Genomic DNA, 57,103 nt, shown 5'->3' with positions numbered 1-57,103 from the left:
CCTGGCCGCGTTCGAGCAGCGCCGCGCCGAGTACGAGGCAAAGGCCGACAAGCAGTTGTCGGATGCCCAGTCGCGCATGGCCAAGCTGGCCGACGTGTCGGTGACCATCGAAGCGCACGCCAGTGCCGAGGGCAAGCTGTACGGCTCGGTCGGTCCGCGCGATATCGCCGAGGCGCTGCAGGCCGTCGGTCATGACGTCAACAAGGGTGAAGTGATCCAGGGCGAAGGCCCGATCCGTCACACTGGCGAGTTCGACGTGGTGATCAGCCTCCACGCCGACGTCGAGACCAAGGTCAAGGTGATCGTGGTCGGCGAGAAGTAAGCCGCCGCGATACCGTACCCGGGACGGGCGCCTCAGGGCGCCCGTCTGCTTTTGGGCGCGGCCGGGGTTTTATCCCCAGCAACACACAGCTTATCCACAGAGTTGTTGTCTCGCCCCGTGCGACGTCGCCGCGTATGCTCACAGGCAGCACCGGCCAGCGCGTCCGCGGGGCGTGTGCACGCCCTTCGCGAGGTAGATCCATGTCCTTTGTTCCCGAGCGCCATTCCGAGCGGGCCCCGTCGTTCGAGTCGCTGCGCGTGCCGCCGCACTCGATCGATGCCGAGCAGGCCGTGCTCGGTGGCCTGATGCTGGCGCCCGATGCGCTGGACAAGGTGGCCGATCGCCTCGGCGAGGGCGATTTCTACCGCAAGGACCATCGCCTGATCTGGCGGGCCATCACCGAGCTGGCGAACAAGGGCATGCCGTGCGATGCGGTGACCCTGGGCGACTGGTTCGATGCCAACGGCCTGGCCGAGATGGTCGGTGGCGCCAGTTATCTGGTCGAGCTGGCCAATGCCACGCCCAGTGCGGCGAACATTGCCGCCTATGCCGAGATCGTGCGCGAGAAGTCGGTGCTGCGGCAGCTGATCGACGCCGGCACCTCGATCACCGAGGACGGTTATCGCCCGGAAGGCAAGAGCGTGCAGGAGGTGATGGAAAGCGCCGAGCAGCGCGTGTTCCACATCGCCGAATCCGGCGCACGCGGCAAGAAGGATTCGGTCTCGATGCGCGAGGCGGTGAAGGATGCCTTCCGCCTGCTGCACGAGCGTTACCAGAACCGGGGCCAGCTCACCGGCGTCTCCAGCGGCTTCACCGACCTGGACGAACTGACCTCGGGCCTGCAGCCGTCCGACCTGATCATCGTCGCGGCGCGTCCGTCGATGGGCAAGACCGCGTTCTCGGTGAACATCGCCGAAGCGGTGGCCTTGCGTGCAAAAAAGGCAGTGGCGGTGTTCTCGATGGAAATGTCCGCCTCGCAGCTGGCTTTCCGCCTGATCTCGTCGGTCGGGCGCATCCACCAGCAGCACCTGCGCAATGGCGACCTGGCCGAGGAAGACTGGCCGCGCGTCACCAACGCCATCGCACTGTTGTCCGAGGCGAAGATCTACATCGACGATACCCCCGGTCTGTCGCCGGTGGAGTTGCGTTCGCGCGCGCGCCGCCTGCATCGCGAACACGGCGGGCTGGGCCTGATCGTGATCGACTACCTGCAGCTGATGCAGGTGCCCGGAAGCAAGGAGAATCGCGCCACCGAAATTTCAGAAATTTCGCGTTCACTGAAGGGGCTCGCCAAGGAACTGAACGTGCCCGTGATCGCCCTTTCGCAGTTGAACCGCTCGCTGGAACAGCGCGCCGACAAGCGTCCGATGATGTCCGACCTGCGCGAATCCGGCGCCATCGAGCAGGACGCCGACGTGATCATGTTCATCTACCGCGACGACTACTACAACAAGGAATCGCCGGACAAGGGACTGGCCGAGATCATCATCGGCAAGCAGCGTAACGGCCCCACCGACACGGTGAAGCTCACCTTCCTCGGCCACTACACCAAGTTCGAGAACTACGCGCCGGATTCCTTCGTGGGGGCGTTTGATTGAGCGCCGCGATGCGGAGCGCGTCGTTTGCAGCGTCGTCGAGCCGGTGTTTCGGCAATGGCCGATCACGTATCCGGCGTTTTCCATGCGCGCTTGGCCAGGCCGTGCTTCAAGCCTTGCAGCGGCGTCATCCCAGCGAACGCTGGGATCCAGTGACTTTAGTTCCAGGAATGCGCAAGGCGCTGGATTCCAGCGTTCGCTGGAATGACGAGCTTTCGGAGCCTGTAAAAAATTCATCCGTTCGCCGCAATGGCCGTTCAAGCCCGTTGGTAGGAGCCCGCTCGCGGGCGATGCTGTTATCCGGGATTCGAGAGAGCATCGCCCGCAAGCGAGCTCCTGCTGCGCGGCCACTTCGAATCTGTCGTCATCCATGAGCCGCACCACGGTCGCCACCATCCATCTCGGCGCCTTGCGCCATAACCTGGCGCGAATCAAGGCGCTGGCCGCGCCGGCGAAAGTGATGGCGGTGGTCAAGGCTGATGCCTACGGCCACGGACTGGAACGGGTGGCGCGCGCGCTGAATGGCGATGCCGAAGCCTTTGCCGTGGCCGCATTGGGCGATGGTCTGCGCTTGCGTGCGGCCGGGCATCGGCAGCGCATCGTGGTGCTGTCCGGCCCTGATCAGTCCGGTGATATTGCCGAGATGCAGCGGCTGGGTCTGGATGCGGCGATCCACCATCCGGCGCAACTGGCGTGGCTGGCCGAAGCCAGCGCGTCGCGCGGGCGCCTGCGGGTGTGGCTGAAGATCGACAGCGGCATGCATCGGCTCGGCTTCGCTCCCGAGGAGGTGGCCGACGTGCACGCGCGGCTGGCGGCGATGCCGGGGATCGATCCGGATATCGGCCTGCTCACCCATTTCTCCGATTCGGAAGTGTTCGATGGCGCGCAGACGCCGGCACAGATCGCCCGTTTCAATGCCGCGACGGCCTCGTTCAGCGGGCCGCGTTCGCTGTCCAATTCTGCCGCCGTGCTCGGCTGGCCCGACGCACGCGGCGACTGGGTACGTACCGGTGGCTTGCTGTACGGGTTGTCGGTGGTCGAGGGCAAGAGCGGTGCCGATTTCGGTTTTCGTCCCGCGATGACACTGAGCACCCGGCTGATCGCGGTCAATCGCGTCGGCAAGGGCGAGCGCATCGGTTACAACGGCACCTGGACCTGCCCGGAGGACATGCCGATCGGCGTGGCCGCGGTTGGTTACGGCGATGGCTACCCGCGCAGTGCCAAGGCCGGTACGCCGGTGCTGGTGGGTGATCGATGCGTGCCGTTGGTCGGGCGCGTGTCGATGGATTTGATCACGCTTGATCTGCGCGAAGCGCCACAGGCGAAGGTCGGTGATCGCGTGACCTTGTGGGGCCCTGAGTTGCCAGCGGAAACCGTCGCCGCGCAGTCCGCCACGATCTCCTACGACCTCACCTGTGGCATGACGCGGCGGGTATTGTTCATCGAGGACGAGGGCTGACACGCGCTGTGGGTCTAAGCGTCTCGTCGCATGCGATCGGTGCGGGCTAAGCTTTCTCCATTCCTTTTCTGACCGGATCCACGCATGGCCAAGGCCAAGACCGCCTACGTTTGCACCGACTGTGGTGCCGAACACCCGAAGTGGCAGGGCTCGTGCGCCGAGTGCGGCGCCTGGAACACGCTCAGCGAATTCGTGGTGCAGCCGGCGAAGGTCGCCGCTGCAGGCGGGGCTCGCAACAGTGGCTACGCCGGCAAGGCGGCCGGTGCGGCGAAGGTGACCGCGTTGACCGAGGTGGCGACGGCCACCGAATCGCGCACACTGACCGGCATTGGCGAGCTGGACCGCGTGCTCGGTGGTGGCCTGGTCGACGGCTCGGTGGTGCTGATCGGCGGCGATCCGGGCATCGGCAAGTCCACACTGCTGCTGCAGATGCTGGGGCGGATTGGCGCGCACCTGCCGGGCGTGTACGTCACCGGCGAGGAATCGCTGGCCCAGGTGGCTTCGCGCGCACAGCGCCTGGATCTGCCGCTGGAGCCGTTGCAGGCGCTGGCGGAAACCTGCATTGAACGCATTCTCGAACAGGCCATGGCGACGCGGCCACGCGTGCTCATCATCGATTCGATCCAGACAATCTGGACCGAGTTGCTCACGGCTGCGCCCGGTTCGGTATCGCAGGTGCGCGAGTCGGCAGCCAAGCTGACGCGCTTCGCCAAGGAGAGCGGCACCAGCGTGCTGCTGGTCGGTCATGTCACCAAGGAAGGCGGTATCGCGGGGCCGCGCGTGCTTGAGCACATGGTCGATGCGGTGCTGTATTTCGAGGGCGAATCCGGTTCGCGTTTCCGCGTGCTGCGCGCGTTCAAGAATCGCTTTGGCGCGGTCAACGAGCTGGGCGTGTTCGCGATGTCCGACAAGGGCTTGCGCGAAGTGCCCAATCCGTCGGCGATCTTCCTTTCCGCGCATAGCGAGCCGACCGCCGGCAGCGCGGTGATGGTGACGCGCGAAGGCACGCGGCCGTTGCTGGTGGAGGTGCAGGCGCTGGTCGACCAGAGCTCGCTGGGCAATCCCCGCCGCGTGGCGCTGGGCCTGGAGCAGAATCGCCTGGCGATGCTGCTGGCGGTATTGCACCGCCATGGCGGCGTGGCGGCCTACGACCAGGATGTGTTCGTCAACGTGGTCGGTGGCATCCGCGTGCAGGAAACCGCGGCGGACTTGCCGGTGCTGCTGGCGATCCGTTCATCGCTGCGCGATCGTCCGCTGCCGGACAAGACCGTGGCTTTCGGTGAAGTCGGTTTGTCCGGTGAAATCCGCCCGGTGCCCAACGGCGAGGAGCGCCTGAAGGAGGCGTCCACGCACGGTTTCAAGCGCGCCATCGTGCCCAAGGCGAATGCGCCGAAGAAAGGCCGCGTGGGCGAGATGGAAGTGATCGGCGTCGAACGCCTGGTGCAGGCCCTCGACGCGGCTGGCTGAGTGCGTTGGCGTGGAGGCTGGAAAACGGTGAGTGGGATCAAGTGCGGATGCACTTTCTCACTACTCACTCCTCTCCACTCACTCCTGCTCTCAAGGCGAGCGCTGCAGGATCACTTCCAGCACGAACTTCGAACCGAAGAAGGCCAGCGCCAGCACGGCCATGCCGATCAGGGTGAGATTGACCGCGCGGGTGCCGCGCCAGCCGTGACGCCAGCGGCCCCACAGCAGTGCGCCGAAGATCAGCCAGGCCACCACGCTGAGCACGATGGTATGCGCCAGGTGCTGGCTGCGAATGTTCTGCACGAACAGCGCGCCGGTGAGCAGGGTCAGGGTGAGTCCGCCGAAGCCGGCACCGATCAGGCGGAACAGCAGCGCTTCGGTCTGGGTCAGCGGCGGCAGGGCGCGGATCAGCCGGCCGGGGCGGTGCGAGCGCAGCGCGCGTTCCTGGATGGCGAGCAGGATCGCCAGCACCGCGGCAATCGACAGCAGGCTGTAGGCGAGCAGGGCGATGGTGACGTGCAGGGTGATCTGCCAGTCCATCGGCAGCGGTCGCGTCGGCGGCGCCACGAAAATATCCAGCGCCAGCAACAGCGCAGCCAACGGAAACACGATCACGCCCAGCCCGGCCACCGGTCGCGACAGGTTCACCAGCAGAGTCAGCGCCGCCACCACGCAGGCGACCAGCGACAACGCGGCGAAAAAGTGCAGGTCCAGACGCCCACCATGGGCACCCAGCAGGACGCCGGCATGCAGCAGCACGGCCAGCGTGGCGGCACCGAGTCCCAGGCGCTGCGGCGTGCGCGGACAGCCGGTCAGCGGCGCCGCCAGTAGCGTGGCGCCGCCCGCATACAACACGATGGCGAGAATGGATGGCAGTACGAGTGACATGACGTGGAAGTGTGGCACAGGCCCTCGGTGGACGTGAATGCTTCTCATCGCATGATCGGCACTTGCAATATTTAGATATTTGTCTAAATATCTAGCTATACCTGATTGACGATGCGGATCATGAAGCAGCAGGAAGTGTTCAAGGCCATGGCCGACCCGACCCGGCGCGCGATCCTCAAGCGCCTGCAGGGTGGCTCGTTGACGGCCGGCGAGATCGGCGCGGCGTTCGACATCACACCCGCCTCGCTGTCGCATCACTTCGCCGTGCTCAAGCGCGCCGACCTGGTGCGCACCGAGCGGCGCGGCCAATACATCGTCTATTCGCTCAACAGCACCGTATTCGAGGATCTCGCCCGCATGGTGCTGGATCTGTTTCCGTCAAAAGGGAGTCAGGGAGGCAAACGATGAGACTGCATCGCAATCTGCTGGTGTCCACGGTTTTCTTCGTGGTGGCGGTGGTCGCGGGGGTGTGGCTGTATCCGCAGCTGCCGGCCGAGGTGCCCACGCACTGGGACCTGCACAACCATGTCAACGGCGTCACGTCGCGTTTCTGGGCGGCCGCATTTCCGGCGTTGGGCGTACTCGCCGTGGCCGTGCTCGCCGTGGTGCTGCCGGCGGTTTCACCCCGCCAGTTCGCAATCAGGCGGTTCGAGGGCGCATGGGGCGTGCTGATGCTGGTCATGCAGGGCTTCCTGCTGGTCGCCGGTCTGGGCATCTTGCTGCCCGGGGCCGGCTACGCCGTGTCGATGCCGACCATCGTCATGCTGGCGACCGGCGTGCTGTACCTGCTGCTCGGCAATTACATGGGCAAGCTGCGCCGCAATTTTTTCATCGGCATCCGCACGCCGTGGACGCTGGCCAGCGATGCAGTGTGGGAACGCACGCACCGCTTCGGCGGCCGGCTGTTCATGCTGGGCGGACTGGCGACGGTGCTTATCGCCTTGGTCGATCCCGCGCCTTGGCTGTTGCTGGCCGTGCTGGTGGCGGTGTGGCTGATCGCGGCGGCTTATTCGTACTTCATCCACTTGCGGCTGGAAGGCAGTCGTTGACCAGCGAGGAGATACACACATGTTCAAGCGAGCGATGGGTTTGACGGTGGCCATGCTGGGCATGGCGTTGACGGCACCGGCCGTGGCGCAGTCTGCGGCGGTTTGCCGGACGCACGGACAGGCCGCGCTGGAGGCGTGGACGCAAGGACGGTACGACCAGGTCGGCAAGCATTTCGCCCCCGGGATCGCTGCCAAGCTCACGCCGGAGATGCTGCGCCAGGTCTGGGGGCAGGTGCAGACGCAAGCCGGCAGCTTCAAGTCGCTGGGAGCGTTGGCGCCGCAATCGTTGGGCGGGCAGGAGGTGCTGGTCGCGCGCATGGAATTTTCCCGCGCGGCGCTGGCAGCGGTCATTCACTGTGATGCGCAGGATCGCATCGACGGCTTCCGGGTCGTACCGGCAACATTGGTGGAAAAGGCCACCGCCGCGCCTGAGCCGGCGATACCCGGTGCGGTGTCGAAGGCGTTGCCGGTGCCCACGCCGCTGGGAGCGCTGCCCGGTACGTTGACCTTGCCCGAGGGTAGTGGGCCGTTTCCTGCCGTGCTGCTGGTGGCTGGCTCCGGGCCGCACGACGAGGACGAGACGGTTGGCCCGAACAAGCCGTTTCGCGACCTCGCCGCGGGCCTCGCCAAGGCGGGCATTGCCACCTTGCGCTACGACAAGCGCACCTATGTCTACGGCGCGCAGATGGCCGGCAAGTCCATCACCGTAGACGACGAGGTGACCGATGACGCACTGGCTGCCGCGCGCCTGCTGGCGCGGCAGCCAGGTATCGATCCGCACCGCGTGTTCGTGCTGGGCCACAGCCTGGGTGCGCTGATGGCGCCACGCATCGGCCAGCGTGACCCGCACCTCGCGGGCCTGATCCTGCTGGGGGCGCCGGCGAGCTTCGGCCTGGACACGTTGGTACGCCAGATGCGGTACATCGGGCATCTGAAAGACACTCCCACAGCCGAGCTGGACAAGGAATTGGCGCCAGTCATCGATGCCCGCAACGCGATCGCACACGCAAATCCTGCAAAGCCACCTGAAGGTTCGTTCCTGCATGCGCCGGCCAGCTATTGGCTAAGCCTGCGGGACTACAACGCGGTCACGGTCGCGAAATCCCTGCACATGCCGATGCTGGTGCTGCAAGGCGGCAGCGATTATCAGGTGACGCCCAAGGGCGATTTCGTCCATTGGCAGACGGCTTTTGCGCACAGCAAGCGGGTGCAGTTGAAGGAATACCCGGGCCTGAGTCACCTGTTCATGCCCGCCGGCCAACCGCCATCGCCGGCGGATCTCTACAAGCCCGGGCACGTGGATGCCCGGGTGATCGGTGATGTGGCTCGCTGGATCAAGGCGCAGCCGGCCCATTCCTGAAGCGGTAGTCCTGGGATAACGGACGAGTCTGGTATATTCGTGGGCTGATCCTGCCACGTGCCGTCATCATGTTCGAATCGCTCAGCCAGCGTCTTTCCACCACCGTCAACCGCCTGCGTGGCCGCGGACGGTTGACCGAGGAAAACATCCGCGAGTCGTTGCGCGAGGTGCGCATCGCCTTGCTCGAGGCCGACGTGGCGTTGCCGGTAGTGCAGGCGCTGATCGAGCGCGTGAAGGTGCGTGCGGTCGGCCAGGAAGTCATCAAGAGCCTGTCGCCGGGCCAGGCGCTGGTGAAGGTGGTCAGCGACGAGCTGACCAAGGTGATGGGCACGGTCAACACCGAGTTGAACCTGGCCCAGCAGCCGCCGGCGGTGGTGCTGATGGCCGGCCTGCAGGGCGCCGGCAAGACCACCACCGTGGCCAAGCTGGCCCGCTTCCTGACCGAGCGCAAGAAGAAAAAGGTGATGGTGGTGAGCTGCGACGTCTATCGTCCGGCCGCCATCGAGCAGTTGCGCACGCTGGCCGAGCAGGTCGGCGTGAAGTTCTTTCCGTCCGAGGCGGGCCAGAACCCGGTGGACATCGCCAAGGGCGCCATCGCAGCGGGCCGGCGCGAGGTGGTCGACGTGCTGCTGGTGGATACCGCCGGCCGCCTGCACGTGGACGAGGCGATGATGGCCGAGATCAAGGCGCTGCATGCCGCGATCACCCCGGTCGAGACCCTGTTCGTGGTCGATTCGATGACCGGCCAGGACGCCGCCACTACCGCCAAGGCGTTCAGCGAGGCGCTGCCGCTCACCGGCGTGGTGCTGACCAAGACCGACGGTGATGCGCGCGGCGGCGCGGCCCTGTCGGTGCGCTATGTCACCGGTCGACCGATCAAGTTCCTCGGTGCCGGCGAGAAGACCGACGCGCTGGAGCCGTTCCATCCCGATCGCGTGGCGCAGCGCATCCTCGGCATGGGCGACGTGCTCTCGCTGGTCGAGGAGGTCGAGCGCAAGGTCGACCAGGAAAAGGCGCAGAAGCTCGCCACCAAGGTGATGAAGGGCAAGCGCTTCGATCTCAACGACATGCGCGACCAGCTCGAACAGATGAACAACATGGGCGGCCTGGCGGGCCTGATGGACAAGCTGCCCGGCGTGTCCGGTTTGCCCGACAGCGTGAAATCCAAGGTCAACGACGGCGAGATCAAGCGCATGGTCGCGATCATCCAGTCGATGACCAAGAAGGAACGGCGCCATCCCGATCTGCTGAACGGTTCGCGCCGCGCCCGTGTCGCCAAGGGCTCGGGGAACCAGCCGGCCGACGTGAACCGCCTGCTGAAGCAGTACATGCAGATGGAAAAGATGATGTCCAAGCTCTCCCGCGGCGGCAGCAAGGGCTTGCTGCGCCAGATGCGTGGCGCGATGAAGGGCATGGGCGGCATGGGCGGGATGGGCGGGTTGCCGCCGCGCTGACATGGCGCCACGCGGGCCAGGGATGGCCCGCTCGTCACCCATCGCGCAGCGGTGGGTGACGGAGCCAAGGCCGGCAAGCCGGCCTTGGCGAGTCCGGGAAGGGCAGGATGCCCTTCCCGGGCATCAGGCAAGGCTCTGGCTTTTCTAGCTGACCGGCTGCCGCCGCTACGCTACAACCCGCATAACCTCTTCCTTTTTCAATCACATCCCTCTAAAATGCCGCGTTTACCGCGTACGGCCTCGTGCGTGCGGCCGGCGATTCCGGCAACTCTGGAGCTTTTACTATGGTCAAGATTCGTCTTTCGCGCGGTGGCGCCAAGGGCCGCCCGTTCTACCACGTCGTGGTCACCGATCAGCGCAACAAGCGCGACGGTCGCAACATCGAGAACGTCGGTTATTACAACCCGGTTGCCTCCGGCAAGGACAAGCGCCTCGAGCTGAACGTCGAGCGCGTCAAGGAATGGGTGGGCAAGGGCGCCCAGCTGACCGACAAGGTCGCCGCCCTGGTCAAGGAAGCCGGCAAGTTGCAGCAGGCTGCCTGAGTCCGTTTCGGTGACTGAGGCGACAGCCGGTCGGCGCGTCCTGGTCGGGCGCATCGTCGGGCTGTATGGCGTGCAGGGCTGGCTCAAGATCGAATCCTGGACCGAGCCACGCACGCGCATCTTCGACTACCAGCCCTGGCTGCTTGCTACTGCGCCGGGTACGGAAACGGAGATGGCCGGCGTCAAGGGACGCCCGCAGGGCAAGGGGCTGATTTGCCAATTGCCCGGCGTGGATGACCGTGACACGGCAGCTGCGCTGGTGGGACTGGATATCCATGTCGCCCGCGAGTTGCTGCCGCCGCCCGGCAAGGACGAGTATTACTGGGTCGATCTCGAAGGACTCGAGGTCGTCACCACGGAAGGCGTGGCGCTGGGACGGGTGACTCATCTGTTCGCCACCGGTGCCAACGATGTCGTGGTGGTGAGGGACGGCGAGCGCGAGCGGCTGATTCCCTTCGTCCAGGGTGTTTATGTGCGTTCGGTGGATTTGTCTGGCGGACGCATGGTGGTGGACTGGGACCCTGAATTCTGAACGTGCGGAGTTGAGGGTTCATGCGCATTGATGTCGTTACGCTGTTTCCCGACTTCGTGCGTCAGTGCGCTGCGGTAGGAGTGGTGGGACGCGCGCAGCAACGTCAGTTGTTGCAGGTGGAAACCTGGAATCCGCGCGACCATGCCACCGATCATTACCGTACCGTGGACGGCCGCACCTGTGGCGGCGGACCCGGGATGGTGATGCTGATCGAGCCTTTGCGGGCGGCCCTGCAGGCCATGCGCGAGGCGGCGCCGGAACCGGTGCATGTGATTTACCTCAGTCCGCAGGGAGCGCGGCTGACGCAGGGCAGGGTGGAAGCGCTGGCCAGACGGCCGCGAATCGCCCTGGTCTGCGGACGTTACGAAGGTGTGGATGAGCGCCTGCTGGCGCACGAGGTCGACGAGGAGCTTTCCATCGGCGATTATGTGCTGTCCGGTGGCGAGCTGGGCGCCGCGGTGGTGATTGACGCCGTGGGGCGCTTGCAGGATGGCGCGTTGAACGACGCGCAATCGGCCGAGCAGGACTCGTTCTCGAACGGCTTGCTGGACTGCCCGCACTACACGAAGCCGGTGCATGACGCACTGGGCGACGTGCCGGAGGTGTTGCTCTCCGGCGACCACACGGCGATTCGCCGCTGGCGCCTGAAGCAATCGCTGGGGCGAACCTGGCTGCGCCGTCCGGATCTGTTGGCGCAAGCTGTGCTGGATGATGAATCCCGCAGCTTGCTGGACGAATTCCGCCGCGAATACATGCGGCATGACCAAAGCGGCCCGAATGGCCGTGGTACCGAAATCTAATCAGGTGTTGCCATGAACAAGATCATCGAACAGTTCGAATCCGAGCAGATCACCCGCCAGCTGCCGGAATTCGGCCCCGGCGATACCGTGGTGGTCAACGTCAAGGTGAAGGAAGGCAATCGCGAGCGCGTGCAGGCTTTCGAAGGCGTGGTCATCGCCAAGCGCAGCCGCGGCCTGCATTCGGCCTTCACCGTGCGCAAGATCTCGCACGGCACCGGCGTGGAGCGCGTGTTCCAGGCGCACAGCCCGGCCATCGACTCGGTGTCGGTCAAGCGCAAGGGCAAGGTGCGTGGCGCCAAGCTGTATTACCTGCGTGGCCTGGAAGGCAAGGCTGCCCGCATCAAGGAAGACATCGCCGCCGTTTCTGCCGCCAAGGCTGCCGCGAAGGCTGCTGCTGCTGCCGCTGCGAAGTAATTCCTGTAACCGCCGGGCCAGTCATGGCCTGGCGGCAACAAAAAACCCGCGGATCACTCCGCGGGTTTTTTGTTGCCTGAAAGGAACGGCGCAGGCCCTGATTTTTCTTCCTCTCCCCTTCGGGGAGAGGATCGAGGTGAGGGGCGGGGCAGGCAGAGGCGTTGGGAAGGGCGAAACATCGCTCCGGTGGAATGCCGTCGCGAGGTTGTCCCCTCACCCCAATCCTCTCCCCAAAGGGGAGAGGGAGTCATTGGCCGTCAGGGCTTGATCGTCAGCAGCTGCGGTTCCTGCAGGAAGTTGCCCTGCACGAAGTCCACGCCGCAGGCGAACAGAAGCGAGGTGCTCGCGGCATCCTCCACCCATTCGGCGATCACCTGCTTCTTCAGTTCGTGCGCCTGCTGGCAGATCTCCGCGATCTTCTGCTGGTTCTCCGCCTGTTGCGGCAGGCCGGACATGTAGCTGCGGTCGATTTTCAGGTAGTCGGCCTCGACATGGCTGAGCAACTGGAATGAATTCAGGCCCGAACCGAATTGCTCCAGGGCAAAACGGCCGCCCAGTTTTTTCCAGCCCGCCACGAATTCCTGGGCGGGTCGAAGCAGGGTGACCACCTTGCTTTCGGTCATTTCCAGCACGATGCGGCCACGTTTCAATGCTGCCTGCTGCAGGCGCTTGGCCAGCCATGGCAGCAGCTCGGGGCGCTGCAGCGAGTCGGTGGTGAGCTTGACGAAGAAGGTGGTGGCGACGCCCTGGGTGTCGCGCGCCTGCAGAGCGGAGATCGCCTTGTCCAGCACCCAGCGGTCGATCTCGGCGGAGAGGCCGTGCTTCTCGGCAATCGGCATGAAGAAGCCCGGCTGCACTTCGCCTTGCGGGCCGTTCATGCGCAGCAGGATCTCCGAATAGTCGCCGTCGGCATCCTGCAGGCTGATGACGTGCTGGTGATGCAGCACGAACTCGTCCTGTACCAGAGCCTGGCGCAGTTGGGTCAGCCAGTTGCGCTCGCGTTCCTCGTCGGCCTTCTCGCGCGCGGTGGGATCGTGCAGGTCGCTGCGGTTGCCGCCCTGGCCCTGGGCGTTGCGCAAGGCCGTGCTGGCCTGGTTGAGCAACAGCTCGGCGTTGGCGTTCTTCTCCGCGAGCAGGCTGCCGCCGATGCTGACGGTAAGCGTGATCGAGCGTTGCCCGGCATCGAAGATCCGTTCGGCGATCTGCTGCTGCAAGCTAGTGATCCAGGCCTTGATGGCATCGTCGCTGCTGGAATGCAGCAAGACGCCGAAGGTGTGCTCGGCGAGCAGGCCGGCCACGTCGTCGGGCCCGAGCAGGGCGTTGATCCGGGCCGCCACCCCGGCCAGCAACTCGTCGGCCTTGCCCAGGCCGATGCCGGCCACGGTGGCGTTCCAGTTGTCCGGCTCGATCAGCAGCAGGGTCTGTCCCTTGCGGCCGCTTGCCGCCGCTGCCACGGCCTCGTCGATGAATTCCAGGGTGCGGGCGCGCAGGTAGAGCCCGGTGACCGGGTCGCGCTGCAACTGCTCCACCATCGCCGGGTCGATCAACTGGCGGCGGAACACGACCTGCAGGCAAGTCTCGCCCTCGAACGTGGCATGCGCGAACTCGATGGTGGCCGGGAAGGTGCTGCCATCCGCGCGCCGCGCGATCAGGTCCGTGTTCGGTGGTGCCTTCTCGTCGCGCGAATGGTTCTTCAGCAGGGTTTTCAGCGCGTCGGCGTATTCGTGGTTGATCAGGTCGAGGATGGGCAGGCCAAGCAGCTCGTCGAAATCCTCGTAACCGAAGGTGTCGAGGTAGGAGCGGTTGGCGCGCACGTGCATGCCTTCGTGCACGTAGGCGATGGCGTCGTTGGACGAGTCCAGCAGCGCGTCGCAGCGACGCTCGGATTCGCGCAGCGCGCTTTCCAGCTTGCGTACCTGGCGGCGCGTGTTCAGCGAATCGAATTCGCGCTGCACCACGGTGATGAACTGGCGCGGCTGGCCGTGCGAGGCCACGCCGTGCACGCCGGCGGCGAACAGGTCGGAGACCGACTGCGCATCCATCTGCGCCACATTGGCGATCAAGGCCATGTCGCGGCCGCTGGCGTCGATCGCCTGGGCCACTTCACGCAATGGCAACGAGCCCACGCCGGGGTTGAACAGGACCAGGTCCGGGCCGAGCTCGTCCAGCGACTTTTTCAGCTGCTCGCTGTCCGTGGCCCGGGCGGGGCGCACGGCAATGCCGGCATTGCGGATGAGGCTGATGATCTGTTCCGCATCCTCGACCGAGTTTTCGATGAAGAGGATCTTGATGACGGCGTTGTTCTTCATGGGTGCATTGCGCTTCCGTGGAATGGGCTGAAACGGCGCATGTCAGGGTCACCATTCATTGCAGTATGCATGCGTTGTAACGGATTCCATGCGAGGAGGCCAGCGTGGAACCCTGCAACGGTGACGAATCTCATGGATGGGATGCCGTATCGCCTCACAGCGGACGTTTGGACGGATCGCCGCCCACTTCGCGCACCAGTTTCGGCACCAGGTAGCCGGGCAGGCGGCCGCGCAATTGCTCCATCAGCGCCAGGGCGCTGGCGTCGTCCACCTCGAAGTGGGCCGCACCCTGCACCCGGTCCAGCTGGTGCAGGTAATAGGGCAGTACGCCGGCGGCGAACATGCGTTCGGACAAGGCGGCCAGTGCGCCGGCTTCGTCGTTGACGCCACGCAGCAGCACCGACTGGTTGAGCAGCGTGGCACCGGCTTCGCGCAGGCGGGCGCAGGCGGCGTCGACCGAGACATCGAATTCGTTGGTGTGGTTGGCGTGCAGCACCACCACCTTCTGCAATGGCAGGGCGGCGAGCCAGTCGGTGAAAGCCGCATCGATGCGCTCAGGCAGCACCACCGGCAGGCGGCTGTGGATGCGCAAACGGGTGACGTGCGGGATATCGGCCAGGCCCCGGCCCAGTTCCTCCAGCTTGCCGGTGGATAGCGCCAGCGGGTCGCCGCCGGAAAGGATCAGCTCGTTGATGCTGGGGTCCTGGCGCACATGCGCCAGCGCCTGGCGCCACTGGCCGGCCGCGGCCATCTCGTCGCCGTAGGGAAAGTGGCGGCGAAAGCAGTAGCGGCAGTTGATCGCGCAACTGCCGCTGGCGATCAGCAAGGCGCGGCCCTGGTACTTGTGCAGCACGCCCCGGGCTTCGCGCGAGGCCATGTCGCCCACCGCGTCGGCGACGAAGCCGGGAACCTCGTCCAATTCGGCCAGTTGCGGCAACACCTGCAGCAGCAGCGGGTCACGCGGGTCGCCGTGGCGCATGCGCGCCACGAAGCCGCGCGGCACGCGCAGGGCGAAGCCGGCGTCGGCAGGTGGCAGGCGGTCGGCCAGGCCGCCCAGCTCGAGCATTTCCAGCAGCTCGGTGGCGTTGGTGATGGCATGGCGCCAGAGCTCGCGCCAGTCCGTGGACGGCGACGATAGGCGAGTGACGGGGCTTGCGGTTATCATGATGGACCTTGGGCAGGCCAGCGGGCCTGTTGCAACCCCTTAATTCTAGCCGCCTCGTGCGGCAGTTTTGACTCTGGAGCACACACGCATGGCCACCGCCGGACTCAACGACGTCAAGAAGGGCATGAAAATCCTTCACAACAACGACCCGTGGGTCATCACCGAAGCCGAGTTCATCAAGCCTGGCAAGGGCCAGGCGTTCACCCGCATCTTCATCCGCAACCTGAAGACCGGCCGCACCTCCGAGCAGACGATGAAGTCCAGCGACTCGTACGAAGTCGCCGACGTCACCGATACCGACATGCAGTACCTGTACTCGGATGGCGAGTACTGGCACTTCATGCAGCCGGATACCTTCGAGCAGCACCAGGCCGGCAAGGCCGGCATGGGCGAAACCTCGAAGTGGCTGAAGGGCGAGGAAGAGTGCGTGGTGACCCTGTTCAACGGCGAGATCATCGCGGTGCAGGCGCCGAACTTCGTCGAGCTGAAGATCACCGAGACCGACCCCGGCGTGCGCGGCGACACCTCCGGCGGCGGCGGCAAGCCGGCCACGCTGGAAACCGGTGCCGTCGTGCGCGTCCCGCTGTTCGTGAACCAGGAAGAACTCATCAAGGTCGACACCCGTACTGGCGAATACGTCGGTCGCGTCGGCAAGTGACGCAACGGCCCGCGCGCTTGCGCGCGGCTTGCCGCTGCGTCACCCCGGCGCAGGCCGGGGTCCAGTGAGGTACTCGTGCGAAGCACGCATTTCCAATTCGTGTGCTTTGCACGAGTATCAGACTGGATTCCAGCTTCTGCTGGAATGACAGCCAAAGGGGCGGCGCCGCAAGGTCAGCCGCCCTTTGCGTATTCGAACCACGGAGCTTCAAAGCCATGACTGAAACCCAGCCCAAGTCCGTCGACCTGTTGATCGAAGCCCGCTGGGTGGTACCGGTGGAACCCCATGGCGTGGTCCTGGAAAATCACGCGGTGGCGGTTGATGGCGACCATATCGTCGCGCTGTTGCCCATCGACGAAGCCCGTCGCGCCTATGTGCCGCGCGAAACGATCAGCCTGGGCGAGCACGCCCTGATCCCTGGCCTGGTCAACAGTCATACGCACAACCCGATGACCTTGTTGCGCGGTCTGGCCGACGATCTGCCGCTGATGGTGTGGCTGCAGCAACACATCTGGCCGGCCGAGGCCAAGGTGATGGGGCCGGAGTTCGTGCGCGACGGCGTGGAGCTGGCGGTGGCCGAAATGTTGCGCGGCGGTACCACCTGCGCCAACGAGAACTACTTCTTCCCGGATGCCATCGGTGCCACCTATCGCAAGCTCGGTTTCCGTGCCGTGGTCGGTCTGCCGGTGATCGAATTTCCCACCGCCTGGGCCAAGACGCAGGACGAATACTTCGAGCGCGCCTGCGAAGTGCACGACAGCTTCCGCGGCGACGCGCTGCTCGGCACGGCGTTTGTCCCGCATGCGCCGTACACGGTGTCCGACGAAAGCTTCGAGCGCATCCGCGTGCTGGCCGACCAGCTCGACATCCCCGTGCACCTGCACACGCACGAGACCGCGCAGGAAGTCGAGGACGAAAAGAAAAAGAGCGGCCTGCGCCCGTTCCAGCGCCTGCAGAAGCTGGGCGTGGTCAACGATCGCCTGATTGCCGTGCACATGACCCAGCTGACCGACGGCGAGATCGCCGCCTGCGTCGAGGCGGGCGTGTCGGTGGTGCATTGCCCGGAATCCAATCTCAAGCTGGCTTCCGGCTTCTGCCAGGCGGAGAAATTGCGCAAGGCCGGCGTCAACCTGGCACTGGGTACCGATGGCTGCGCGTCCAACAATGACCTGGACATGTTCGGCGAAATGCGCACCGCCGCGCTGCTGGCCAAGGCTGTAGCGGGCGATGCCGCTGCTTTCGATGCCCCCTTCGCCTTGCGCGCAGCGACGCTCAACGGTGCGAAGGCGATGGGCCTGGATGCGAAGATCGGCTCGATCGAGCCGGGCAAGCAGGCCGATCTCGCCGCCGTGCGGCTGGACGATCTGGAGACGCAACCGCTGTTCAACGTACCCTCGCAGCTGGTTTATGCCACCGGCCGCCACCAGGTCACCGACGTGTGGATTGCCGGCCGCCGCAAGCTCGCCGGTCGCGTGCTGGTCGACATGGACGTCGATGGCATGCTGGCCCGTACCCGCGCCTGGCGCGAGCGTATCGCCGCGCATTGAACGTTCACCCAGCCATTAGCGCGAAAATCAGGAAGCGGCCATCCGTGGCCGCACTTTTCAAATGAGCCCTTCGATGAATCGTTATCTGGTAATCCTCATCCGCCGGCCGCAGTGCGATCCCGCCGTGGTTCCGCTGCACCAGCAGTTCCTGGCCGAGCTGCGCGAGCAGGGGCGCAACGAGATGTCCGGCCCGTTCGGCGACAAGACCGGCGGCGCCTATCTGCTGCGCGCCGAATCGCTGGACGATGCCCTGGCCATTGCCCATCGCGATCCCGCCCATGTCAGTGGCGGCTGGGACATCACGGTACGCGAATGGTTGGCGGTTTAGCTTTTGCATGCCTCGCATGAATGCGAGGATCGAAAAGCGGCCATGCATGGCCGTGCCTCTCGAACAGTCACATGTACTCATCGTGGACTCGAACATGATCACCGACAACGTCAGCCATGACGAGATCGCCCGCTTCGGCAAACTGGCCTCGCGCTGGTGGGATCCGGATGGCGAGTCGCGTCCGTTGCACGACCTCAATCCCGTGCGTGCCGGCTACGTGGCCGGTCGCGTCGACCTGCGTGGCGCGAAGGTGGCCGATGTCGGCTGCGGCGGCGGACTGCTCAGCGAATCGCTGGCGCGTGCCGGTGCGCAGGTGACCGGCATCGACCTTGGCGACAAGGTGATCGCCACCGCGAAACTGCATCTGCACGAGTCGGAACTGGTCGTGGATTACCGCGTGCAGTCTTCGGCGCAGCTTGCCGCCGCCGAGCCGGCGGCCTTCGACGCGGTCTGCTGCATGGAAATGATCGAGCACGTGCCCGATCCGGCCGCGCTGGTGAATGATCTCGCTGCGATGCTCAAGCCCGGCGGCCGGCTGTTCATGTCCACGCTCAACCGCACGCCGGCGGCCTTCGGTGCCGCCATCCTCGGTGCCGAATACATCACCCGCATGCTGCCGCGCGGCACGCACCACTACGCGCAATTCCTCAAACCGTCCGAACTGGGTCGCCTGCTGCGCCATGCGGGGCTGGAGCTGGAAGACGTCTCCGGCCTCGGCTACAACCCGCTTACCCGCAAGGCGTGGCTAAGCCGCATCACTGCGGTGAATTACCTGTTGTGTGCAAGGAAGCCTGCATGAAGTCGTTGCCCGCCGATGTGCAGGCCGTGCTGTTCGATCTCGACGGCACCTTGCTCGACAGTGCCGCCGATCTCTATGCCGCACTGCAGATTTATTGCGACGAGGTGGGGGCGGCTGCGCCACCCTACGACGTCGTGCGCGAAGTGGTATCGCGCGGCGGTCGCGCGATCCTGCGCTGCGCGTTTGCCGAAGACGACGAGGCCTTGCTGGTGCGCATGCCGCGCTACCTGGATATCTATGCGGGCATCATGGCGCAGCACACGCGCCCGTTCGACGGCATCGAGCCGCTGCTGGCGGCGATCGAGGCGCGCGATCTGCGCTGGGGCATCGTCACCAACAAGCCCGGCTTCCTCACCGAGGAACTGATCAAGCGGATGGATTGGGACCTGCGCGCCAGCGCCGTGGTCTGCGGCGACACGCTGCCGGTGAAGAAGCCCGATCCGGCCCCGGTGCTGCTGGCGTGCGAGCGTGCCGGCGTCGAGCCCGCGCGCTGCCTGTTCGTCGGCGACGATCGTCGTGACGTGCAGGCCGGCCGCGACGCCGGGTTGTACACCGTGGCGGTCCGTTGGGGCTACCTGGACGGCGGCAATCCGGACGAGTGGGGCGCCGATGCCGTGTTCGACCACCCGCGCCAGCTTGCCGAGCTGCTCGGCCTCGAGGTCACGGCGTGAGCGATCTGCCGGCATCCCAGGGGGCGTTGCGCAGTTACGTCGACAAGTGGCTGGCAGTGCAGCCGCAGCAGCGCATCGCGCTGGCGTTCGTCGATCCGGTGAAATATCCGGGACATATCGCCTTGGCCGCGCTGGAGCAGGAACTGCTGGCCGCCGCCTACGGCATTCGCGAACCGCAAGTGGCGATGGGCAAACTCAATTGGTGGGCCGAGGAGTTGTCCGGTGCCGTGGCCAGCGGTGGCCGCCATCCGCTGACTCAGGCCTTGTTCGCGGACGAGCGTGCGGCTGCGCTGCCGGGCGAACTCTGGCTGGCGCCCGTGCTTGCCGCGATGGCGCAGTTGGAAGAGGGCACGGCGGCGGATTTTTCCGCGCAACTGGCCGCCGCCGAATCCCTGCATGGCGCGTTGGCGTCGCTGGAGACGGCCTGGTGGTTCGGCATCGAGGCGGCGCCGGCTCGCGCTTCGCGGGTGGCCGTGCTGGCCCATCTGCTGCACGCCTTGCGCCGCCTGCAGGACGATGCCGGGCGCGATCGCCTGCCGTTGCCGATGGCGTGTCTGGCACGTTTCGGCCTCAGTCGCAGCCAGTTGGGCCAGCGCAGCAAGGCGCGCGATCAGGCGATTCAGTCGCAGCTGGCCGATTTGCGCGCGGCGTGGCGCGAGGCGTCGCGCCTGCCGGGGCCGCTCAGTGTCTTCCGCGGGCTGGAGTCGGCCGGCGGGGAAAAGCTGGCGCGGCGTGCGGCGCGTGCGGACGATCCGCTGGCCGTATTGCAGCAAGGCGCCTCGACCAAGGGCTTTGGCGTGGCGCTGGCTTCCTGGCGCCTGGCGCGCCAATGGCATCGTCTTGCCGGTTGAATGGCGTTTCCCGTCGCCGATAACGCAGCGTTTCCGTTTTGCTTCTATTGAGCGCGGCCGATCTGCCCCAAAATGAAAGGTCTCGCAGCGGCTTGTCCGCCGATTACAGGAAAGATCATGCACAGCCACGAAAACACCACCCGCCTGATGCCCGATGTCGCCGCCCAGGCGCAGCCGCATCTGACCGGTGCGCTGGATTGGGTGGGCATGGACAACATCGAGGTGCCGGTGCATTTCGATGCGGGCGATGGCGAGGTGCAGCGCACGAATGCCCAGGTCGGTGCCTTCGTCAACCTGGTGCAGGCAGACAAGCGCGGCATCCACATGTCGCGGCTGTACCTGCTGGTCGATCGTCACCTCGGCACGCAGCCGCTGAGCGTGGCCGCGCTGCGGGACTTGCTGGATGCGTTCCTCGAATCGCACAAGGGTCTTTCCGACCGCGCCCGTCTCAGCATCCGTTTCGACGTGCTGGTGCGGCGCGCGGCCCTGCGCAGCGCCAACAGCGGCTGGCGCAGCTACCCGGTGTCGATCGAAGCCAGCCTCGGTCCGGACGGCTTCCGGCTGGAGCTGGGTACCGAAGCGGTTTACTCCTCCACCTGCCCGGCCTCGGCGGCGTTGGCGCGGCAGTTGATCCAGGAACAGTTCGCCAGGGATTTCCAGGCCGGCCAGGCGCTCGACCACGCCGCGGTGCAGGCGTGGCTGGGCACGGAGCAGGGCATCGTCGCCACCCCGCATGCGCAGCGCAGCGTGGCCCGGTTGCTGGTGCGCCTGGTCGATGGCGCCTCCTTCAACCTGCTCGATACGCTCGATCGCGTCGAACAGGCGCTGGGCACCGCGGTGCAGACGGCAGTGAAACGCGAGGACGAACAGGCCTTCGCGCTGGCCAACGGCTGCAATCTGATGTTCTGCGAGGATGCTGCACGGCGCATCCAGAAAGCGCTCGACGTCGACGAGCGCCTTGCCGACTTCCATGTCCGCGTCGAGCATCAGGAAAGCCTGCACCCGCACGACGCCGTGGCCTATGCCAGCAAGGGCGTGCCGGGCGGTTTCGGTTCCTGATGGCGGTGGCGTCAATCAGTGGACGTGGTCCGAGTCTTCCGGATGGCGGCAGCGGACGAAGTGGAAATGTTCGGGTACCGGGTCGTTGCCGCCGTCGCACAACGGCTGGCAGCGCAGCAGGCGCCAACCGGCCAGCAAGCCTCCACGCCATGGACCGAAGCGCACGACCGCGATCCGTGCATAATCGGAGCAGCTGGGGTGGAATCGGCAGCGCGGCCCCAGCAGCGGACTCAGCCAGCGCTTGTAGAAAGCCAGCAGGAGCAGTATCAATCGAGTCATGGCATTCACGCTGCCGGCACCGCTTGTGGCATGTAGTGTTGCAAGTATTCCAGACGCGTGGTTGCCGGTGGGGGATACATAGGCTATAACACCGGGCCGCCACGGCCAAAATTGGTGAAGGGATATGGCGAAAACGACACGTAGTTCGACCGCCGCCAAACCGCAGAAAGCGAAGGCTGCGGGCAAGGCGAAAGACGTACGAAAGAGCAAGCCCAAGGCTGCCGTCAAGCCTGCACGAGCCAGCGCCGCGCCGAAGAAGGCTGCAGCGAGTCGCAAGGCCGTGCCGAAGACGGCCGTCGCCAAGAAGTCCGTTGCCGGCAAGCCGGCGACAAAAAAAGCCGCGGCACCCGCCAAGGGCAAGCCGGCGGCCAAGACGGCCAGGAAGCCGGCGCCCGTGAAGAAGCCGGTGGCAAAAAAGGCGGCACCGAAGAAGGTGGCGCCGAAGAAAGCCCCGGTCAGCAAGACCTCCGCGACGAAGGTCGCCAAGAAGGCCACGGCCGCGGCCCACAAGCCTGCTGCCAAGCCAGCGAAATCTGCCGTCAAGGCTTCCCGGCCGACCAAGCCGGTGGCCAAGGCGGCGCCGGTTCACAAGGCTGCCCATCCGGCAGCGGCGAAGCCGGCACCATCGAAGCCCGCTGCAGCCCCTGCCAAGGGGCATGCGACGGGTCACGCCGTGGCGTCCCCGCGCGTGGCATCCGCCACCGCACGCTACGACACTTCCACGACAAAGAAGCCAACGCAGTCATCGATGAATAAAAGCGCAACCGTTCTAGACAATGGCGTGACCAAGGAAGACGGGCGTTACGCCCTGCCGTCCACGATCACGATCGATTTGCCCAAAGGGTATCGCCCGACTCCCGACGAGGAGTACATGGGTCCCCGCCAGCTCGCCTATTTCCGCAACAAGTTGCGCGACTGGCGCGACCAGCTGGTGGAAGAGTCCCGCCAGACCATGGAAAACCTGCGCGACGAAGTGCGGGACGTGGGCGATGAAGCCGAGCGCGCCACCCGCGAGACCGAAAACTCGCTGGAACTGCGCACGCGCGACCGTTACCGCAAGCTGATCTCCAAGATCGACAAGGCCTTGCGCCGGATCGAGGAAGGGCGTTACGGCTATTGCGAGGAGACCGACGAGGAAATCGGCGTCGATCGCCTGGATGCCCGCCCGATCGCCACGCTGTCGCTCGATGCGCAGGAGCGTCGCGAGCACCTGCAGAAGCAGATGGGCGACTGAGTACGTCGTTCTTCGCGTCGCCCAGCAAAAAGCCCCGCTCGAAGCGGGGCTTTTTGTTGGAGAAGTGAGTGAAGAGGAGTGAGAAGTGAGAGAAGGCCTAGGCAGCGTGGACTGCACTCTCTCACTCCTCACTTCTCTCCACTCACTCCTGATTCGCCACGGCCGCGGCATATTCCTTCAGTTTCGCCAGCGTCGAGGCGAGCCCGTTCGAGCGGGTGGGCGAAAGATGCCTGGCCAGGCCGATGGACTGGATGAACTCCGGTTCGGTGGCGAGGATCTCGGCCGCCGACCGATCGGAGTAGACGCGCAGCACCAGCATTAGCAGGCCGGAAACGATGGCCGAATCGCTGACGGCGTCGAAGTGCATGCAATCGGCATTGCCGCTGGGTACCAGCCAGACCATCGACTGGCAACCGAGCACGCGATGCTCTTCGGATTTGTATTCGTCGGGAAACGGCGGCAATTGCCGGCCGAGGTCGATCAGGTACTGGTAGCGTTCGCTCCAGTCGCCGAAGAAGGCGAATTCGTCGGCGATATCCTGTTGTACCTGCGCGGCGCTGGTGGTGATGGTGTCGTTCATGTGCGCATTATCGCGCATGGCGCGAGCCGGGTCAGGCGAAGTGTCGTCGCGGGTCTTGCTCCACGCCGTGACGTGCGGCTCCTTCCCCTGCAAGCAGGGGAGGGTGTCTGGTGCGGGCGCTCAGCTTTTCTGCACGCTCCAGCGGGTGCCTTGCGCGCCATCCTCGATGACGACGCCCATGTCCGCCAGTTCGCCGCGGATCGCATCGGCCCGGGCAAAGTCACGTGCGGCGCGGGCGGCCTGGCGTTGCTCGATCAGGGCTTCCACGCGTGCAGGATCGATGTCGCTGCCGCCGGCTTGCCGGAACCACGCTTCGGCATCCTGCTGCAGCAGGCCAAGCAAGGCGCCGCCGCCGAGCAGGGCGGCCTTGGCTTCAGGCGTGCGTTGCTGGCGCGCGGCATCGGCCAGTACGGCCAGTTCGGCCAGCGCCTGTGGCGTGTTCATGTCGTCGCACAGGGCGGCTTCCATGCGTTCGGGCACGGGCAGGCGGGTGGCGTCGATGACGACATCGGCCAGGTCGCGCAATACCCGGTACCAGCCGTCCAGCGTGCTTGCGGCCTGGGCGAGGGCGTTGTCGGACCAGTCCAGCGGCTGCCGGTAGTGGCCGCGCAGCAGCAGCAGGCGCAGTGCTTCTGGGCGATGCTGCTTCAGCAGCTGGTGCAGGACCAACACGTTGCCCAGCGACTTGGACATCTTGCGACCGTCGAAGGTCAGCATGCCGTTGTGCATCCACCAGCGGGCGAAGGTCTTGCCGCCGTGGGCGCAGGTGGACTGGGCGATCTCGTTTTCGTGGTGCGGGAACAGCAGGTCCACGCCACCGGCATGGATGTCGATGGTCTCGCCGAGCTGCGCCGCGCACATCGCCGAGCACTCGATGTGCCAGCCGGGGCGGCCGCGGCCCCACGGGCTGTCCCAGCCGGGTTGCTCGGGCGTGGACGGTTTCCACAGCACGAAGTCGCCCGGTGACTTCTTGTACGGTGCCACCTCGACGCGGGCGCCGGCGATCAGTTCGTCGGTATCGCGGCCGGACAGCGCGCCATAGGCGGCATACGAACCCACGTCGAACAGCACGTGGCCTTCGGCGGCATAAGCGTGGCCGCTGGCGATCAGCGACTCGTTCATCGCGATGATCTCGCCGATATGCGCGGTGGCGTGGGGTTCGAGATCCGGTGGCGCAATGCCGAGCCGAGCCATGTCCTCGCGATAGGCGCCGGCATAGCGATCGGTGATGGTGCTGATCGGCACGCCTTCAGCCTGGGCCGCGGCGTTGATCTTGTCTTCCACGTCGGTGATGTTGCGGGCGTAGACCACGTTCGGGTAGTGCCGCCGCAGCAAGCGCACCAGCACGTCGAACACCACCGGGCCGCGCGCGTTGCCGATATGCACGTAGTTGTAGACCGTCGGGCCGCACAGGTACACGGTCACCCGATCGGGATCGAGCGGAGCGAAGGGTGCGGTGTGGCGGGTCAGGCTGTTGTAGAGCGAAATGGGCATCGGCGGAATTCGTGGCGGTGATCGGCGGGCGGCGTCGGTGGACGGAGCTGGTTCGGGCCAGCCCCGCATCTTAACAAGCTGTAAGCGCAACTGCCGCGGGCGTCCGGTTCTAAGCCGCGATTCAGCGAAGGTTTGTTGCAATCGGGTCAGAAGCGCGAAGAAGCGTCCAGATATCCCCGATTGGAGGTCGAAATGACCCGCATATGGCTTTCCGCACTGGTCCTGGCTCTTGTGGCCACCACTGCATTTGCGCAGGACGCGCGCTACCCGAACCAGGACGCCGGCGACAATTCCCATTACGGCTGGGCCAACGTGCTGCGCGTCGATCCGGTCTACGGCATCACTCGCACCAATGTCCCCAGCCAGCAGTGCTACAACCAGCCGGTGGTGCGGGAGGATCGTGGCAACAGCACGGCCGGTACGCTGCTCGGTGCGGTGGTGGGTGGCGTGCTCGGCCACACCATCGGCAAGGGCGATGGCCGCACTGCCGCCACCGTGGTTGGAGCAGTGGCGGGTGGTGCGGTGGGCAATCGCGCGTCCGACCATGGTGGTACCTACGAAGGCAGCGAGACGCGTTGCCAGCAGGTCAATACGGTGAGCGAGCAGCGCCGTATCGTGGGCTACAACGTGGAATATCGCTATCGCGGCGAGGTCTACATGTCGCAACTGAGCTACGACCCGGGCGATCGCCTGCGCGTGCGGGTCAGCGTGACGCCGGCCGACTGATGCCGATGGCGCCGCCTCCGAGCGGCGTCCAGCCCTTGGCTGGCGGGCCTTGCCGATTATTGTTGCAAGGCAGCGAAATTCCCGTCATGATGCAGCCTCGCCTGTCCGGAACCACCATGTCTTCAGCCGTCTATACCGCTACCGTACTCACCAGCGCCCGCATGGCCGCTGGCATGACGTCGCGTGCGCGCCGACCGCTGGACCGACAACGGGCCGGGTAGGCTGTCGCACGCGTTACATGTGCATTGACGACAAAAACCCGGCCCCTGCGCCGGGTTTTTTTGTGGATTTTTTCGTGCGGATCCGTCCGCTAGTCTCCCGATTCCCATGCCGGAAACAGTGAAGAAGGCCAACGACACCATGACCCTCCGCCATTTCATCACCACCCAGGATTACAGCCGCGCCGAGATCGATGCGTTGCTGGAGCAGGCTGCGGCGTTCAAGCGTTCGCCCGCTGGCGCGCAGCTGGCCGGCAAGTCCGTCGCGTTGCTGTTCTTCAATCCGTCGATGCGCACCCGCACCAGCTTCGAACTGGGCGCGTTCCAGCTTGGCGGTCATGCCGTGGTGCTGTCGCCCGGCAAGGATGCATGGCCGATCGAGTTCGAGGTGGGCACGGTGATGGATGGCGACACCGAGGAGCACGTCGCGGAGGTGGCGCGGGTGTTGTCGCGTTATGTCGACCTGATCGCGGTGCGCGCATTTCCGAAATTCCAGGACTGGGCGGTGGATCGGCAGGACACGGTCATCAAGGCGTTCGCGAAATATGCCACGGTGCCGGTGATCAACATGGAGACGATCACCCATCCCTGCCAGGAGCTGGCCCACGCGCTGGCGATGAAGGAACACCTTGGCAGCCTGCAGAACAAGAAATACGTGCTGACCTGGACCTACCATCCCAAGCCGCTGAACACGGCGGTGGCCAACTCGGCCCTGCTGATCGCCACCAAGATGGGCATGGACGTGACCCTGCTGTGCCCCACGCCGGATTACGTGCTGGATGAGCGCTACATGGCGTTTGGCCGTCTGAATGCCGAGCAGAACGGCGGCTCGCTGAAGGTCAGTCACGACATCGAGGAAGCCTACTCGGGTGCCCATGTGGTGTACGCCAAGAGCTGGGGCGCGTTGCCGTACTTCGGCAAATGGGAGCAGGAAAAGCCGATCCGCGATGCGCACAAGCACTTCATCGTGGACGAGGCGAAGATGGCGCTGACCGACCACGGCCTGTTCAGCCACTGCCTGCCGTTGCGCCGGAACATCAAGGCGACCGATGCGGTGATGGACTCGCCCGCCTGCATCGCCATCGACGAAGCCGAGAACCGCCTGCACGTGCAGAAGGCCGTGATGGCGTTGCTGGCCGGACAGGGCTGAGCGCCACGCCATGTACATGCCCAGGCACTACCAGGAGACGCGGAGCGAGGCCTTGCACGGGCTGGTTGACGCCTATCCGTTTGCCACCGTGGTAACGCATGCCGACGGAGAACTGACGGCCAACCACCTGCCGTTCGAGCGGGTGGGCGAGGTGCTGCATGGCCACGTGGCCCGCGGCAACGAGATGGCGGTGCTGGATGGCGCGCCGGTGCTGGTGATCTTTCGCGGGCCGCACGGCTATGTCAGTCCGAACTGGTACCCGACCAAGCACGAGACCGGACGTGAAGTGCCCACCTGGAACTATGCGGTGGTGCACGTGCATGGCCGGCTCAAGGTGATCGAGGATGCGACGTGGCTGCGTGCCTTGCTGGAGCGGCTCACCGATCGTCATGAAGCCAGCGAGCCCGCGCCATGGCATGTCAGTGATGCGCCGGAAGACCACATCGAGAAGTCGCTGCGTGCCATCGTCGGCATCGAGATTGCCATCGAGCGCATCGAGGGCAAGTTCAAGCTGAGCCAGAACCATCCCGAACGCAATCGTCTCGGCGTGATCGCCGGGTTGCGCCGCCGCGATGGCGACGGTGATGCGGAACTGGCGGACTGGATGGCCACGCAGGAGACATCGAAGCCATGAACCATTCGCACCACTATCGCGTCGACGTGGAGTGGACCGGCAACCAGGGTAGCGGCACGTCCGGTTACCGTGCCTACCGCCGCGACCACGACATCCGCATTGCCGGCAAACCGGCGCTGGCCGGCTCGTCCGACCCCAGCTTCCATGGCGATGCCTCGCGGCACAATCCCGAGGACATGCTGCTGGCCGCGTTGTCGAGCTGCCACATGCTGTCCTATCTGCACATGGCCACCGTGGCGGGTGTGGTGGTTACGGCCTACGTCGACGCCGCCGAAGGCACGATGCAGACCGAGGGCGATGCCGGTCGGTTCACCGAAGTCGTGTTGCGCCCGGTGGTCACCATCAGCGCCGCCAGCGACCCGGCCAAGGCCGAGGCTGCCCACGAAACCGCGCACCACGCCTGCTTCATCGCCAACTCCGTGAACTTCCCGGTGCGCTGCGAACCGCGCATCGTCATTGAATTTCCCTGATCACCGCCACTTTTCCAGGACTTAAGCAAGCCATGAGCAAAGATATCGTTCTCGCCTTCTCCGGCGGCCTCGACACCAGTTTCTGCGTGCCCTACCTGAAGGAGCGCGGTTGGGCCGTGCATACCGTGTTCGCCGACACCGGCGGCGTGGACGCGGAGGAGCGCGCTTTCATCGAAAACCGCGCGAAGGAATTGGGCGTGGCCAGTCACGTCACCGTGGACGGCGGCCCGGCGATCTGGAGCGGCTTCGTCAAGCCGTTCGTGTGGGCGGGCGAGGGTTACCAGGGCCAGTATCCGCTGCTGGTGTCCGACCGCTACCTGATCGTCGAAGCCGCGCTCAAGCGCGCTGCCGAACTGGGCACCAAGGCGATCGCACACGGTTGCACCGGCATGGGCAACGACCAGGTGCGCTTCGACCTGACGGTGAAATCGCTGGGCGATTACCAGATCGTGGCGCCGATCCGCGAGATCCAGAAGGAACACACGCAGACGCGCGCCTACGAGCAGGCCTTCCTGGAAGAACGCGGCTTCGGCGTGCGTGCCAAGCAGCAGGCCTACACCATCAACGAGAACCTGCTTGGCCTGACCATGTCCGGCGGCGAGATCGACAAGTGGCAGGCGCCGGGCGAAGGCGCGGTGGGCTGGTGCAAACCGCGTGCCGAATGGCCGTCCAAACCGTTGCGGGTGAAGATCGGTTTCGTCAACGGCGAGGCGGTCACGCTGGATGGCGAGAAGCTCGCGGGCCACACCATGCTGGCTCGGTTGAACGGCCTGTTCGCGCCGTACGGCGTGGGTCGTGGCGTCTACACCGGCGATACCACCATCGGCCTGAAGGGTCGCATCATCTATGAAGCCCCGGGACTGATCAGCCTGCTCACCGCACACCGTGCGCTGGAAGAGGCCGTGCTCAGCAAGCAGCAGAACCGCTTCAAGCCCGAGGTGGCGCGCAAGTGGGTGGAAATCGTCTACGAAGGCTTCTTCCACGACCCGCTGAAGACCGACCTGGAAGCGTTCCTCGCGTCCAGCCAGTCCACCGTCAACGGCGAAGTCACGCTGGAGACGCAGGGTGGCGTGGTCAACGCCGTGGCAATCGAGTCCAAGCACATCCTCAACGCCAAGGGCGCCACCTACGCGCAATCGGCCGACTGGGGCGTGGAAGAAGCCGAGGGCTTCATCAAGCTGTTCGGCATGAGCAGCACGTTGTGGGCCGAGGTCAATCGCTGATGAGCGCGTTGCTCGACGCCACGCTGGATCACTTGCGAGCGCTGGTCGGTTTCGACACGCGCAATCCACCGCGCGCGATCGATACCGGCGGCATCTTCGACTATCTGCGTGCGCAACTGTCCGGCTTCACGGTGACGGTGACCGACTTCGGCGCCGGCGCCGTGTCGCTGCACGCGGTGCGCGGCACGCCGCGTTACCTGTTCAATGTGCATCTGGACACGGTGCCGGATTCGCCGGCGTGGACGGCCGATCCACACACGTTGCGGGTGACGGACAAGCATGCGATCGGCCTGGGCGCGTGCGACATCAAGGGCGCGGCTGCGGCCTTGCTGGCGGTGGCGAATGCCAGCGACGGCGACATGGCGCTGCTGTTTTCCAGCGACGAGGAAGCCAACGATCCGCGCTGCATCGCCGGGTTTTTGCGTGCTTTTCCCCTTCTCCCTTCGGGAGAGGGTCGGGGTGAGGGTACGGGCGAAGCGGGGCGGAGCGGCGAACCCGAACCCTCACCCCCAACCCCTCTCCCGAAGGGAGAGGGGTGCTATCAAGCGGTGATCGTGGCCGAGCCGACCAAGGGCGAAGTGGTGCTGGCGCATCGCGGCATCCAGTCGGTGCTGATGCGCTTCGCCGGCCACGCCGGGCATGCCTCGGGCGAGCAGAAAGCCGGGGACAGCGCGTTGCACCAGGTGGTGCGCTGGGGCGATGCCGCGCTGGATTTCGTGGTGGCGCAATCGCATGAGCGCTTCGGTGGGCTGACCGGGCTGCGCTTCAACATTGGCCGCATCGAAGGTGGCATCAAGGCGAACATGATCGCGCCCACCGCCGAGGTACGCTTCGGCATGCGGCCGTTGCCGACGATGCATCCGGATACCTTGCTGAAGCAGCTGCGCGCTCTGGCCGAACCGGAGCCGGCGCACTTCGAGGAAACCTTCCGCGGCCCGTCGTTGCCCGCCGGGGACACGGCGCGCGCCGAAGAGCGCCGCCTGGCCGCGCGCGACATCGCTGATGAACTGGAACTCCCGGTGGGCAACGCCGTGGATTTCTGGACCGAGGCCGCGCTGTTCTCGGCGGCGGGTCATCTCGCTTTCGTCTACGGTCCGGGCGATATCGCGCAGGCGCATTCCGCCGACGAATGGGTCGAACTCGACCAGTTGCAGCGCTATGCCGAGTCCATCCAGCGGATCGTCGACCGTGGCCTCGCCTGAGTTTTCTCCACCCGGCACGCGGGCGCATCGTGATGCGATGGCGCCGTGGCGTGCCGCTTTCAACCTTGCCCACTTTGCCCTCAACCGGCTTGCGGCGCAGATCGCCTGAATCATGACGAACGAAACCAACACCCGTAAAACCATCGTGCGCCTGCTGTCGAGCATGGGCAGTGCGAAGGAGATCCAGCAGTACCTCAAGCGGTTCTCACAACTCGACGCCAAACGCTTTGCGGTGGTGAAGGTGGGCGGTGCGGTCCTGCGCGACGAATTGGCCGATCTCACTTCGTCGCTGACCTTCCTGCAACAGGTGGGGCTGACTCCCATCGTGCTGCACGGCGCCGGTCCGCAGCTGGACGAGGAACTGGCTGCCGCGGGCATCGAGAAAGAGACCGTGAACGGCCTGCGCGTCACCTCGCCGAAGGCGCTGGGTATCGTGCGGCGCGTGTTCCAGCAGCAGAACCTGAAGCTGGTCGAGGCGCTGCAGGCGATGGATACACGCGCCACCGCGGTGCCCTCGGGCGTGTTCATGGCCAGCTATCTGGATCGCGACACGTTCGGCATGGTCGGCAAGGTGGAGAGCATCAACCTGGCCGCCATCGACGCCAGCCTGCGCGCCAATTCGATCCCGGTGATCGCCAGCCTCGGCGAGACGGACGAGGGTCAGATCCTCAACATCAACGCCGACTTCGCCGCCAACGAGCTCGTGCGCATGTTGCAGCCGTACAAGATCGTGTTCCTGACCGGTACCGGTGGCTTGCTCGACGACAAGGGCGAGGTGATCGATTCGATCAACCTCAGTACCGAGTTCGAGCATTTGATGGCGCAGCCGTGGATCAATGGCGGCATGCGCCTGAAGATCGAGCAGATCGCGGATTTGCTGAGCGGTCTGCCGCTGACCTCGTCGGTATCGATCACGCGGCCGTCCGAGCTGGCCAAGGAGCTGTTCACCCACAAGGGCTCGGGCACGCTGGTGCGACGGGGTGAGAAGGTATTGCGCTTCGAGTCGTGGGCGGGCGTGGACAAGGCGCGCATGCGCGAGCTGATCGAGTCCAGCTTCGGCCGGCGGCTGGTGGACGATTATTTCGCACGCACGCAGGCCTTCCGCATCTATGTCAGCGAAAACTACCGTGCCGCGATGATCCTGACGATGGAAGGCAAGCTGCCGTACCTGGACAAGTTCGCAGTGCTCGACGACGCACAGGGCGAAGGCCTGGGTCGCGCGGTGTGGCAGGTGATGCGGGAGGAGAACCCGTCGCTGTTCTGGCGCTCGCGCAACGGCAACCCGGTCAATCATTTCTATTACGCCGAGTCCGACGGCTGCATGAAGCAGCCGCGCTGGAAGGTGTTCTGGTACGGGTTGGACGATATGGAAACCATCGCCCGTTGCGTGGACCATTGCGCACAACGGCAAGCAACCCTGGTGGATTGACGATGAGCCAATTCCTTTCCCCGATCGTGCTCGAAGGTCGCCATGTGCGGCTGGAATCGCTGGCGCACGAACATATCGAACCGCTGCAACGTGCGACGGCCGACGGCGAACTGTGGAAGCTCTGGTACACCGCCGTGCCGACGCCGGATGGCGTGGCCGCCTATGTGGAAGAGGCGCTGGCGATGCAGGCCGAAGGCAGTGCACTGCCGTTCGCCGTGCGTTCGCTGGCATCGGGCGATATCGTGGGTTGCACCCGCCTGTGTCACGCCGATGCGGTGAACCGCCACGTGGAAATCGGTTACACCTGGTATGCCGCCAGCGTGCAGCGCTCGGCCGTGAACACCGAATGCAAATGGCTGCTGTTGCGCCATGCCTTCGAAACGTTGCACTGCATCCGCGTGGAATTGCGCGCGCATTGGCACAACCAGACCAGTCGCGCCGCGATTGCACGACTGGGTGCGAAGCAGGATGGCGTGCTGCGCAACGATCGCATCCTGTCTGACGGCAGTTACCGCGATACCGTGGTGTTTTCCATCATCGAATCGGAATGGCCGGCCGTGAAGCGGCATCTGGCCTTCAAGCTGGAACGGGGCAACAACGCATGAGCAACAAGAAAACCATCGGTATCGTCGGGGCGCGTGGCCATACCGGCACCGAGCTGATCCGCATGATTGCGGCGCATCCAGCGCTGGAATTGGCCTTCGTCTCCTCGCGCGAGCTGGATGGCCAGCGCGTGGCCGAACACAACGACGTTTACGCGGGCGAGCTGTGCTTCGAGGCGCTTGATCCCGCTGCAGTGGCGGCCAAGCGTGCCGACGTGGTGATCCTGGCGTTGCCCAACGGCAAGGCGGCTCCGTACGTCGAAGCGATTGACGCCGCTGCGCCCGAGACCCTGATCCTCGATCTTTCCGCGGACTACCGCTTCGACAAGAGCTGGTATTACGGCCTGCCCGAACTGACCCGAGACAAGTGGCGCGGCAACGGTACCGATAAAATCAGGCACATCAGCAACCCCGGCTGTTACGCCACCGCGATGCAGCTTTCCATCGCGCCCTTGAAGGATCTGCTGGCCGCGCCGCCAGTGTGTTTCGGCGTCTCCGGTTATTCCGGTGCGGGCACCACGCCTTCGGACAAGAATGATCCGGAGAAACTGCGTGACAACCTGATGCCGTACGCGCTCACCGGCCACGGGCACGAAAAGGAGGCCAGCTTCCAGCTTGGCCTGCCGGTGGAATTCATGCCGCACGTGGCGCCGCATTTCCGTGGCCTCACCGTCACCACCAATCTTTATCTCGTGCGCCAGGTGAAGCGCGAGGACGTGCTCGCGCGTTTCCGTCAGGCCTACGGCGCCGAGCCATTGGTGAAAGTACTCGACGAAGCACCGTGGGTCAGTCGAATTGCCGATCGCCACCACGCCGAAATCGGCGGTTTCGCGGTGTCGGCCGATGGCAAACGCGTGGTGATCGTGGCCACGCTGGACAACCTGCTGAAGGGCGCGGCCACCCAGGCGATGCAGAACATCAATCGGGCGATTGGCGTGGACGAGCTCACCGCCATTCCCGTGGAATCGTAGGAGCGCACCCTGTGCGCGACTTGCATTCCCGAAATCCATATCAAAGCCATCGCGCACAGGGTGCGCTCCCACAGGATTTCTCACGATGACTCAGCCTTTGTGGCAAAAATCCGGTATCCAGATTGACGCGAAGATCATGCGTTTCCTCGCCGGTGACGACGTGCTGCTCGATCGCGAGTTCTTCCTGCACGACATCACCGCCAGCAAGGCGCACGTGGAAGGGCTGGCCCACATCGATGTAGTCAGCATCGATGAGGCGGCGGCATTGAAACGTGAGCTGGATGCGCTGGCGGACGATTTCCGCAGCGGCGCGTTCGTGCTGGATGACCGCTACGAGGATGGCCATTCCGCCATCGAGGCACGGCTGACCGAACGGCTGGGTGACGCCGGTCGTCGCGTGCACACCGGGCGCAGCCGCAACGACCAGGTGCTGGTCGCCACGCGCCTGTGGCTGAAGGACAAGCTGGTTGCGCTGGAGTCACATTGCCGCGCGATCGCCGAGGTCTGCCTCGATCGCGCCGCGCAGCCGGCCGTGCCGCTGCCGGGTTATACCCATTTGCAGCGCGCCGTGGTGTCGTCCACCGCGATGTGGTTTGCCGGTTTTGCCGAGGGTTTCATCGACAACGCCATGCGCGCGCGCCAGACGCTGGCCCTGATCGATGCCAATCCGCTCGGCACCGCAGCCGGCTATGGCGTGAACCTGAAGCTGGATCGCGAGCACACGACCAAGGCACTGGGTTTCTCGCGCATGCAGGTGTCGCCGATCTACGCCCAGCTTTCGCGCGGCAAGTTCGAGATGGCCGTGCTGGAAGCCATTGCCGGCGCGATGCTCGACCTGCGCCGGCTGGCCTGGGATCTGTCACTGTTCACCACCGCCGAATTCAACTTCGTGAAGCTGCCGGCCGAATACACCACCGGCAGCTCGATCATGCCGAACAAGCGCAACCCCGACGTGGTGGAACTGCTGCGTGCCAGCTACGCCAGCGTGGCCGCGGCGCGCACCGAGATCGAACAGTTGCTGTCGCTGCCCACCGGCTACCAGCGCGACCTGCAGTTCTCCAAAGGCTCGATTTTCCATGGTGTGCGTCACGGGTTGATGGCGCTGGAATTGGTGCCCGACTTGCTGGCACGGCTGCAGTGGAACGACGAGGTGATGCGCGCGGCGATCGAGCCGGCGATGTACGCCACCGACGTGGCGATCGAACAGGCCGCTGCCGGCGTGCCGTTCCGCGACGCCTACCGGGCCGCCGCGGAAGCGGCTGCATCGGCAGGTGCCGGACGCACGCCTGAAGCCAGTCTGGCCGAACGCACTTCGCCGGGCGCGGGCAACGACCTGCAGTTGGAAGCGCTGCGCGCGCGACTGCGCAACCTCGACGACTGAGCGGACTCTCGCCATGCACGCGATCAACAGGAACGATGCCGAGCACTACCGCTGGGGTGACGGTTGCGACGGCTGGCATTTGCTGGCGGGCGACGATCTGAGCGTGATCGAGGAGCGCATGCCGCCGGGTACGGCAGAGCAGCCGCATCGCCACGCGCGGTCGCGTCAGTTTTTCTACGTACTGGAGGGTGAGACCGTGTTGGAACTCGAAGGCCATTCGCATCACTTGACGCGTGGCGAGGGGTTGCATGTGCCGCCCGGCGCTGCGCACCAGATGCGCAACGAAAGCACATGTGATGTCCGCTTTCTGGTGGTCTCCGCTCCGCCGAGTCATGGCGATCGCATCCCGTCACCCATGGCAAGGGGCGTCGCATGAACACCCGCAGCGCACTGCTCGAACAATCGTTGCCGACCTGGCGGCGCGCGGTACTCAAGGTCGGCAGTAACCTGTTGGCGGCGGACGGTGGCGGCTTGACGCCACGCTTCGCGGAGGCGCTGGCAGGCTTCATGGCAAGCAGCCATGCCCACGGCAGGCAGGTGGTGCTGGTGTCCTCGGGGGCGGTGGCGGCGGGTCGGGCGCTGTTGCACGCGCGCGCATCCGCGGGCCGCGACCTGGCGGCGCGCCAGGCGATGGCGTCGCTGGGGCAGGCGCCGATGATCGGGTTGTGGCAATCGCTGTCGGCGCGACCGGTGGCGCAGGTGTTGCTGACCCATGACGACCTGCGCAACCGCCGCCGCTACCTCAATGCACGGGCCACCTTGCTGGGCCTGCTGGCGCTGGATGCGGTGCCGGTGGTCAACGAGAACGACACCGTGGCGGTGGACGAGCTCAAGCTCGGCGACAATGACAATCTCGCCGCGATCGTGGCGGCGCTGGTCGATGCTGACCTGCTGCTGATTGCCTCCGACGTGGACGCCTTGTACACCGCCGATCCACGACGCGACCCGGCCGCCACGCCGATAGCGCAGGCCGATGCAGTGACGCCGGCGTTGATGGCGATGGCCGGCGGCAGCGGCAGTATCGTGGGAACCGGCGGCATGCGTACCAAGCTGGAGGCGGCAGAGAAGGCCGGTGCAGCGGGCATTCCCACCGCGTTGTTCGACGGGCGCAACACGGCCACCGTGCAAGCCCTCGCGCAAGGACAGCTTCGCGGCACGCTGATCCATGCGCCGCACACACGCATGCAGGCACGCAAATACTGGTTGCTGCACGCCCCGGCAAGCAGCGGTCGGATTCGCATCGATGCCGGCGCGGCACGCGCACTCAGCCATGGCCATGCGTCGTTGCTGCCGGGCGGCATCCTCGCTGCCGAGGGTGAATTCCAACGCGGCGACCTGGTGGAAATCATCGATGCGAACGAACGAAGGATCGCGCGCGGCCTGAGTCAGTACGCGGCGGTCGAAGTGCGTCGCCTGGCCGGACGGCACAGCCGGGAGATCGAAACATTGCTTGGCTACAGTCACGGCACCGAAGTGGTGCATCGCGATGACCTGGCAAACATGCCTGACCGATTGGAGCCGGCGGCTTGACGTGATGGCAACACGGCGATGCGGGAAAAAAGCCTGTCGCAATGAGGCGTTGTCAGCCCCGGATCGAGGCGTCGCGTTGCAATCGCGCTTGAAGGCCCCATGTTCATGGGAATAAGTTTTTCACGCCAACCCTGTTTGAGGACGATGACCCAGCTAAGAAAATTTCGCCAACAAACCGTGCCGCCATGGCGCAGAGCCGTACTCAAGGTGGGCAGCAGCCTGCTCGCCGCCGACAGCGGAGGGCTCAGTACACGCCATGCGCTCGGTCTGGCGCAATTCATTGCTTCGTGTCATGCCTCGGGTCGCGAGGTGGTACTCGTATCGTCCGGTGCCGTGGCGGCGGGACGCCTGCTGATGCAGCACCTGCCGGAAGATGCCAGCAACGCCGCGCGCCAGGCCATGGCCGCGCTGGGACAGACCCAGACAGTGGCCTTGTGGCAACGTCTGTTTGATCGTCCCTTGGCACAAGTGCTGCTGACTCATGACGATCTGCGCAACCGGCGTCGTTACCTCAACGCGCGTGCCACGCTGAGCGAATTGCTCGCGCTCAACGTGATGCCGGTGGTCAACGAGAACGACACCGTGGCCGTGGACGAACTCACCCTGGGTGACAACGACAACCTGGCCGCGATCGTGGCGGCGCTCATCGATGCCGACATGCTGTTGATCGCCACGGATATCGACGGCTTGTACACGGCCGATCCGCGCAGCAATCCCGATGCGCAGCCCATCGACGAAGTGCACGAGCTCACCGCGGAAATCATGGGCATGGCCGGTGCCGCCGGCAGTCGTGTCGGCACGGGCGGCATGCGCACCAAGCTGGAAGCCGCCGAGAAGGCGGCTGCCGCCGGCATCCAGACAATTCTTTTCAATGGTCGCGACAACGAAGTGGTCAACCTGCTGTCGCGCGACCTGCTCCATGGCACCTTGCTGCGAACCAGTGCCACCCGGATGCAGGCGCGCAAGTACTGGCTGCTGCATGTTCCCGCCGTGCCGGGCTGCATCCACGTGGATGCCGGTGCGGCACGCGCGCTCAGCGAGGGCGGTGCGTCCTTGCTGCCGAAGGGCGTCATCGATGCCGTCGGCGAGTTCCAGCGTGGCGACATGGTCGAGATCGTGGGCGACAGTCCCGATGGCGAGCCGTATGTCGTCGCGCGTGGCATCACCCAGTACGGCGCCGCCGAGATCAACCAGCTGGCCCGCAGCCATACACGCGACATCCGGCAAAAGCTCGGCTACAGCTACGGCGAGAGCGTCATGCATCGCGATGACATGGTCATCACCACCGATTCGGGAGTCATTTCATGAAGGGTTCCGTTCGCGATTCCGCGATTCTCTGCAAGCAGGCGGCCGTGCAAATTGCCGAGCTGTCCACCGATGCCAAGAACGCCTTGCTGCGTGCGATGGCCGACGCGCTGGAGGCGCAGGCCGCGACGATCCTGGCCGCCAATGCCGAGGACATGACGGCGGCGCGCGAGAAGGGCATCGGCGAAGCCATGCTCGATCGACTGGCGCTGGATGAAGGCCGCGTGCGCGGCATCGCCGAGGCCTTGCGCCAGGTCGCCGCGTTGCCCGACCCGGTGGGGCAGGTGACGCGCAGCGAGCGCTCGGCCAAGGGCTTCACCATCGAGCGCGTACGCGTGCCGCTGGGCGTGATCGCGATGATCTACGAGGCACGGCCCAACGTCACCGCCGATGCCGCGGCGCTATGCCTCAAGGCCGGCAACGGCGTGATCCTGCGCGGCGGTTCGGAGGCGGTGCGTTCCAACCGCGCGATCGCCGCTTGCCTGTGCGGCGTATTGCGCGAAGCGGGCCTGTCCGAACACGCGTTGATGTTGCTGGACGACCTCAGCCGCGAGGCGATGCTCGAGTTGATGCAGCTGTCCGAGATCGTCGACCTGATCATCCCGCGCGGCGGCGAGGGGTTGATCCGCTTCGTCACCGAGAACGCGCGCGTGCCGGTGATCAAGCACTACAAGGGCGTGTGCCATCTGTACGTCGACGCCAAGGCCAACCTGGACAAGGCGCTGGACATCCTGATCGATGGCAAGACCTCGCGGCCGTCCGCCTGCAATGCGCTGGAGACGCTGCTGGTGCATGCCGACGTGGCGGCGGCCTTCCTGCCGCGCGCGGCCAGGGCCCTGCGAGAGCGCCGGGTGGAACTGCTGGGCGATGAACGCGCACGCGCGCTATGCCCGAACATGGGGCCGGCCAGTGACGACGATTTCGCCACCGAATTCTTGAGCCTCAAGCTGACCGTCGGCATCGTGGACAGCGAGGACGCGGCGATCGCGCACATCCGTCGCCATGGCTCCGACCACACCGAAGTGATCGCGACCGAGGATCAGGCCGCAGCCGAGCGCTTCGTGCATGCGCTGCGTTCGGCGGTGGTGATGGTCAACGCCTCGTCGCGCTTCAGCGACGGTGGCGAGCTGGGTCTGGGCGCCGAGATCGGCATCTCCACCACCCGCCTGCACGCCTACGGCCCGATGGGCGCCGAATCGCTGACGGTGGAGCGGTTCGTGGTGCGGGGGGATGGCCAGGTAAGGCATCCGCAGTCGAGGCTTCCGACGCCCTGAGTCGACTCGGGACGTCGGAAACCCGGTGCCGGTCAGTTCACCGGCACCGGCGCGGCTGCCGGCGCGGTTGAACTGGCCGGTGCAGGCAACGGCTGCACCGGCGTGGCGTCGCTGGGGCGCCAGCGCATGCGGCCGGTGTCGAACTCGTCATAGGCCACCTGGTAGGAGGCAATCGCCTGGTCGAGCTGGGTCTGGTCGAGCTGCGGGTAAGGCGTGGCGTCGCCGGTCAGCACGTTGGGCTTGACCTGCTCGACCTTCTGTCCCGGTGACAGGATGGTCAGGCGATCACCCTTCAGGTAACCGAGATTCTGGTAGGTCGACGGGAAGGCGCGTTCGTCACCGGCGGGCAGCTTCATGATGTCGTAGCCGAAGAAACGGCTGCGGTAGCTGAAGTTCAGCAGGCCAAGCACGGTCGGTGCGATATCGATCTGCGACATCATCCGGTCGACGCGCTGCGGCTTGATCTGGTCCGGTGCATAGATGATCAGCGGAATGTGCTACTGGTTGACCGGGATGCGCGTGCGGCCGGCGCTGGAGGCGCAGTGGTCGGCGGTAATCACGAACACCGTGTCCTTGAAGTACGGCTTGGCGCGCATGCGCTTGATGAAGTCGCCGATGGCCCAGTCGGTGTATTTGACCGCGCCGTCGCGACTGCCTTGCGGCAGGTCCACGCGATCCTTCGGCCAGCTGTAGGGCCGGTGGTTGGACGTGGTCATGATGTGCAGGAAGAACGGCTTGTTCTCGCCATGGATGGTGTCCATCTGCTGCATCGCCAGGGTGAACAGGTCTTCGTCGGCCACGCCCCACACGTTTTCCGAATGGATGGTCGCACCGGTGGGAATGTCGCGGCGGTCGATGTCCTTGTAGCCGTTGTGGCCGAAGAAATAGTTCATGTTGTCGAAGTAGCCGTAGCCACCGTAAACGAATTCCGACACGTAGCCACGCTGGTTGAAGATGTCGGCCAGCGAGAACAGGCCCTCATTGTGCTTCTGCTTGATGAGCGAGTCGCCCGGCGTCGGTGGCACCGACAGCGACAGCGCCTCCAGTCCGCGCACGGTACGCGTGCCGTTGGCGTACATGTGCTCGAAGAACAGGCTCTGGTCGGCCAGCTTGTTCAGGTTGGGCGTCAGGTCCTTCTTGTCGCCGAAGGCGGCAAGGTATTTCCCGGACAGGCTTTCCACGCTGATCAGCACCACGTTGAGATGCTTCTCCGGGCCCGCGTTGCGGATGATGCGGGTGAGGTCGTGGGGATCGTTGCTGACGAAGGTGGCATCCGGCGTCTGCAGCATCTTGCGCACGATGGCGTAGGCCTCGCTGTCCGGCAGCGTGCGGTAGAAACGGTGGAAGTTCAGCTTGGAATTGCGGAAGGCGGCGAAGAACTCGTAGATGCCGTTGCCGGCCAGCGAATTGACGTAGACGTTCTGCAGGCGGTTCTTGGTTTCCGAATTGACGGCCATGGCGCTGACCACGGTCAGCCCCAGCCAGACCACGACGACGATGCTGCGCTGGCCGAAGCGGCTGGTGTCGTCGCGGGTGCGCAGGCGGCGCCGGGTGGCCACGAAAATGATGATCGCGGCCACCGCCAGCATGGTTATCCAGCGTGCGATCGGGTACGACTCTTCGATGTTGCCGATCACTTCGCGGGTGTAGACGAGGTAATCCACCGCGATAAAATTGAAGCGCGTGCTGAATTCGTTCCAGAAAGTCAGCTCCGAGGCGCCGACGAACAACAGCCCGAACAGCAGCAGCAGGCAGAAGATGTAGAGCACCCACTGGCCGACCCTGGACGTGTAGGTGAAGGCGGTCAGTGGCAGCACGAACAGGAATGGAATCACCGCGGGCCACGCCGTTTTCCAGCTGGCGTCGAACGACAGCCGGAGCGCACCCAGGCAGATCGCGCACAGCAGCACCACCGTCAGCGCATACAGCGACCAGTGCTTCCAGCCGGACATGCGCCCGCGCCGGGTCGGCACCAGCCACAGCAGCAGCACCATCGGCCACGCAAAATAGATGAAGGTGATCAGGTCATAGCCCAGGCCCACCCCAAAGGCGTACAGCCAATACAGCGGGTTCGCCGGCACGCCGGAGCCCGTCATCAGCAGCAGGATCAGCCGGGTGACGAACGAGATGGCGATGAAACACACGCCAAGCCAGATCAGCGGCCGGAAACGTGTTGCGAGAGGCGAAGCAGGGCGGGAGAACATGCGTGGTCTGGCCTTGGAAAAGGGATCGTCTGGAGTCGGGCTCCGGCATGGCGCGTAATGCCATGCCGTCGAGGGTATCCGCATCCCGCCCGGAGTGCGACAACCCGCGGGCGGGGGCGGCCGCCCGATGGTATCGACGGTGGTGCCGGGATGCCTTGTCGCTTCGGTTGCTGGCCATCGGCGAGACGCGCCGGGTGGCGTGCCAGCGAGCCGTCCGGGTCAGTGCCCGGGCGCGGCCCAGGCCCGCACCGCCTCGGCGAAGGCCAGGCAATCGGCGAAGCGGTTGTATAACGGCACAGGAGAGATTCGGATGACGTCCGGCTCGCGCCAGTCGCCGACGATGCCATGAGCCATCAAATAATCGAACAACGCGCGCCCGCGTTCGCGACCACCCAAGACGCGGATGGAAAGTTGCACGCCACGGCGTTCGGGTTCGGCCGGGGTGACGATCTCCAGCACGTCGCCGAGCTGGCTGCGCACCAGCCATTCCAGGTAACCGGTGAGCTGTTCCGACTTCGCGCGCAGGCGGGCCATGCCGGCGCGGTGGAAGATTTCCAGCGACACCCGCAGCGGGGCCAGCGCGAGGATCGGCGGGTTGGACAACTGCCAGCCGTCGGCGCCGGGCGTGGGCACGAATTCGGGGCCCATCTGGAAGCGGGTGGTCTTGTCGTGGCCCCACCAGCCGGCGAAGCGCGGCAGCACGGCCGTGGCGTGGCGCTCGTGCACGAAGGCGCCGCCTACCGCACCCGGGCCCGAGTTCAGGTATTTGTAGCTGCACCAGATGGCGAAATCGGCACCGCTGTCGTGCAATTGCAGTGGCAGGTTGCCGACGGCATGGGCCAGGTCGAAACCGACCATGCAGCCGTGGCGGTGGCCAAGCGCCGTGATGGCCTTGAGGTCGAACGCCTGGCCGGTGCGGTATTGCACGCCGGGCAGCATCACCAGTGCGATGCGTGAACCGTGTTCGGCCAGCGCGCGTTCGATCGCGGCCATCGACAGGGTGCCGTTCGGTTCGTCGCCTTGCAGCTCGATCAGCGCGTCGGCGGGGTCGAAGCCGTGGAAGCGGACCTGCGATTCAAGCGCGTAGCGATCGGTAGGGAAGGCACCGGCTTCCATCAGGATCGCCGGGCGTTCGGCCGTGGGGCGATAAAAGCTCACCATCATCAGGTGCAGGTTCACGCCCAGCGTGTTCATCGTCACCACTTCGGACGGCCGTGCACCGACCACTTCGGCGAGATGGTCGCGCACGAATTCGTGGTAGTTCATCCACGGCAGCTTGCCGGTGAAGTGCCCCTCGACGCCGAGCTCGCCCCAGCGGCCCAGTTCCGCATTCACCGCCTCGTGTACGGCGCGTGGCTGCAGGCCCAGCGAATTGCCGCAGAAGTACACGCCGTCCTTGCCGTCATGCGGCGGGATCAGGAATTCGTCGCGAAACGCGCGCAACGGATCGGCAGCGTCGGCGGCTTGCGCCCAGGCGTGGGTGGCTTCGTAGGCAAGTGGCATGGGTACGTCTCTGATTCGTGCGGAATGACATGGGCGGTGCGGCGACAAAAAAGGATGTCCACGAGCTTTGGGAAAGGTCCGATTTTGCCCGTCATTCCTGCAAAAGCAGGAATCCAGCGCCTTTGCTTTCAATGGCCTATAGACGCTGGATCTCGGCTTGACCGGCCCTTCGGCCGTTGAGAGCCGCTGGGATGACGCTGCTGCAAAGTTTTGGTGCGAAGTGCCAGGCGCCCCGCGGAACAACAGCAGTCAGCCACCGAGCTGGGCGGCGAGGGCGTGACAGCCTTTGTCGAAGGCCGCTGTCCAGGCGGCACCGGCCTGGGTCTGCTGCGGGCGCACGCAGCGCAGCTGGATGGCGCGATCGCCCTTGAACCAGTAGTACTCGAGGTAGTCGAACTGCGCGCCATTCTCGCGTGCGCTATAGGCGTTGCCGTTGATGTCGTCGGGAGGCCGCACGCCGGGCTGATAGCCGGTGAGGCCACGGGCCTTCGCGTCGGCACCGCTGCGGTAAGTGTTGAAGCCATCCAGGTCGGCCACCTTCTTCACCGTGACCGTGATGCGCGCCAGGCTGGTGCTGGCGGTGGGCGACGGATCGGGCACCTGGAACACGTGCACTTCCGGGTCACCCGTGGTCTGCATGATGTCGACCCAGTTGGCCGGCGTGGTGAAGTGCACGCTGCCATCGGCCATGCTGACGTCGTCGGCGTGGGCAAGGGTGGCGGTGCCGGCCAGCAGCAGTGCGGCGGCAAGAATCGTCGTGTGGCGCAACAAGCTCATGCCTGCTCCTGTGGATGGGCGTCATTGATGAAGCGCTGGCGCGGCAGGCCCAGCCATTCCAGTGCGGTACCGTGGAACAGCCGTGCGCGGGTGGCGTCGTCGAGCTTGAGTGCCTCGATGCCGCTGCCGGGCTGTTGTTCCCCCAGCGGGAAAGGATAATCGGTACCGAGCATCACGCGGTCGACGCCGGTCACATCCAGCAGATAGCGCAGGGCGTGGTCGTCGTGCACGCAGGAGTCGAAATACAGCTGCTTGAGGTACTCGCGCGGATTGCGCGGGTTGTCGGTGGCCACCAGGTCCGGGCGCATCTTGAAGCCGTGCTCGATGCGGCCGATGGTGTACGGGAAACTGCCGCCGCCGTGGGCCAGCATTACGCGCAGCTTCGGCAGCCGTTCCAGCACGCCACCGAAGGCCAGGCAGCAACCGGCGCGGGATTGCTCGGCCGGCATGCCGACCAGCCATGGCATCCAGTACTTGGGCATGGACGCCGCGCCCATCATGTCCCACGGATGCACCATCACCGCGGCGCCCAGATCGGCGGCGGCCTCGAAGAACGGGAACAGCTCCGGCGCGTCCAGGTTCCAGTCGTTGCAGTGCGAGCCGACCTGCACGCCGGCCAGCCCCAGCTCGTCGATGCAGCGCTCCAGCTCGCGCACGGCCAGCTCCGGCGATTGCAGCGGCACCGTGCCCAGCCCGGCGTAATGCCGCGGATGGTCGCGGCACATGCCGGCCATGTGGTCGTTCAGATGACGATGCAGCTCCAGTGCCTGGTGGCCCGGCGCCCAGTACGAGAACAGCACCGGCACGGTGGAAATCACCTGCACGTCCACGTCGAAGCGGGCGTAGTCGTCGATGCGCGTCTGCGGATCGAAGGCCGAATCCCACACCTCGCGGAAGAACTTGCCATCCTTGTAGATGCGGTGGCGCCCATCGGTGTGTGTCATCACCGGAAAGCGGTTGTTGCCGTACTTGGTCGCCAGATTCGGCCAGTCACGGGGCAGGATGTGCGCGTGGGTATCGATCTTGAGCATCCTGCGAGTTTAGAACCTCGTGGCATAGGCGTCCCGCCGCGGTCGCACATCGGCAGGCCCGTCACGCAGCAGGGCGCGCAAGCTTGCTGTAGGAGCGGCTGAAGCCGCTCCTACGCCGGGAAAGATCTTGAGCCGGTTCCTAGAACGCCACCGACAGGCTCAGCCGCGCGCCCTGGTCGCGATAGCGCGTGGCGAACTGGCCGAGGTAGCTGACGTCCAGCGTGACGTTGCGTGCCAGCGGAAAGTCCGTGCCCAGGTTGGCGAGCAAGGCATGGCGCGCGAGCGGCACACCGGCAACGGCGAAGCTGTCGCCGCCGGCGGTGAAGCGCATCGTGGCCACCGGCGTGAGGTCGCCCCAGCCCTGCTGCCAGGCGAGGCTGGCGTGGAGGTGCAGGCCGGCCTTCGAGGTGAAGGTATCGCGCAGGCCCAGCGTGGCGCTGCTCACCGAGGGGTCGGCGGCGGCCACCACCAGCGCGGCCTGGCCGTTGCTTTCCCGCACCGCGCCGGCATGCAGTTGCGTGTGCGCCAGGTTCACGAACGGCTCCAGTTGCTGGCCGTGCGGCAGCGTGAGGCGGTAGCCGGCTTCCACGTAGGCCTGGTCGCTGCGGACGTGGCGGCGGCTGGCGAGGCGTTCGTCGAAACCGGGGAAGGCCGCGGTGCGCTGCGTGTCCACGTCCTGCCAAGCGTGGATGGCGGCGGCGCGCAGTTGCAGTGCGCCGAATGATGTGTCGCCATACACGCCCAGTTGGCGGCTGCGCACGTGCGCGGACGAGGCGCGCTGATCCACATCCAGCGAGTTCTGGCCGTGGCCAAGCAACAGGCCCAGGCGGCTGTCCATGCCCACGGTGCGGTCCACGCCCAGCAGCAGGCCGCTGCCGTTGGCGCGCAGCGAGGCCGCATTGCCGTCGCCATCGTCGCGGCCCCAGTGGCCCCAGCCGCTCAGCCACGCGTCGGTACCGTCGGCCGTACGGCCCTCGGTGCCTTCGCCCAGGCCGAGCAGGTGGCGGTTGATCGCGTCGCGCACGTAGCGGTCGTCCTCGGCCAGCGCGGCGAGCGTGCCGGGGTAGATCTCGCCACTCAACTGGTCGAACGCGTGCCGCGCCTGCGGCGCGTCCAGCTTCACCAGCGCGTCGTATACCGGCGTGCCCCAGCCCAGGCTTTCGGCGCCGTGGGCGGCGGCTTTCTGGTTGGGTGTGTGGCCCACGTCGGCGAAGCCGATGTCGTTGCGTTGCAGCGACAGGTTCACCGCATTGGCGGTATAGCTCAGCACCGGCATGAGGAAGGCGAGGCTGGTGCTGGCCGAGGTGAACTGTCCGCTCACTCCGCCGGCTGCCGTCACGATGGTGTAGTCGGTACGCGGTGCCCAGTTGCCCGGCTGCGCCAGTACCAGCGCGCTGCCGCCGAGGATGTCGACCTTGCCGCCCACTGCGAGTTGGTCGGCATGACCGTCGGGCGTGGCATCGATGCGCATGCTGGCACCCTGTTCGAGGGTGGCATTGCCGCTCACGTGCAGCGTGCCGACGGAATTGCCGGGGCTGAGCGTGCCGGCCAGGTCGAGGCCGCCGAGGGTGCCGATGCCGCCCAGCGTGGCGCCGGCGGTCACCGTCACCGTGCCGCCGAGCGTGGCCGAGGCGTGGCTGTCGTCACCCACCACCAGGCTGCCGGCCTGCACGGTAGTGGTGCCGGCGAACGGGTTGGTGCCGTTGACCGTGAGCGTGCCGGCGCCGGATTTCAGCAGCGTGCCGTGGCCGGACAGCGTGCCGTCGAAGCTGCTGTCGCTGGCCTGCGCGATGGACAGCGTGGCGTTGTCGGCGATCGCGCCGCGCAGGCTGGCGGTATCGCCGGCGAGCGTGCCCGCTTCGACCACGGTGCCGCCGGTATAGGTGTTGGCGCCGGTGAGCAGCAGGGTGCCGGTGCCGCGCTTGGTCAGGCTGCCGCTGCCGGACAACGCCTGGTCGACGGTGAAGGTGTTGCCCGCGTCGGCGATGTCGAAGCCGCCGCCGGCGCTACCCAGGGTGAGCGTGCGTGCGGTGCTCCGGAACGCGGTGCCGGTCACGCGCAGCGTGCCGCCGTCGAGGGTGAGGCCGCCGCTGGCCGCGCCGAGGTTGCCATCGCCGGACACGGACAGCGTGCCGCCATCGACGAAGGTGCCACCGGTGTAGGTGTTGGCGCCACCCAGCACCAGGGTGCCGAGGTCGGTCTTGGTCAGGCCGGCGCTGCCGGCGAGCACGTTGCCGATTGTCGCGGTCATGCCCGTGCCCGCGCCGGAACCGTCGCCCACGCGAATCACCGGCGCGCTGCCGCCCGCGCCCACCAAGGTCAGCGTGTCGCCGGTGAGCGTGTAGCCGTCGCTGGCGAATTGCAGGCCGGTGGCGCTGACCGTGCCGGCACCGTTGTCCACCGTGACCGTGCCTGCCGTGCCGCCGAAGATGGCGAAGCCCGGTTGTGGCTGCATCGCCGAGGTGACGTCGGCCTGTGCGTCGGTCCACACCGGCGCGGTGGTCGTCCAAGTGCCGCTGCCACCGCCCATGTGGCTGGCGGTGGCCTGGCCGTTGGCATTCCAGATGTTCAGCGTGAGGCCGGTGGTGGCGATCAGGTTGATCTGCCGGTCGGCGCTGAGCGTCTGCAGTTGCAGGAGGCTGCCGGTCGGCGTGCTGCCGAGGGCCACGCCGCCGTTGGTCTCGATGAGCGAGCCGCCCCAGCGGAATACGTTGTAGAGGCCCGGCCCCATGCCGCCGGCATCGGCGACGTTGAGCACGGCGCCGTCCAGTTCGAGGTTGCCGTCGACCTTCACGTTGTCGCCGGTGCCGAAGGTATGGAGATCCGCGCCGGGGGCGCCGAATTCGTAGTCGAGCACGCTGCCCGATGCGGCGACGAGATTGCCGCCGACGGTGAGCGTGCCGATCGACGCACCGGGTGCAAGATGGCCGCCGGACTGCACGGTGACGTCGCCGCCGATGCGGCCGTGGCCGCCCAGGGTGGCACCGTTTTCCACCTGCGCGCTGCCAGCGATGGCGGCGCTGGCGTGGGCGTCGTCGCCCACGATCAGCGTGCCGCCATGCACGTCGGTGAGACCGGTGTAGGTGTTGGCGCCGTTCAGGACCTGGCGGCCGCCATCGAACAGCAGGCCGCCGCTGCCGGCGATGACGCCGTCGAAGCTGTCGTGGGCACGGCTCAGGGTCAGGGTCTGGCTGCCCAGCGTCACGGCACCGCTGCCGCCCAGGCTGGCGACACTGGCGCCACCACGGGTACCGGCGATGTCGAACGTGCCGTTGTCGATCAGCCCGCTGGACGCGGCGATGCTGCCGGTGCCGGTCAGTGCCAGCGTGCCGGCCGCGATGGTGGTGCTGCCGGTGTAGCCGTTCACCCCGGTGAAGGTCGCGATGCCGAGGTCGTCGTCGAGCACCATGCTGCCGCCGGTGCCGCCGCCGATGCCGCCGTCGTCCAGCGTGCCATCGAAGCTCCAGTTAGACGCGCCGAGGTTGACGGTGAGCGTCTGCCCGCCCAGCGCCACGGTGCCATTGCCGCCGAGAGTGCCGATGCTGGCGCCGGCGCGGGTCTGCGAAATGTCGAGGGTGGCTCCGCCCTGGATGTCCAGGGTGCCGCTGATGGCGCCGTCGCCGGACAAGGCCAGCGTGCCGCAGTCGATGATCGTACCCTGGTACGCATTGGCCTGGCCGGTGACAGTGAGCGTGCCCGTGCCATCCTTGAAGAGGATGCCGTAACCGCTCGTCGTGATCGGGCCCGACAGGGTGAGGTCGAAACCCTGGGTGTCGATGTGGGCGTAGTTGGTGAGGCTGAAAGCGCGCGCCGAAGCGAACGAGGCGCCGGCCTGCAGGGTGGCGTTGTCGATGTCGACCGCGCCGGCGCTGTCGCCGAGGTTGCCGTCGCTGGACACCGACAGCGTGCCTGCGTCGATCGTGGTGCCGCCGCCGTAGGTGTTCGCGCCGGTGAGCACGAGCGTGCCGGTGCCGGTCTTGGCAAGACTGCCGGTGCCACTGACGATGCCGCCGAAGCTGCCGTCGGCAGCCTGGTTGAATACCAGCGCCGCGGCGTCGTCGATGTTGCCGGCCAGGCTGGTGCTGTCGCCGACCAGGGTGCCGGCGGCAATCGACCAGTCCTGCGCAGTGGAGCCGATGCCGGTCAGCGTCCAGGTGCTGGCGCCGCTCTTCTGGTAGCTGGCGAAGCCGGTCGCGGTGCCGGTGTCGAAGGTGTTGCCGCCGATGGCGTTGTCGTCGCCGCCGAGGATGAAGCTGTCGCCGCCGACACCGCTGCCGCTGTTGCTGACCACGTTGCCGGTGATGCTCGAACCCGCACGCAGCAGCAGGGTGTTGCCGCCGCCGGAAAGCACCACCGCGTCGGCCTGGACACCGCCGACGGACGACTGTCCGCCGATCAGGCTGCCGCTGTTGTCGATCGACGTCTGGCCGCTGGCGACGATGGCTGCCGCGCCGGTGTTGGCGTCCTGGCCGTTGCCGCCCTGGATGGTGCCGCCCGCGCGATTGACGATGACGGTCGCGCCCGTGCTGTCGTCGGGGGCGGCGATGTCGTGCACACGGATGGCGGTTCCGGCGATGATGCCACCCGTACCTGCGATGGTGCCGCTGTTGTCGATGCTGGCGCCGCTGGTGGCGGCGATCGCGGTACCACCGCTGGTGCTGATGTCGCTGAGGCCGCCGTCGTCGCCGAGGATGGCGGCGCCCGACTGGTTGACGATGCTTACGTTGCCGCTGGCGTCGATGCCGGTGCCGCCGAGGTTGCCGCTGCCGACCACGCCACCATAGCCGCCGCGGATGACGCCCCCGCTGCGATTGGTGACGGTGGCCTGCTCGCCGCTGGCGACGGCGATCGCGATGCCGGTGCCGCCGTGGCCGCCGCCGTTGTTGGAGCCGCCGTGGCCGCCTTCGATCAGCCCGCTGTTGCCGATGGTCACGTTGCCCGTGGCCTGGATGCCGTCGCCGCCGGTGCCGTTGCCGTTGAATCCGCCGGTGGCGTTGGCACCGATGCCGCCACGGAGGGTGCCGGCGTTGTCGATGATGAAAGTCTGCGCGCCGCTGGTGACGGCCGCGATACCGCTGCCGCCGATGGTGTAGTTGTCCAGGGTGTCGCCGCCGGCGATGCTGCCACCGGCCAGGTTGGTGACGTGGCTGCCGTTGCCGCCCGTGATGCCGGCGCCGGCGGCGGTGTGTGCGTCGCCGCCGGCGATGCTGCCGCTGTTGGTGACGAGGGTGCCGTCGCCGGCCAGGTCGATACCGGCCCCGCCTTCGCCGGCCACGCCGCTGAAGCTGGTGATGCCGCCCGAGGCGCCGCCCGCGCCACCGGCGATGCTGCCGCTGTTGGTCAGGTTGCCGCTCGCGCCCGACACCAGGATGCCGTCGCCGCCGCCACCGCCGCCGCCGCTCCATTGGCCGCTGCCGCCATTGCCGCCGTTGCCGCCGGTGATGTTGCCGGCGTTGGTCAGCACGGCGGCGTCGGTCAGCGTCGCCAGCCCGGCACCGCCGGCGCCGCCGCCGCCGCCGATGCGGTCGCCGTTGCCCGCGTTGCCGCCGTGGCCGCCGGTGATGGCCAGGCCCGCGCCGACGGTGATACCCGTATCTGCGGTGTACACGCCGTCGCCGCCGCCACCGCCGCCACCGCTCATGAAGCTGGTGCCGGGGTCGGTTTGGCCGTCCGTGCCGTTGCCGCCGGTGACCGGTGTATTGCCCATGGTGGTGGCCCCCACGCTGCCGCCGTTGCCGCCGGCACTGATGGCCGAACCGCCATGGCCGCCGGCACCACCGTTGCCGTTGCTGCCGGCGACGCCCGCCCAACCGCTGCCGCCCTGGCCACCGCCGCCATTGCCGTTGCCACCGCTGCCGCCATAGGCGCCACTGCCGGCACCGCCAGCACCGCCCTGGCTGCCGCCCACGGTGGCCCATACCTGCAGCGGCGCCAGGCTGGCCGACAGCGCCACGGCGCAGGCCACGGCGAGCAGGCGCCGGGATAGGCGCGAGGTCGTTGCGGCGGCAGTGCCGTGACGCGGCGGCATGGCCAGTTCCGAAGCCACCTGCATGACGCGCAGGGCGCGGTTCCAGACCAATCGGTAGGTGCGGTTCATTGCGGGAATTCCTCGAACAGGGAAGTGATGTAATGGGGGCACGCGTGCGCGGCCGGGGCGGATGCGTCGTGGAAACGGTTGCGGCGCGCGCCCGTGGCAGGAGGTTCGGTCGGGACTGCGGTCTACCAGGGCGGCCAGTCGGGCGCAGGGCATGCGTGCACGGACGAATCGCGACGCACGCGGGCTTGCATGCTGCGATTACCGGCAGGCTTGTCCATCGCACGAGATCCCCTGTAGCCACGCTTGTGCCGCAGGGCTTCGTGCCGCCGGGCAAGTCGTGGATTGTGGCAACGTACCGATGCCTGCGTTTGATCGGGATTGCTGTCGCCGTGTTATCCCGTCACAGCAGCTTGATCATCACCGTGACGGATTGCTCGCCGCCGACGTTACGCCATGGCGGTGCCTCGTAGCGTTCCATCGCCGGTGCCATGCCGAAGCGTTCGCCGTGCTTGTTGAGCCACACCGGGCTGATCGCGAAGTACACGGGGAAGATGCCGGCATACGGGCCGTCGTGGCGCAGGCAGGCATAGCGGCCGGGCTGTACGGCGAAGCGTTCCAGCGGCGCCGGCAGTGGGTCCGGGATGCCGGGGTCGGCCACCATGCAGAAGTAGCGGATCAGGCCGTTCGGGGTGATCTCCGGGTTGTCGCGGATCAGCGCATAGGCGGCCAGGCCATCGGGCTCGATGCCGTGGTTGTGCAGCAAGGCGGCGAAACGCAGCCAGTAGTCCTCGGCTTGGTCGTAGCTGCCGTGGAAGCGGGCGCCGACCAGCGACAACGGGAGTTGTGTCTCCACCCGGACGCGGCGCGCACGCTGCAAGTCGTCCGGCGTGATGTCGATGACCGCCGCGCGCGCCAGTTCGCGGTAGCGGGTGGGTGGCAGGCCGAACTGGCGCCGGAAAGCGTGGTTGAACGCGGCGAGGCTGCCGTACCCCACCGCGGCGGCGACGTCCTGTGCGGCGAGCGGCGAGGCCAGCAGCAGGATCGCTGCGGTATCCATGCGGATGCGCCGCACATAGCCATTCACCGTCTCGCCCATCACGTCGGCGAACAGGCGGTGGAAGTGGAACGGGCTGAGCCTGGTTTGCGCCGCCAGCCCGGCCAGCGTCGGTTCGTCGGGAAAGCCGGCTTCGATCACGCGGATTGCCGCCAGCACGCGCGGATCTTCGATCAGCATGGGCGGCAGGTGCCGACGCACGTGATGCACGTGTGGGCCGGCGGGCGGAGCGTCGAAACGCAGCGGATTGACGTCATCCTGCTCTTGCGGGTCGATGGCGGCGGTCTCCAAGGGGGAACGTTGATGATAAGTGCAGCGTCGCGGATGTCGGCATGCGGCAGTGCGAACGGGCTCACGCCACGGGTTGGCGGGCATCGACCGCGCGCATGGCTTTTCTGCCGGGTGCGTGGCCATCGTTTGTCGTGAGGATGGCCTCAGCGTCGGAGCATCCCAGACCGGCCCGCGGCTACCGGGACTGCCCTCTGGAGGGCTTCGGGACGCCGTGTCGAGACGACGCTTTCAGGCCACGTGCCCGGCGGGACTGTGGCGATCGTCCAGCGCCGTCAGCTGCGGGCTGCGGCCGGTGACATGGGCCAGCGTGTTGACGTTGTCGGTGAGGCGATCGCTGATGCGTGCCAGCAGATCGGCGTTACCGTGCGCGCCGCTGGCGGCAAGGCGCAGGGCGAGTTCGCGCTGCATGGCACGCAGGTCCGGCAGCGCATCCGGTGCGCGTCGCTCGCGCAGGGCATCGGCAATCGCGTGGGTGGCATCTGCGGCGGACCCGATGAAGCGGCAGGTCGCCTCATGCTCAGGCAGGGTGTCGCGTTCGTCCAGCAGCGCCTCGAACGACATCGCCGTCCGTGCCAGCCGGTTGCCGTTGGCGAAGAGCGCGCTGGCCAGGTCGAACAGTGCCGGCGGGGTGGCAGGCTCGACGCGCATGCGCTCCAGCGAGGCCTGGGCGTTGGTGCGCGCGGTGCGCGCGGCGGTGCGCGTTTCACGGTGCACGTCGCGTTGCCCGGGTTGCGCCAGCGCGGCGAGGTAATCGGCATAGGCGGACAGCATGGTCGACAGCGCGGCGCGTGCGCGGCTGCGCTCCCAGGTGGGCCACACCACGTAGGCCAGCAGTGCCATGCCCGAGCCGAGCACGGTGTTGATCACCCGGTCCATCACCGCTGCGCCGGAGCCCACGCCCTCGAACGACAGCAGGATCACCACCGTGCCGGTCAGGGTGGCCACGGCGATGCCGTAATGCGCGCTGGCCAGGTAACGGAACGCCACGCACAGCAGCCCCATCAGTGCGAGATGGGCCCAGGGTGCGTCGGGCGTCACGTACAACAGCACGGTGGTGAGCAGCAGGCCGAGCACGGTGCCGACCACGCGCAGCAGGCCGAAATTGAAGGTGGCGGCGAAATCCGGACGCAGCACGATGGCGGCGGTCATCGGCAACCAGTAACCGTGCGGGAGCTGCCACAGGCGCGAGACGAGCAGGGTGAGGCTCAGGCAGGCGGCGCAGCGCAGCGCGTGGCGAAAGGCGACCGAACGCATGGTGAAGTTGGCGCGCAGCGTGGCCCATGTTGCGCTGCCGCGCAGCGCCCGCGGCAGGCGTGTTTCGGCGGCGGCGGCGCGTTCTTCGCCGCGGCTGCCGGCCCAGTTGGCATTGCGTACCGCGGCCGCCAGCTGGCCGGACAGTGCATGGAAGTGTGCAGCCATGTTGCGATGGGTGGTTTCGTCGCCCAGCAATGCTTCCTGGCTGGCCTGCAAGGTTTGCAGGGCGTGCATCGCCCGACTCGGGCTTTCGCCCGCATCCAGGGCCTCGGCCACGCCTTGCAGTACGCGGGCGACATCGGCGCGCAGCAAGGCGTTGGCGCCGGGAGCGGCGTAGGCCTCGGCCATCGCCACCAGTTCGAGCCGGATCCGTTCGGCCAGTTCCAGCAATACGCCGAACGCCTCCATCGCGCGGCCATGGGCGCGATGGCGGCCGAGCAGGGTCTGCTGCAGCGTGGTCATCGCGTCGGTAAGCGCGGGGGCATCGGCGTCGTCGTGCGTGGCTTCCTGCGCGAGCGCGGCAAGGCCGCGATACACCTCGGCCAGTGCGTTGCGCTCCGGCCAGTAGCGCTGCAGTGGCCATGCGGCCACCGAAAACAGTGCCAGCAACAAGCCACCGGCGAAGATCAGTGCGGAAGCGGCGATGGCCTCGACAGGCGACGGGATCGGCTCGGCCGCGGTGATCACCAGCAGGATCATGCTGGTCATGCCCACGCGCGCAATGTCGGTACCGAACACCACCAGCAAGCCGCCGAGGAAGCCGGTCGCTAGCGTGGCCAGCAGCATCGGCAGCAACTGATCGCCGATCAGGAAGCCGCACAACGAGGCTAGCCCGGCCGCCAGCGAGGCCAGCAACAGGCGCGCGATGCGCTGGCGGTAAGGCCCGGGCTGGTCGGAAAACATCGTGTCCAGCGCACCCGCGCCAATGCCCAGTCCGATCGCCGTATGCCCGGTGGCCATGCCGATACCCAGCGGCAGTACCACCGCCGCCGTGTTGCGTATCGCCACCCGCAACGGCACGTCCGGCCGCTTGATGCGGGTCAGGCTTTCGACGAGGTGGTTGCGGAAGGAGTAGCTGCTGGGGGGCATGGAGCAGGAGTGAGTGGAGAGGAGTGAGAAGTGAGCGAAGAGCGGCGACTCTGCAAGATTACCCCGCTGCCTGCTCTGATGGTCTGCAGCCGTGTCAGACAGGAGGCGTGCGAGTAGCTCCGGGCGCCCGTCCTCTCACTTCTCACTCCTCGTCTCTCACTCCTCGCTTTCAGGCGCGCCCGGCGAACTCGCCCGTCAAGGTGTTCACCCACACCTTTTCATCGTTGCTGATGTACTCGGGCACCTGGATCTCCACGCCGGTGTTGAGCTTGGCCGGCTTGTTGCGCTTGGTGGCGCTGGAGCCCTTCATTTCCGGGGCGGTATCGACCACGGTCAGGACCACGCTGCTCGGCACCTGCAGAGCCACCGGGGCGTCGTCGATCAGTTGGACGTAGTAGCCCTCCAGGTCCTCGACGATGTAACCGGCGTTGTCGCCCACCAGTTCGGGACCCAGCAGGTACTGGGTGTAATCCTCGGCATCCATGAAGATGAAGGCGTCGCCGTCCATGTAGGAGAAATTGGCAGCGCGGCGCACCAGTTCCATTTCCTTCATGTCGTCATCGGCACGCAGGCTGAGATCGAATTTGCGGCCGCCGGGGATCGAATACAGGGTGAAGCGGAACGTGACGTTGCCGCCACGCGCACTCGGCGAACTGCGTTCGATGTCGCGCACCTGGTAGACGGTGCCGTCGTGTTCGACCACATTGCCTTTCTTGACGTCGGAAGCTTTCATAAGTCGGAAGTGAGAGTTGAGTAGTGAGAAGTGAGAGAAGAGCCGAGGGATGCGGTGCAGGGGAGGGGGCGAGCTTTCTCTCGCTCCTCACTCCTCTCCACTCACTCCTCGCTTACTTGGGTTGCAAACGCACCGCACCATCCAGGCGGATGGTTTCGCCGTTGATATAGCGGTTGCCGAGGATAAACGCCACGGTCTGCGCGAATTCCTCCGGCTTGCCCAGGCGCGAGGGAAACGGGATCGAGGCGGACAGCGACTGCTGCACGGATTCGGGCATGCCGTCGACCATCGGGGTCCAGAAGATACCCGGCGCGATGGTGGCCACGCGGATGCCAAAGCGGGCCAGCTCACGCGCCATCGGCAAGGTCATGCCGACCACACCGCCCTTTGAGGCGGAGTAGGCGGCCTGGCCGATCTGGCCCTCGTAGGCGGCCACGGAGGCGGTGTTGATGATCACGCCGCGCTCGCCATCTTCGCCGGCCTCGTTGCCCTGCATCAGCGCCGCGCCGGCCTTGGCCACGTTGAAGCTGCCGACCAGATTCACCATCACCGTGCTGGCGAAGGTGTTCAACGACATCGGGCCTTCCTTGCCCAGCACGCGACCGGCGCCGAGGATGCCGGCGCAGTTCATCACCACGTTCAGCCCGCCCATCGCCTCGCGCGCGGCGGCCACGTTGGCGCTCACGCCATCCTCGCTGGTCACGTCGGTGCGGAAGAAACGGGCGGCAGCGCCCAGTTCCTTTGCCGCGGCCTGGCCTTTTTCCTCGTTCACGTCGAACAGCGACACCTGGCCGCCATGGGCGACGAGATGCTGTGCCACCGCGTGACCGAGACCGGAGGCGCCACCAGTGATGATTGCCTTGATTTGATCGAGTTGCATGGGAGTCCGCCGAAAGGAAAGTCAGTGGACAAGTTTAGCCGAGCCCGAGCAGGTGCCGCAGTGCCGGATCATCGGCCAGCGCGGCGAAGGAGCGTACGGGGGCGGGCGGGGGCGTCGGCGCCTGCAAGGTCAGCTGCCACACGCCCACGTCCCACCATTGCCCCAGCTTCCAGCCGCATTGCCGCCACACGCCGGCCGGCGCGAAGCCCAGCGATTCGTGGAAAGTCACGCTGACCGGGTTGGGCACGGTGATGACACCCACCGCCTGGGTCAGGCCCTGCAGGCGCATGGTTTCCAGCAAGGTGGTGTAGAGCCGCCGTGCGATGCCTCGCCGCTGCGCATCGGCGTGCACGTAGATCGAGGTTTCGGCGATCCAGTCGTAGGCGGCGCGTTCGCGGAAGCGGCCGGCATAGGCGTAGGCCAGCACCTCGCCGTCTTCGTCCCAGACCAGCCACGGATAGTGCGGCAGGCGCGCGCGGATGCGCTCGCGCATGGCGTTCACGCCGGGCAGTTCGGTTTCGAATGTGGCAACGCCGTCGGTGATGTGGGGAGCGTAGATCGCGTGGATGGCGGCCGCGTCTTCGTCGCGGGCAATGCGGATGGTGGCGGTCATGGCGCGGGTGTTCACAGTTCGCGGAGGTAGTAGCGGTCGCAACCGTGGTGGCCGGTGCCGCCCATGGCGCTGCAGATCATCTGGAAACCATTGCGCTTGTACAGGGCCTGCGCCGCATCCATGCCGGTCAGTGTTTCGAGGTAGCAGCGGCGGAAACCGAAACCGCGTGCCGCATCGAGACAGCGCTGCATCATCGCCTGGCCCGCGCCGATGCCGCGTGCTTGCGGCAGGAAGTACATCTTGCGCAGTTCGCACACATCCGGTTCACCGTCGACCAACGGCGCCACGCCACCGCCACCCATGACGATGCCTTCGCGTTCGATCACGAAGTAGGCGCTGCGTGGCTGCGCGTAGGCAGCGGACATACCGTCCACCTCCGGATCGTGGATTGCGAAACCGGGACCATCGGCCCCGAACTCGGGCATCACGCTGCGGATCACCGCTGCCATTGCGGCATCGTCGCGCGGCTCGATGGGGCGGATCAGGAACGACGATGGCATGGCGGTTCCGGGCAGGTGGGGATGAGCGATTATTCCATTTTGGCGCGTGCGTACCAGTGGCCTTCGTAATAGCATCGACGCCCCGCTTTTAGCAGGCTGTTGAGAAACCTCTGCGCATCGCTGCGGTCATAGACGTTCTCAATCACTGACCGCCCGATCCGATGCG

52 protein-coding genes (1 of these 52 cut by a window edge) are annotated in these 57,103 nt (G+C 66.2%); 34 read left to right on the top strand and 18 right to left on the bottom strand.

Annotated features, from left to right (window positions below):
- From rplI to radA, 4 genes are all read left to right on the top strand, one after another.
- Window positions 1-322 carry the 3' portion of a 50S ribosomal protein L9 gene (rplI, locus tag AB7849_RS11870; protein ID WP_008213230.1) on the top strand. 128 nt of this gene lie to the left of the window's left edge, so only the last 322 of its 450 coding nucleotides appear in the window; the start codon falls outside the window, past its left edge; the stop codon is at window positions 320-322.
- 200 nt (window positions 323-522) lie between these two features.
- Window positions 523-1,920, top strand: coding sequence for a replicative DNA helicase (locus tag AB7849_RS11865; protein ID WP_008213229.1), 1,398 nt, complete (start codon window positions 523-525; stop codon window positions 1,918-1,920).
- Between the two features lie 367 nt (window positions 1,921-2,287).
- Window positions 2,288-3,376, top strand: a complete 1,089-nt coding sequence (gene alr, locus AB7849_RS11860; RefSeq protein WP_008213228.1) for an alanine racemase — start codon at window positions 2,288-2,290, stop codon at window positions 3,374-3,376.
- A gap of 84 nt (window positions 3,377-3,460) precedes the next feature.
- Entirely contained in the window at window positions 3,461-4,843 is a 1,383-nt protein-coding gene (radA, locus tag AB7849_RS11855) for a DNA repair protein RadA (RefSeq protein ID WP_008213227.1), read from the top strand.
- Between the two features lie 90 nt (window positions 4,844-4,933).
- Here radA and AB7849_RS11850 read toward each other — a convergent pair whose 3' ends face one another.
- Window positions 4,934-5,731 carry a cytochrome C assembly family protein gene (locus AB7849_RS11850; RefSeq protein ID WP_092703310.1) on the bottom strand — a complete coding sequence of 266 codons (798 nt, stop codon included), beginning with the start codon at window positions 5,729-5,731 and terminating at the stop codon, window positions 4,934-4,936.
- Between the two features lie 120 nt (window positions 5,732-5,851).
- On the opposite strand from AB7849_RS11850, the gene AB7849_RS11845 reads away from it, so the two are divergent.
- The 8 genes from AB7849_RS11845 to rplS all read left to right on the top strand — a co-directional run bounded on the left by AB7849_RS11845 (window position 5,852) and on the right by rplS (window position 11,882).
- A complete protein-coding gene (locus AB7849_RS11845; RefSeq protein WP_008208895.1) occupies window positions 5,852-6,139 on the top strand; it encodes an autorepressor SdpR family transcription factor in 288 nt (95 codons plus the stop codon).
- On the top strand, window positions 6,136-6,780 hold the full coding sequence (locus AB7849_RS11840) for an SdpI family protein (protein WP_008208892.1): 645 nt from the start codon (window positions 6,136-6,138) through the stop codon (window positions 6,778-6,780). The genes AB7849_RS11845 and AB7849_RS11840 overlap by 4 nt, the downstream gene beginning before the upstream one ends.
- A gap of 19 nt (window positions 6,781-6,799) precedes the next feature.
- Window positions 6,800-8,140, top strand: coding sequence for an alpha/beta hydrolase (locus AB7849_RS11835; RefSeq protein ID WP_008214770.1), 1,341 nt, complete (start codon window positions 6,800-6,802; stop codon window positions 8,138-8,140).
- 68 nt (window positions 8,141-8,208) lie between these two features.
- Window positions 8,209-9,594: a signal recognition particle protein gene (ffh, locus tag AB7849_RS11830; protein WP_008214772.1), complete on the top strand. Its 1,386-nt coding sequence runs from the start codon at window positions 8,209-8,211 to the stop codon at window positions 9,592-9,594.
- A gap of 284 nt (window positions 9,595-9,878) precedes the next feature.
- Window positions 9,879-10,136 carry a 30S ribosomal protein S16 gene (gene rpsP, locus AB7849_RS11825; RefSeq protein WP_008214775.1) on the top strand — a complete coding sequence of 86 codons (258 nt, stop codon included), beginning with the start codon at window positions 9,879-9,881 and terminating at the stop codon, window positions 10,134-10,136.
- 10 nt (window positions 10,137-10,146) lie between these two features.
- Entirely contained in the window at window positions 10,147-10,668 is a 522-nt protein-coding gene (gene rimM, locus AB7849_RS11820) for a ribosome maturation factor RimM (protein WP_008214776.1), read from the top strand.
- 20 nt (window positions 10,669-10,688) lie between these two features.
- Complete coding sequence (trmD, locus tag AB7849_RS11815) at window positions 10,689-11,468, top strand: tRNA (guanosine(37)-N1)-methyltransferase TrmD (RefSeq protein ID WP_008214778.1); 780 nt, start codon at window positions 10,689-10,691, stop codon at window positions 11,466-11,468.
- A 12-nt stretch (window positions 11,469-11,480) separates the two neighbouring features.
- Window positions 11,481-11,882 carry a 50S ribosomal protein L19 gene (rplS, locus tag AB7849_RS11810; protein ID WP_008214779.1) on the top strand — a complete coding sequence of 134 codons (402 nt, stop codon included), beginning with the start codon at window positions 11,481-11,483 and terminating at the stop codon, window positions 11,880-11,882.
- Window positions 11,883-12,139: 257 nt separating this feature from the next.
- Here rplS and AB7849_RS11805 read toward each other — a convergent pair whose 3' ends face one another.
- Window positions 12,140-14,191 (bottom strand): EAL domain-containing response regulator, encoded by a 2,052-nt coding sequence (locus AB7849_RS11805; RefSeq protein WP_008214781.1) that lies wholly within the window; start codon window positions 14,189-14,191, stop codon window positions 12,140-12,142.
- A 154-nt stretch (window positions 14,192-14,345) separates the two neighbouring features.
- Window positions 14,346-15,356 (bottom strand): EF-P beta-lysylation protein EpmB, encoded by a 1,011-nt coding sequence (epmB, locus tag AB7849_RS11800; RefSeq protein ID WP_369501095.1) that lies wholly within the window; start codon window positions 15,354-15,356, stop codon window positions 14,346-14,348.
- 88 nt (window positions 15,357-15,444) lie between these two features.
- Between epmB and efp the strand changes: the two genes are divergently transcribed.
- The 7 genes from efp (at window position 15,445) to folE2 (ending at window position 21,269) form a co-directional block, all read left to right on the top strand.
- Window positions 15,445-16,014 (top strand): elongation factor P, encoded by a 570-nt coding sequence (gene efp, locus AB7849_RS11795; RefSeq protein ID WP_008207630.1) that lies wholly within the window; start codon window positions 15,445-15,447, stop codon window positions 16,012-16,014.
- Between the two features lie 215 nt (window positions 16,015-16,229).
- On the top strand, window positions 16,230-17,561 hold the full coding sequence (locus AB7849_RS11790) for a TRZ/ATZ family hydrolase (RefSeq protein WP_008207629.1): 1,332 nt from the start codon (window positions 16,230-16,232) through the stop codon (window positions 17,559-17,561).
- 73 nt (window positions 17,562-17,634) lie between these two features.
- Complete coding sequence (locus AB7849_RS11785; RefSeq protein WP_008207628.1) at window positions 17,635-17,889, top strand: YciI family protein; 255 nt, start codon at window positions 17,635-17,637, stop codon at window positions 17,887-17,889.
- A gap of 94 nt (window positions 17,890-17,983) precedes the next feature.
- Window positions 17,984-18,688 (top strand): bifunctional 2-polyprenyl-6-hydroxyphenol methylase/3-demethylubiquinol 3-O-methyltransferase UbiG, encoded by a 705-nt coding sequence (gene ubiG, locus AB7849_RS11780; protein WP_037097910.1) that lies wholly within the window; start codon window positions 17,984-17,986, stop codon window positions 18,686-18,688.
- Window positions 18,685-19,359 (top strand): HAD-IA family hydrolase, encoded by a 675-nt coding sequence (locus AB7849_RS11775; RefSeq protein WP_008207626.1) that lies wholly within the window; start codon window positions 18,685-18,687, stop codon window positions 19,357-19,359. Before ubiG ends, AB7849_RS11775 begins: the two co-directional genes overlap by 4 nt.
- Complete coding sequence (locus AB7849_RS11770) at window positions 19,356-20,210, top strand: squalene/phytoene synthase family protein (protein ID WP_008207625.1); 855 nt, start codon at window positions 19,356-19,358, stop codon at window positions 20,208-20,210. The genes AB7849_RS11775 and AB7849_RS11770 overlap by 4 nt, the downstream gene beginning before the upstream one ends.
- 117 nt (window positions 20,211-20,327) lie before the next feature.
- Window positions 20,328-21,269, top strand: coding sequence for a GTP cyclohydrolase FolE2 (gene folE2 / locus AB7849_RS11765; protein WP_008207624.1), 942 nt, complete (start codon window positions 20,328-20,330; stop codon window positions 21,267-21,269).
- 15 nt (window positions 21,270-21,284) lie between these two features.
- Here the strand turns inward: folE2 and yidD are convergent, their stop codons facing one another.
- Window positions 21,285-21,548, bottom strand: coding sequence for a membrane protein insertion efficiency factor YidD (gene yidD / locus AB7849_RS11760; protein ID WP_008207623.1), 264 nt, complete (start codon window positions 21,546-21,548; stop codon window positions 21,285-21,287).
- Window positions 21,549-21,672: 124 nt separating this feature from the next.
- On the opposite strand from yidD, the gene dksA reads away from it, so the two are divergent.
- Window positions 21,673-22,782 (top strand): RNA polymerase-binding protein DksA, encoded by a 1,110-nt coding sequence (dksA, locus tag AB7849_RS11755; protein ID WP_369501094.1) that lies wholly within the window; start codon window positions 21,673-21,675, stop codon window positions 22,780-22,782.
- 142 nt (window positions 22,783-22,924) lie between these two features.
- Here dksA and AB7849_RS11750 read toward each other — a convergent pair whose 3' ends face one another.
- Together AB7849_RS11750 and cysS are read right to left on the bottom strand one after the other, a co-directional pair.
- Window positions 22,925-23,362, bottom strand: a complete 438-nt coding sequence (locus AB7849_RS11750; protein ID WP_008207621.1) for a SufE family protein — start codon at window positions 23,360-23,362, stop codon at window positions 22,925-22,927.
- A 120-nt stretch (window positions 23,363-23,482) separates the two neighbouring features.
- Window positions 23,483-24,856: a cysteine--tRNA ligase gene (gene cysS / locus AB7849_RS11745; protein WP_008207620.1), complete on the bottom strand. Its 1,374-nt coding sequence runs from the start codon at window positions 24,854-24,856 to the stop codon at window positions 23,483-23,485.
- 192 nt (window positions 24,857-25,048) lie between these two features.
- Between cysS and AB7849_RS11740 the strand changes: the two genes are divergently transcribed.
- The 14 genes from AB7849_RS11740 (at window position 25,049) to AB7849_RS11675 (ending at window position 38,971) form a co-directional block, all read left to right on the top strand.
- On the top strand, window positions 25,049-25,582 hold the full coding sequence (locus tag AB7849_RS11740; RefSeq protein WP_008207619.1) for a glycine zipper 2TM domain-containing protein: 534 nt from the start codon (window positions 25,049-25,051) through the stop codon (window positions 25,580-25,582).
- 360 nt (window positions 25,583-25,942) lie between these two features.
- Window positions 25,943-26,950 (top strand): N-acetylornithine carbamoyltransferase, encoded by a 1,008-nt coding sequence (locus AB7849_RS11735; protein WP_008207616.1) that lies wholly within the window; start codon window positions 25,943-25,945, stop codon window positions 26,948-26,950.
- Between the two features lie 10 nt (window positions 26,951-26,960).
- Window positions 26,961-27,584, top strand: coding sequence for an FMN-binding negative transcriptional regulator (locus AB7849_RS11730; protein WP_008207614.1), 624 nt, complete (start codon window positions 26,961-26,963; stop codon window positions 27,582-27,584).
- On the top strand, window positions 27,581-28,054 hold the full coding sequence (locus AB7849_RS11725) for an OsmC family protein (protein ID WP_008207611.1): 474 nt from the start codon (window positions 27,581-27,583) through the stop codon (window positions 28,052-28,054). Before AB7849_RS11730 ends, AB7849_RS11725 begins: the two co-directional genes overlap by 4 nt.
- A gap of 32 nt (window positions 28,055-28,086) precedes the next feature.
- Complete coding sequence (locus AB7849_RS11720; protein ID WP_008207609.1) at window positions 28,087-29,277, top strand: argininosuccinate synthase; 1,191 nt, start codon at window positions 28,087-28,089, stop codon at window positions 29,275-29,277.
- Window positions 29,277-30,479 carry an acetylornithine deacetylase gene (locus AB7849_RS11715; protein WP_008207606.1) on the top strand — a complete coding sequence of 401 codons (1,203 nt, stop codon included), beginning with the start codon at window positions 29,277-29,279 and terminating at the stop codon, window positions 30,477-30,479. The genes AB7849_RS11720 and AB7849_RS11715 overlap by 1 nt, the downstream gene beginning before the upstream one ends.
- A 112-nt stretch (window positions 30,480-30,591) precedes the next feature.
- On the top strand, window positions 30,592-31,908 hold the full coding sequence (locus AB7849_RS11710) for an acetylglutamate kinase (protein ID WP_008207604.1): 1,317 nt from the start codon (window positions 30,592-30,594) through the stop codon (window positions 31,906-31,908).
- A gap of 2 nt (window positions 31,909-31,910) precedes the next feature.
- Window positions 31,911-32,513, top strand: a complete 603-nt coding sequence (locus tag AB7849_RS11705; protein ID WP_008207602.1) for a GNAT family N-acetyltransferase — start codon at window positions 31,911-31,913, stop codon at window positions 32,511-32,513.
- Complete coding sequence (argC, locus tag AB7849_RS11700; RefSeq protein WP_008207600.1) at window positions 32,510-33,481, top strand: N-acetyl-gamma-glutamyl-phosphate reductase; 972 nt, start codon at window positions 32,510-32,512, stop codon at window positions 33,479-33,481. The genes AB7849_RS11705 and argC overlap by 4 nt, the downstream gene beginning before the upstream one ends.
- An 85-nt stretch (window positions 33,482-33,566) precedes the next feature.
- Complete coding sequence (gene argH / locus AB7849_RS11695; protein WP_008207597.1) at window positions 33,567-34,862, top strand: argininosuccinate lyase; 1,296 nt, start codon at window positions 33,567-33,569, stop codon at window positions 34,860-34,862.
- A gap of 13 nt (window positions 34,863-34,875) precedes the next feature.
- Window positions 34,876-35,238, top strand: a complete 363-nt coding sequence (locus tag AB7849_RS11690; protein WP_008207595.1) for a cupin domain-containing protein — start codon at window positions 34,876-34,878, stop codon at window positions 35,236-35,238.
- Window positions 35,235-36,392, top strand: coding sequence for a glutamate 5-kinase (gene proB / locus AB7849_RS11685; RefSeq protein ID WP_369501093.1), 1,158 nt, complete (start codon window positions 35,235-35,237; stop codon window positions 36,390-36,392). The genes AB7849_RS11690 and proB (AB7849_RS11685) overlap by 4 nt, the downstream gene beginning before the upstream one ends.
- Window positions 36,393-36,536: 144 nt before the next feature.
- On the top strand, window positions 36,537-37,700 hold the full coding sequence (gene proB, locus AB7849_RS11680) for a glutamate 5-kinase (protein WP_037100026.1): 1,164 nt from the start codon (window positions 36,537-36,539) through the stop codon (window positions 37,698-37,700).
- A complete protein-coding gene (locus tag AB7849_RS11675) occupies window positions 37,697-38,971 on the top strand; it encodes a glutamate-5-semialdehyde dehydrogenase (protein ID WP_008211938.1) in 1,275 nt (424 codons plus the stop codon). Before proB (AB7849_RS11680) ends, AB7849_RS11675 begins: the two co-directional genes overlap by 4 nt.
- A gap of 32 nt (window positions 38,972-39,003) precedes the next feature.
- On the opposite strand, the gene AB7849_RS11670 is transcribed toward AB7849_RS11675, so the two are convergent.
- The 12 genes from AB7849_RS11670 to AB7849_RS11615 form a co-directional block, all read right to left on the bottom strand.
- A complete protein-coding gene (locus AB7849_RS11670) occupies window positions 39,004-39,408 on the bottom strand; it encodes a hypothetical protein (RefSeq protein ID WP_343122218.1) in 405 nt (134 codons plus the stop codon).
- A gap of 60 nt (window positions 39,409-39,468) precedes the next feature.
- Window positions 39,469-41,175, bottom strand: coding sequence for an LTA synthase family protein (locus AB7849_RS11665; RefSeq protein ID WP_343122217.1), 1,707 nt, complete (start codon window positions 41,173-41,175; stop codon window positions 39,469-39,471).
- A 219-nt stretch (window positions 41,176-41,394) separates the two neighbouring features.
- Window positions 41,395-42,678: a kynureninase gene (gene kynU, locus AB7849_RS11660; RefSeq protein WP_008211935.1), complete on the bottom strand. Its 1,284-nt coding sequence runs from the start codon at window positions 42,676-42,678 to the stop codon at window positions 41,395-41,397.
- A gap of 249 nt (window positions 42,679-42,927) precedes the next feature.
- Window positions 42,928-43,455: a hypothetical protein gene (locus tag AB7849_RS11655; RefSeq protein ID WP_369501092.1), complete on the bottom strand. Its 528-nt coding sequence runs from the start codon at window positions 43,453-43,455 to the stop codon at window positions 42,928-42,930.
- Window positions 43,452-44,486 carry an amidohydrolase family protein gene (locus AB7849_RS11650; RefSeq protein ID WP_092703262.1) on the bottom strand — a complete coding sequence of 345 codons (1,035 nt, stop codon included), beginning with the start codon at window positions 44,484-44,486 and terminating at the stop codon, window positions 43,452-43,454. The genes AB7849_RS11655 and AB7849_RS11650 overlap by 4 nt, the downstream gene beginning before the upstream one ends.
- 139 nt (window positions 44,487-44,625) lie before the next feature.
- Window positions 44,626-50,583, bottom strand: a complete 5,958-nt coding sequence (locus AB7849_RS11645) for an autotransporter domain-containing protein (protein WP_369501091.1) — start codon at window positions 50,581-50,583, stop codon at window positions 44,626-44,628.
- Window positions 50,584-50,923: 340 nt separating this feature from the next.
- Window positions 50,924-51,868, bottom strand: coding sequence for an AraC family transcriptional regulator (locus AB7849_RS11640; RefSeq protein ID WP_008215763.1), 945 nt, complete (start codon window positions 51,866-51,868; stop codon window positions 50,924-50,926).
- Between the two features lie 228 nt (window positions 51,869-52,096).
- Entirely contained in the window at window positions 52,097-54,211 is a 2,115-nt protein-coding gene (locus tag AB7849_RS11635) for an FUSC family protein (protein WP_008215761.1), read from the bottom strand.
- A gap of 169 nt (window positions 54,212-54,380) precedes the next feature.
- Window positions 54,381-54,944, bottom strand: coding sequence for an elongation factor P-like protein EfpL (efpL, locus tag AB7849_RS11630; protein WP_008215758.1), 564 nt, complete (start codon window positions 54,942-54,944; stop codon window positions 54,381-54,383).
- Between the two features lie 112 nt (window positions 54,945-55,056).
- Window positions 55,057-55,824 (bottom strand): SDR family NAD(P)-dependent oxidoreductase, encoded by a 768-nt coding sequence (locus AB7849_RS11625; protein WP_008215756.1) that lies wholly within the window; start codon window positions 55,822-55,824, stop codon window positions 55,057-55,059.
- A gap of 34 nt (window positions 55,825-55,858) precedes the next feature.
- A complete protein-coding gene (locus tag AB7849_RS11620) occupies window positions 55,859-56,437 on the bottom strand; it encodes a GNAT family N-acetyltransferase (protein WP_008215753.1) in 579 nt (192 codons plus the stop codon).
- A gap of 11 nt (window positions 56,438-56,448) precedes the next feature.
- On the bottom strand, window positions 56,449-56,937 hold the full coding sequence (locus AB7849_RS11615; RefSeq protein ID WP_008215752.1) for a GNAT family N-acetyltransferase: 489 nt from the start codon (window positions 56,935-56,937) through the stop codon (window positions 56,449-56,451).
- Window positions 56,938-57,103 lie beyond the last annotated feature (166 nt).

Source organism: Rhodanobacter sp. FW021-MT20 (assembly GCF_041107475.1).
In the GTDB taxonomy this organism is placed as follows: domain Bacteria; phylum Pseudomonadota; class Gammaproteobacteria; order Xanthomonadales; family Rhodanobacteraceae; genus Rhodanobacter_A; species Rhodanobacter_A glycinis.
This window is presented reverse-complemented; position numbering and strand designations above follow the sequence as displayed.

Coding starts and splice junctions, on each gene's coding strand:
- AB7849_RS11865 (WP_008213229.1), top strand. CDS start 523: ATGTCCTTTGTTCCCGAGCGCCATTCCGAGCGGGCCCCGTCGTTCGAG.
- alr (WP_008213228.1), top strand. CDS start 2,288: ATGAGCCGCACCACGGTCGCCACCATCCATCTCGGCGCCTTGCGCCAT.
- radA (WP_008213227.1), top strand. CDS start 3,461: ATGGCCAAGGCCAAGACCGCCTACGTTTGCACCGACTGTGGTGCCGAA.
- AB7849_RS11850 (WP_092703310.1), bottom strand. CDS start 5,731: ATGTCACTCGTACTGCCATCCATTCTCGCCATCGTGTTGTATGCGGGC.
- AB7849_RS11845 (WP_008208895.1), top strand. CDS start 5,852: ATGAAGCAGCAGGAAGTGTTCAAGGCCATGGCCGACCCGACCCGGCGC.
- AB7849_RS11840 (WP_008208892.1), top strand. CDS start 6,136: ATGAGACTGCATCGCAATCTGCTGGTGTCCACGGTTTTCTTCGTGGTG.
- AB7849_RS11835 (WP_008214770.1), top strand. CDS start 6,800: ATGTTCAAGCGAGCGATGGGTTTGACGGTGGCCATGCTGGGCATGGCG.
- ffh (WP_008214772.1), top strand. CDS start 8,209: ATGTTCGAATCGCTCAGCCAGCGTCTTTCCACCACCGTCAACCGCCTG.
- rpsP (WP_008214775.1), top strand. CDS start 9,879: ATGGTCAAGATTCGTCTTTCGCGCGGTGGCGCCAAGGGCCGCCCGTTC.
- trmD (WP_008214778.1), top strand. CDS start 10,689: ATGCGCATTGATGTCGTTACGCTGTTTCCCGACTTCGTGCGTCAGTGC.
- rplS (WP_008214779.1), top strand. CDS start 11,481: ATGAACAAGATCATCGAACAGTTCGAATCCGAGCAGATCACCCGCCAG.
- AB7849_RS11805 (WP_008214781.1), bottom strand. CDS start 14,191: ATGAAGAACAACGCCGTCATCAAGATCCTCTTCATCGAAAACTCGGTC.
- epmB (WP_369501095.1), bottom strand. CDS start 15,356: ATGATAACCGCAAGCCCCGTCACTCGCCTATCGTCGCCGTCCACGGAC.
- efp (WP_008207630.1), top strand. CDS start 15,445: ATGGCCACCGCCGGACTCAACGACGTCAAGAAGGGCATGAAAATCCTT.
- AB7849_RS11790 (WP_008207629.1), top strand. CDS start 16,230: ATGACTGAAACCCAGCCCAAGTCCGTCGACCTGTTGATCGAAGCCCGC.
- AB7849_RS11785 (WP_008207628.1), top strand. CDS start 17,635: ATGAATCGTTATCTGGTAATCCTCATCCGCCGGCCGCAGTGCGATCCC.
- ubiG (WP_037097910.1), top strand. CDS start 17,984: ATGATCACCGACAACGTCAGCCATGACGAGATCGCCCGCTTCGGCAAA.
- AB7849_RS11775 (WP_008207626.1), top strand. CDS start 18,685: ATGAAGTCGTTGCCCGCCGATGTGCAGGCCGTGCTGTTCGATCTCGAC.
- folE2 (WP_008207624.1), top strand. CDS start 20,328: ATGCACAGCCACGAAAACACCACCCGCCTGATGCCCGATGTCGCCGCC.
- yidD (WP_008207623.1), bottom strand. CDS start 21,548: ATGACTCGATTGATACTGCTCCTGCTGGCTTTCTACAAGCGCTGGCTG.
- dksA (WP_369501094.1), top strand. CDS start 21,673: ATGGCGAAAACGACACGTAGTTCGACCGCCGCCAAACCGCAGAAAGCG.
- AB7849_RS11750 (WP_008207621.1), bottom strand. CDS start 23,362: ATGAACGACACCATCACCACCAGCGCCGCGCAGGTACAACAGGATATC.
- cysS (WP_008207620.1), bottom strand. CDS start 24,856: ATGCCCATTTCGCTCTACAACAGCCTGACCCGCCACACCGCACCCTTC.
- AB7849_RS11740 (WP_008207619.1), top strand. CDS start 25,049: ATGACCCGCATATGGCTTTCCGCACTGGTCCTGGCTCTTGTGGCCACC.
- AB7849_RS11735 (WP_008207616.1), top strand. CDS start 25,943: ATGACCCTCCGCCATTTCATCACCACCCAGGATTACAGCCGCGCCGAG.
- AB7849_RS11730 (WP_008207614.1), top strand. CDS start 26,961: ATGTACATGCCCAGGCACTACCAGGAGACGCGGAGCGAGGCCTTGCAC.
- AB7849_RS11725 (WP_008207611.1), top strand. CDS start 27,581: ATGAACCATTCGCACCACTATCGCGTCGACGTGGAGTGGACCGGCAAC.
- AB7849_RS11720 (WP_008207609.1), top strand. CDS start 28,087: ATGAGCAAAGATATCGTTCTCGCCTTCTCCGGCGGCCTCGACACCAGT.
- AB7849_RS11715 (WP_008207606.1), top strand. CDS start 29,277: ATGAGCGCGTTGCTCGACGCCACGCTGGATCACTTGCGAGCGCTGGTC.
- AB7849_RS11710 (WP_008207604.1), top strand. CDS start 30,592: ATGACGAACGAAACCAACACCCGTAAAACCATCGTGCGCCTGCTGTCG.
- AB7849_RS11705 (WP_008207602.1), top strand. CDS start 31,911: ATGAGCCAATTCCTTTCCCCGATCGTGCTCGAAGGTCGCCATGTGCGG.
- argC (WP_008207600.1), top strand. CDS start 32,510: ATGAGCAACAAGAAAACCATCGGTATCGTCGGGGCGCGTGGCCATACC.
- argH (WP_008207597.1), top strand. CDS start 33,567: ATGACTCAGCCTTTGTGGCAAAAATCCGGTATCCAGATTGACGCGAAG.
- AB7849_RS11690 (WP_008207595.1), top strand. CDS start 34,876: ATGCACGCGATCAACAGGAACGATGCCGAGCACTACCGCTGGGGTGAC.
- proB (WP_369501093.1), top strand. CDS start 35,235: ATGAACACCCGCAGCGCACTGCTCGAACAATCGTTGCCGACCTGGCGG.
- proB (WP_037100026.1), top strand. CDS start 36,537: ATGACCCAGCTAAGAAAATTTCGCCAACAAACCGTGCCGCCATGGCGC.
- AB7849_RS11675 (WP_008211938.1), top strand. CDS start 37,697: ATGAAGGGTTCCGTTCGCGATTCCGCGATTCTCTGCAAGCAGGCGGCC.
- AB7849_RS11670 (WP_343122218.1), bottom strand. CDS start 39,408: ATGTCGCAGATCGATATCGCACCGACCGTGCTTGGCCTGCTGAACTTC.
- AB7849_RS11665 (WP_343122217.1), bottom strand. CDS start 41,175: ATGTTCTCCCGCCCTGCTTCGCCTCTCGCAACACGTTTCCGGCCGCTG.
- kynU (WP_008211935.1), bottom strand. CDS start 42,678: ATGCCACTTGCCTACGAAGCCACCCACGCCTGGGCGCAAGCCGCCGAC.
- AB7849_RS11655 (WP_369501092.1), bottom strand. CDS start 43,455: ATGAGCTTGTTGCGCCACACGACGATTCTTGCCGCCGCACTGCTGCTG.
- AB7849_RS11650 (WP_092703262.1), bottom strand. CDS start 44,486: ATGCTCAAGATCGATACCCACGCGCACATCCTGCCCCGTGACTGGCCG.
- AB7849_RS11645 (WP_369501091.1), bottom strand. CDS start 50,583: ATGAACCGCACCTACCGATTGGTCTGGAACCGCGCCCTGCGCGTCATG.
- AB7849_RS11635 (WP_008215761.1), bottom strand. CDS start 54,211: ATGCCCCCCAGCAGCTACTCCTTCCGCAACCACCTCGTCGAAAGCCTG.
- efpL (WP_008215758.1), bottom strand. CDS start 54,944: ATGAAAGCTTCCGACGTCAAGAAAGGCAATGTGGTCGAACACGACGGC.
- AB7849_RS11625 (WP_008215756.1), bottom strand. CDS start 55,824: ATGCAACTCGATCAAATCAAGGCAATCATCACTGGTGGCGCCTCCGGT.
- AB7849_RS11620 (WP_008215753.1), bottom strand. CDS start 56,437: ATGACCGCCACCATCCGCATTGCCCGCGACGAAGACGCGGCCGCCATC.
- AB7849_RS11615 (WP_008215752.1), bottom strand. CDS start 56,937: ATGCCATCGTCGTTCCTGATCCGCCCCATCGAGCCGCGCGACGATGCC.